This is a genomic window from Micromonospora sp. DT231, from assembly GCF_049847025.1.
GTDB lineage: Bacteria > Actinomycetota > Actinomycetes > Mycobacteriales > Micromonosporaceae > Micromonospora.
Window position 1 is genome coordinate 217,346 of the sequence record NZ_JBNCNO010000001.1, and the last position, 57,671, is coordinate 275,016.

The window sequence follows — 57,671 nt, forward strand, 5'->3', positions numbered from 1 at the left end:
TGCCGCTCCGGTGGAGTCGACGGGTCCACCGGCACGTACGCCGCCCCGGCGAGCCCGACGGCGAGGACGGCCACGATCTGTTCGACCGACTTGTCGATGACCACGGCGACCCGGTCGCCCCGGGTCACACCGGCGTCGACGAGTTGGTGCGCGACGAACGACGCCCGGGTGAGCAACTGTCCGAAGGTCAACCGTCGGCCCGAGGCCACCACGGCCAGCCCGTCCGGATCCGCGGTGGCGTGCTCGACCAGCCGGGTCCACAGCAGCCCGGAGGGCACCGGCGCCTGGGTGGCGTTCACCTCGGCCACCAACTCGGCCAGCCCGGCGGGGGAGACCTCGGCCGAGCCGGTCCAGCCCGCACCGGAGCCCAGGCGGCGCAACACGTCGACGAAGCCGCCGAACATCTGCTCCACCAACCCGTCCGGGAACAGCTCGTCCACGCTGGGCCAACCGACCACGAGACCGGCCTCCACCTCCAGCGCCGCGGCGTCGATCCACACCTGCGGTGTCTGGATCACCTGGTGTTCGAGCTGCCCCAGCCAGTCCACCATCGACGACTCGTTGGCCTCGCTCTCGTTGACCAGGGTGCTGGTGAACACCGTCGGCATCATGGCGGCGTCGGTGCCGCCACGCTGACGGGCCAGCTCGCGGAGGATGTCGACACCGTTGACGTAGCGGTACTCCAGGTCCTCCCAGTTCTGCTCCTGCAACCGGCGGGCCACCCCGAGGATCGAGTCGTCCTCGACCAGGTCGACCGGCAGCAGCGTGAAGGACGCGAACCCGCCGACCAGGTGCTCCGCGTCGGGGTGCACGGGCAGCCGGATGTTCGTGGTCACGTTGAGCGTGAAGCGGCCCGAGCGGGTCCACCCGCCCAACACGCAGGCGTACGCGGCCAGCAGCACCGCCGACGGAGTGACGCCGTGCGCGGCGGCCTCCCGCTTGATGGCGTCCCACTCCGTCGCCGGGATCAGCGCGCTGCGGGGCACGAACTTCGGCTCCCGCACCAGCTCCGGTGAGGTGGCCAGCGGCAGCTCCGGCGGCGAGGGCAGGGTGGCCACCCGCTCCCGCCAGTAGTCCATGGATCGGCGGTAGAGCGAGGTCTCCTTGAGCTTCTCCGCGGCCAGCCGGTAGTCGCGGAACGAGATGCCCAGCTCGGGCAGCTCCTCGGCCGGCCGCTCGTAGTAGGCGCGCCAGTCCGCGAGCAGGATCCGGACGCTGCCCATGTCGGCCATCATCAGCTCGAAGCTGAGGAACAGTCGGGTACGCCCGCCGGGCAGGTGCACCACCCGGATCTCGAACAGCGGCCACGCGTCCTCGGGTCGCATCTCGTGCGACATCGCCTCGCGCATCTCGGCGAGCCGGCCCTCGACCACCTCCGGCGTCTCGTCGCGCAGGTCGACAACGGGGAAGTCGTACCGGGTGACCTCGGGCAGCACCCGCTGGTGACCGTCGCGCGTGAACACGGCCCGCAGCATCGCGTGCCGGGCCAGCACCCGGTTCCACGCCTGGTTGAGCCGCTCGACGTCCAGGTCGTCCCGGTCCACCTCCCAGTACATGTGCGCGCCGACGTTGCCCATGCTGAAGTTGCCCATCCGGCCGATCCACTGGGCCTGCTGGATCTCGCTGAGCCCGAACGGCTCGTGCAGGTGCTCCCAATCCGGCACGGCCACCGGCATCTCGTCGTCGGCCGCCGGCGCCGGCTCGGCGGTGGTCGGCGCGGCCTCGGGCAGCAGCTCCGAAACCACCTCGGCGAGGGCGGCCACCGTGGACGCCTTGACCAGGCGGCGCAGCGGCACCTGCACGCCCAGGTCCTGCTGGATCCGGCTGACCACCTTCGTGGCGAGCAGCGAGTGGCCGCCCAGCTCGATGAAGATGTCGTCGACGCCGATCGGTGCCACGCCGAGCAGGTCCTGCCAGATGAGCGCGATGCGCCGTTCGACGTCGGTCCGTGGCGCCAGGTACACGGTGGTCAGCGCCGGGCGGGTGTCGGCCTCGCCGAAGTCGATGTCGTCCGGCTCCTCGACCACGACGCCCGGTGCGGTGCTGCCGGTGGCGGTGGGCGCCTCCACGAAGTAGCGCCGGCGCTCGAAGGGGTAGGTCGGAAGGGCGACCCGGCGACGCCGGGCACCGTCGTGCACGCCGTCCCAGTCGACCTCCACGCCGCCCAGCCAGAGCCGACCGACAGCCTCCAGGGCCGCCGCCTCGTCGGAGCCGTCGGCGTCCGGCGCGCGCATGGTGGGCACCGCGACCACGCCACGCGCCTCGGGCGCCAACCGGGCGAGAGTGCACAGGGTGGTGCCGGGGCCGACCTCCACCAGGACACCGATGCCCTGCTCGCGCAGGCGGGTCATCCCGTCGGCGAAGCGGACCGGTTCGCGGAGTTGACCGCTCCAGTACTCCGGGCTGACGGCCTCCGTCCCGGTCAGCCAGGTGCCGGTGCGTCCCGAGAGGATCGGCGCGGTGGGCGCCGAGGGCGACGCGGCGGCCACGGCGGCGGCGAACGGGCCGACGACCGTGTCCATCATCCGGGAGTGGAACGCGTGCGAGGTGTGCAGCATCCGGTGCCCGACACCGTCGGCCTCCAGCATCGCCGCGAATGCCTGGACGTCCTCGACGGTGCCCGCGACCACGCAGACCTCGGGCGCGTTGTACGCCGCGATGTCCAGGCCCACCGGCAGCCGTGCCACAAGCGCCTCGGCGGGCAGCGCCACCGACAGCATCGCGCCGGTCGGCTGGGCGCCCATGAGCCGTCCGCGCTCGGCGACCAGCCGGGCCGCCTCCTCCGGCTCGAACACGCCGGCCAGAGCGGCGGCGGTGAACTCGCCGACGCTGTGCCCGATCGTCGCGTCGCGGCGCACCCCCCACGAGGTGAGCAGGCGGGCCATCGCGTACTCGACGGTGAACAGCGCCGGCTGGGCGACCGCCGTGTCCGTCAGTCGGGTCCGGGCGGCCCGGTCGGCCGGGTCCGCGGCCACCAGCAGGTCGCGCAGGTCGACGCCGAGCGTCGACGTCAGCGCCTCGGCGCAGCGGTCCACCTCGGCGCGGAAAACCGGCTCGGTGCGGTACAGCCCGGCGCCCATGCCCGGGTACTGGCTGCCCTGCCCGGGGAAGAGCCACGCCACCTCGGGCTCCTCGGTGGGCGCCCGGCCGGAGAGGGTCCGCGGACCGGTGCCGCTGCCGAGCGCGCCGGCGGCGGTACGGACGTCGTCGACCACGACGGCCCGCCGGTGCGGGAAGTGGGTGCGCCCGGTCTGCAACGTCCAGGCCGCGTCGGCGATGTCGAGCAGTTCCGGCGCGTCGTCGGGCGCGTCGGCGTCGGCGAAGGCGGTGGCCAGCCGGTCGGTCGCCGTGTCCAGCGCGGCGGCGCTGCGTGCGGACACCACGATCAGGTGGCGGTCGCGGCGCGCACCGGACAGCTCGCGGGCCGGCGGCTCCTCCAGGATGGCGTGCACGTTTGTGCCACCGAACCCGAAGGAACTCACGCCGATGCGCCGCGGATCGCCGTTGGCCTTCCACGGCTGGAGCTCCGCGTTGACCCGGAACGGCGTCGCCGCGAAGTCGATCTCCGGGTTGGGCGCGGTGTAGTTGACGTTCGGCACCAGCTCGCCGTGCTTGAGCTGGAGCACCGCCTTGATCAGCGAGGCGATGCCGGCGGCGCTGTCCAGGTGCCCGATGTTGCTCTTCACCGAGCTGACCGCGCAGTAGCCGCGCCGGTCGGTGTGCCGCTGGAAGACCTTCGTCAGCGCGGCGATCTCGATCGGGTCGCCGAGCGCGGTGCCGGTGCCGTGTGCCTCGATCGCCTTGATGCTCTCCGGGTGCACCCCGGCCAGCCCGATCGCGGCCGACACCACCCGCGCCTGACCCTGGATGCTCGGCGCGGTGTAGCCGACCTTGGCGGCGCCGTCGTTGTTCGCCGCGGTGGCCCGGATGACCGCGTCGATCCGGTCGCCGTCGGCGAGCGCGTCGTCGAGGCGGCGCAGCACCACCACGCCGGCGCCGCTGCCGCTCACCGTGCCCCGGGCCTGCGCGTCGAACGGGCGGCAGTGCCCGTCCGGCGAGAGGATCATGCCCTCCTGGTAGAGGTAGCCGCGGGTCTGTGGGAACCGTACGGTCACGCCGCCGGCCAGCGCCAGGTCGCACTCGTCGGCCAGCAGCGCCTGACAGGCCTGGTGCACGGCGAGGAGCGAGGTGGAGCAGGCGCTCTGCACGCAGACCGCCGGGCCGTCCAGGTCGAGCTTGTAGCTCAGCCGGCTGGCCAGGTAGTCCTTGTCGTTGGCCACCAGCAGCTCCAGGCCGTCGGCGGAGGCGTCCAGGCCGCGACCGGGCAGCAGGTGGGCCAGCAGGTACGACGACAGGCTGGCGCCCGCGTACACGCCGATCGAGCCGGGGTACGACGCCGGGGTGTGCCCGGCGTCCTCCAGCGCCTCCCACGCGCACTCCAGGAAGATGCGGTGCTGCGGGTCGAGCAGCGCCGCCTCCCGGGCGCTGTAACCGAAGAACCGGGCGTCGAAGAGTTCGGCGTCCTCCAGGGCGCCCCACGCCTTGACGAAGCGGGGGTCGGCCATCAGTTCCGGGGAGACGCCGGCGGCGAGCAGCTCCTCGTCGGTGAAGTGGCGGATCGACTCGGTCCCGGCGCGCAGGTTGTGCCAGAAGCGGGTGACGTCGGGAGCCCCCGGGAATCGGCCGGCCAGGCCGACCACGGCGATGTCGACGGTGTCGGTGCTCATGCCCTTGTCTCCTCTTCCTGTCCGGACCGGGCGACGCGTCGCCGGGCTCGACGGTTGCGTTGGCCGCGGGCGAAGGCCGCGTCCAGGTCCGCGTCGCGGTCGTCGGTGCCGGTGAGGACCCCCGCCAGGCGCCGCACGCTTGTGTGTTCGAACAGCAACGTGAGCGGGAAGTCGCGCCCGAGGGCGGTCCGCAGCTCACGGTGTAGTCGCAGGATCAGCACGGAATCGAGCCCCAGCTCGAAGAAGTTGGACCGCACGCACACCTGCGGCATGCCCAGGACCTGGCCGAGCTGCGTGGCCACGGTCCGCTCCACCGGGGTACGCGGTGGCGTGTGGTCGGTCGCCACGACCCCGGGTTCGGGCAGGTGGGCACGGTCGACCTTGCCGTTGGGGGTGAGCGGCAGGGTGTCCAGGACGGTGATGGTGCTGGGCAGCATGTACGACGGCAGCAGGCTGCTCGCGTGCTCCCGGACGGCGGCCCCGAGGTCCCCGTCGTGTTCTCCGGGGTGTGGCAGGACGTAGGCGGCCAGGCGGCGGTGGTGCCGATCTCCCGTGGTGGTCGCGATGGCCGTGCGCACCGCCGGGTGGCTGGCGAGGGCGTGTTCGATGTCGCCGAGTTCGATGCGGTAGCCGCCGATTTTGACTTGGTGGTCGTTGCGGCCGGCGAATTCGATGGTGCCGTTGGGGAGGCGGCGGCCGAGGTCGCCGGTGCGGTAGAGGCGTTGGCCGGTGGTGGGGTGGGTGATGAAGGCGGTGTGGGTTTTGTCGGGGTCGTTGTGGTAGCCGTTGGCGAGGCCGGTGCCGCCGATGTGGAGGTCGCCGGTGACCCAGGTGGGGCATTCTTGGTGGCGGTCGTTGAGGACGTGGAAGGTTTGGTTGGTCATGGGTCGGCCGTAGGGGATGGATTCCCAGGTGGGGTCGACGTGGTCGATGTCGTGCAGGATGGACCAGATGGCGGCTTCGGTGGCGCCGCCGAGGCTGGTGACGTGGGCGTTTGGGGCGGTGGTGGTGATGCGGTTGGGGAGGTCGGTGGGGATCCAGTCGCCGGAGAGGAGGACTTGGCGCAGGGTTGGTGTGGTGGTGTTGGTGGCTTCGAGGTGTTCGACGAGCATGGCCATGAGTGCGGGTACGGAGTTCCAGATGGTGATGTGGTGTTCTTGGATGAGGTGGTGCCAGCGGGCGGGGTCGCGGTTGGCGTGGGGTTCGGGCAGGACGAGGGTGGCGCCGGTGGCGAGGGCGCCGAAGATGTCCCAGACGGAGAGGTCGAAGCTGAGGGCGGAGAGGCCGAGGATGGCGTCGGTGGGGGTGAGGTGGTAGCGGGTGTTGATGTCGACGCAGGTGTTGACGGCGGCGCGGTGGCAGATGGCGACGCCTTTGGGTCGGCCGGTGGAGCCGGAGGTGTAGATGATGTAGGCGAGTTCGTCGGGTTGCACCTCGGTGGCGACGGCGGGCGGGTTGTGTGCCACCGCGGCGTCGTCGTCGGCATCGACCACGACCACGGGTAGACCCGAGCCGGCGTCGTCGGTGTCGGCTCCGGCGCGGAGCAGCACCGCCGAGCAGGCCGCGTGCTCGATGACGAACCTCTGACGCTGCGCCGGCACCGACGGGTCCACCGGCACGTACGCGGCGCCCGCCAACCCGACGCCCAGCACCGCGATCACCTGTTCAACCGACTTGTCGATGACCACGGCGACCCGGTCGCCCCGGGTCACGCCGGCGTCGACGAGTTGGTGCGCGACGAACGACGCCCGGGTGAGCAACTGCCCGAAGGTCAACCGTCGGCCCGAGGCCACCACGGCCAGCCCGTCCGGATCGGCGGTGGCGTGCTCGACCAGCCGGGTCCACAGCAGCCCGGAGGGCACCGGCGCCTGGGTGGCGTTCACCTCGGCCACCAACTCGGCCAGCCCCGCCGGCTGCACCTCCGCCGGAGCGGTCCAGCCCGCACCGGAGCCCAGGCGGCGCAACACGTCGACGAAGCCGCCGAACATCTGCTCCACCAACCCGTCCGGGAACAGCTCGTTCACGGCGTCCCAGCTCACCAGGGCCGCGCCGTCCTCCTCCCGGACCTGGTGGTCGATCCAGATCTGCGGAGTCTGCGACACCGAGAAGGCGGTGTCGCCCAGCCACCGGGTGTGGATCTCGCCGTTGTCCCGGCCGCTCGTGAACACGACAGGCACCGGCAGCGCGGCCCCGCGCCGGCGGGCCTGCTCGCGCAGCACCTGGACGCCGCTGAAGTGCCGGTGCTCCAGGTCGCGCCACAGCTGGCGCTGGATCCGGATGGCCAGCTCGGCCAGGCCCGGCCCGCCGCCCAGGTCGATCTCCAGCAGGGTGATCGACGTGAAGTCACCGACCACCGCGTCCACGTCGGGGTGCAGCGGCAGCCGGTTGAACAGGGTCGTGGCCACGCAGAACCGCGAGGTACGGCTCCACCGGCCGAGCGCCGACGCGTACGCGGCGAGCAGCACGGCCGACGGGGTGATGCCGTGCGCCGCGGCGTCCCGCTTGATCCGCGACCAGGTCCCGGCGTCGATCCGGTGCTCGTGGCGGTGGAAACGGGACCGGCGCAGCTCCGCCGCGCTCGGCGCGAGGGGCAGATCGGGTCCGCCGGGGAGGGTGTCCAGTCGGTCCAACCAGTAGGCCCGGGAGCGGGCGTACTCCGGACCGGCCTCCATCGCCCGCGCGGCGAGCAGGTAGTCGCGGAAGGACACCCCGATCTCGGGCAGCGTGGCGCCCGGGTCGAGGTAGAGCCGACGCCACTCGTCGAAGAGCACCTGCACGCTGCGGACGTCGCCCACCAGCAGGTCGAAACCGATGTGCACCCTGGTGTGCCCGAGCGGCAGCCGGCTGATCCGGACGTCCAGCATCGGCCCGGTGTCCAGGGGCAACACCTGGTGCGACATCTCCTCGCGTACCGCGGCGAGGGCCTCGTCGGCCTCGTCCAGCGAGGCGTCGCACAGGTCGATCTCCCGCACCGGCACGGTGCCGGGCGCCGCGAGGATCCGCTGCGTGCCGTCGGAGCCGATGACCGCGCGCAGCATCTCGTGCCGCTCGACGAGCGCGCCCAGGGCCCGTACCAGGCGCGGCACGTCCAGCGACGCGGAGTCCAGCTCGGTGTACCAGTAGGTGGAGACACCGCCGAGGCGCGCGGCGCCGCTGCGGCCCACCAGGTAGGCGTGTTGCAGATCGGTGAGCGGGAACGGTTCGCCCCGGCGGGCCGGGTCGGCGACCAGCGCCGGCAGGGCCGTGGCCTCGGCCGGGTCGTCGGCCCGCGGGGCGGCGAGCCGCGCGGTCACCAGGCGGGCCAACTGGTCCACTGTGGCGTCGGCGAACTCCTCCAACGGCAACCGCACGGCGAGGTCGCGTTCGAGGGCGCTCTGCACCTGAAGTGCCCGCAGCGAGTCCAGGCCCAACAGGGTGAGTGGGATGTCCGGGGTGATGGCGGCGGCGTCGACGCCCGGGGTGGCGGCGAGCCGCCGGCAGATCTCGGCGCAGACCACAGGTTCCCGCATCACCTCGGGCAGTGCGTCGAGCAGGTCCCGCACCTGGGTCGCGCCGGCGGTGCGGCTGCCCGTACCGGCCGCGACCGGCCCGGTGTCGGCCCGGCACGTCCCGTCGTCGGACCCTCCGACCGGCGCGTCCGGGTTGGACCTGTCGTCGGCCGGCGTCGGGAGGGTCGGCGCCGAGGTCGGCTCGTCGGCCACCCACCTGGTGAGTTCGGTCAGGCTGCCCTCGGCGTACCCCTGCTTCGCCGCGTGCCGCTGCACCTTGCCGCTGGAGGTCCGCGGCAGCGTGCCGGCGCGTACCAGCACCACGGCGTGCACGGCCACCTCGAACTCGGCCGTCACCGCCTGCCGGATCGCCGTCACGATGGCGTCCACGTCCGGCTCGGTGGCTTCGCGGCGTACCTCGGCGACGACGAGCAACCGCTCTCCGGCCGGTGTCTCCAGCCCGGCAGCGGCCGCCAGGCCGGAGTGCAGCGCCGGGTGGCTGGTCACCGCGCACCGCTCGACGTCCTGCGGGTAGAGGTTGCGCCCCCGTACGATGATCATGTCCTTGATCCGACCGGTCACGTAGAGCTCGCCGTCGTGGACGAACCCCAGGTCGCCGGTCCGCAGGAACGGCCCCTCGCCGGTGGTGACCCGCGCCTGGAACGTCTCGCGGGTCTGCTCGGGCCGCCGCCAGTAGCCCTGGGCGACGCTCGGCCCACTCACCCAGATCTCGCCGACCTCGCCGGCCGGCAGCAACCGGCGGTCCGGCCCGTCGACCACGACCAACGACTGTGCCGGGTCGATGCCGGGCCCGACACTGACCAGCCGGCGGCGGTCCGTCCCGTCGGCCGCCGGGGTGATCTCCCCGCGCTCCAGCGCGCTGGCGCTCACGTCCAGCTCGGCCGGCGCGGTTCGGGTGATGGTCACGGCGAGCGTCGACTCGGCCAGCCCGTACCCGGAGCGGAACGCCTCGGGGCGGAAGCCGCAGCCGGCGAACGTGGCGGCGAAGCGCCGCAGTGTGTCGACCCGGGTCGGCTCGGCGCCGAGCACCGCGCTCGTCCAGGTCGACAGGTCCAACCCGGCCCGCCGCTGCTCGTCGATCCGGTCGGTACAGAGGTTGTAGGCGAAGTCGGGGGCGTACGACGTGGTCCCGCCGTAGCGGGAGATGGCCTGCAACCACTGGAACGGGTCGAGCGCGAACGTCGCGGGCGCCAGCAGCACCGCCTCGAACCCGCCGTGGATGGGTTGCAGCACGCCGGCGATCAGACCCATGTCGTGGTACGGCGGCAGCCAGCTGACCATCCGGTCACCCGGGTGGTAGCCGACGGCGTCGTGCAGCGTGCTCGCGTTGCGCAGCAGGTTGCCGTGGCTCACCATCACACCGCGCGGGTCGCCGGTGGTGCCGGAGGTGTACTGGAGGAAGGCCAGCGAGTCGCCGTCGATCCGCGGCGGGCGCCAGTCGGCGTCGTCGTCGGCGACGGTGGCGGTGTCCAACCAGTCGAAGCCGACAAGTTCCTCCGCCTGGGCGAAACGGGCGCTGGCGGCGGCGCTGATCCGGTCGGTGGTCAGCGCCAGAGCGGGGGCGGAGTCGCGGACCAGGCCGCGGATGCGTTCCAGTCGGCGGGTGAAGTTGGGCGGGTAGGCCGTCACGGCGACCACCCCGGCGTAGAGACAGCCGAAGAAACAGGCGATGTACTCCAGCGACGGCGGGTGCAGGATCAGCACCCGGTCGCCGGGTGCGGCGTGCTGGCGTACCCGGGCGGCGATGGCCCTGGCGCGCTGGTCCAGGGCCGCGAAGGTCAGACTCTCCCGTTCCCGGCCGTCGCGGTCGAGAAAGAGGTAGGCCCGCCGGTCCGGCTGCTCCCGAGCGCGGATCCGGAGGAGGTCGACGACGGTGTGCGTGGACTCGGAGGCATGCGTGCGCATGAAATCCCACCTTCTGTGCGCTGGCGTTTAGCGACCGGGCTCTGTGGAAATGTTGGTCAGACCGCAACAGCTTTGAAATGCCCGGGCGGGGTGTCATCTCGGCTAGGACCGGGGTAGTCAGGTGGCTACGTCCACCGGCCTGGCACGGCCGTGACCCGCACAGACACCGGCCCGTGGCTGGTGGGAAGCCACGGGCCGGTGAGTCCTGCGCGCTGTCGAATCAGCGGCGGGAGGGGGGAGGGATCAGCGGCGGGAGCGGGAAACCCTCCCGCGCAGCGCGAGGTACGCGAGGGTGTGCGCGAGGATGCCCACCGCCACGATGGCGATGAACCCCTGCAGCAGCGGGGTCGCCGACCACCCCTCGGTGATCAGGGACCGCAGCGCGCCGTAGACGTAGGTCAGCGGGTTGACCCCGGCCACCGCGTCCATCCACCCGGTCATCTCCTCGCGGGGCACGATGGTCGTGGAGAGGAAGACGAACGGGAAGAACAGCAGGAAGGTCTGGGCGGTCACCGTCGGGTTGGCGGTGCGCAGCGCCACCGCGTAGAGGATGCCGACGTACGCCAGGGACCAGGCGAGCGCCACCCCGATGAACGCCAGCATGCCCAACACGCCGGTGGTGAACTCGACGCCGACGATCGCACCCATGATCAGCACCGGCACGGTGAGCGCGGCCACGATGGCGAGATCGGCGACCATCATGCCGAGCAGCAGCGCCAGCCGGTTGACGGGGGAGAGCAGCAGCCGGTCGAAGTAGCCGTTCATGATGTCGGTGACGACCGACGGCGCGCGGGTCACCCCGGTCACCGCGATGACGATCGACACCGGGAGCTGGAAGGCCCGGAACTCGTCGATCCCGGCCTGACCGAAGATGCTCTCCAGCGAGCCGATGAAGATCGCGAAGAAGAACACCGGCACGAAGATCGGCGGAAACAGCGTCTCCGGTTCGCGGCGGGCCTGCCGCAGCGAACGGCCGGCGATGTGGATCACGTCGCGGACGAAGCCGGCGCGCCGGGCGAGGTTCGGCCTGGGCGTGGGCACCTGCGTCCGGGTGGCGGGCAGGGCGTCGGGCATGGTGGTCATCGGGGTGCCCCTCCTGCGGTGGCGAGCTCCGCGTCGGCCTGGTCGCCGGCCAACCGCTGACCGGTGACCGAGAGGAAAACGTCGTCGAGGGTGGGCCGGCGCAGCGTCAGGCTCTGCACCGGCACGCCGGCGTTGGCGAGCGCCACGGCGACCGGCGTGACGGCGGTCGGCCCGTCGCCCACCCGCGCGGTGATCTCGGGGCCGATGACGTCGACGCCCTCGACCTCCGGCAGTGCGCGCAGCGCCGTGGCGGCCGACTCGGCGTCGCCGTCGACCCGGGCCACCACCATGTCGGCGCCGATGCGCCGCTTGAGCGCGTCCGGGGTGTCCTCGGCGACCAGCCGGCCGTCGGAGATGATGCCGACCCGCTCGGCGAGCTCGTCGGCCTCCTCCAGGTACTGGGTGGTGAGGAAGACGGTGGTGCCGCTCTCGGAGTTGAGTCGGCGTACCTCGTCCCAGAGGGCGAACCGGCTGACCGGGTCGAGGCCGGTGGTCGGCTCGTCCAGGAAGAGCACGCTGGGGTTGTGGATCAGGGCCAGCGCGAGGTCGAGGCGACGCCGCATGCCGCCGGAGTACGAGCCGGCCGGGCGCCCGATGGCGTCGCCGAGCTCGATCAGGTCCTGCAACTCGCTGATCCGGCGGTCGATGTCCGAGCTGCGCAGGCCGTACAGCCGGCCCTGCAGCTCCAGGTGCTCGAGGCCGGTCTGCCGGTCGTCGATGGCGGTCGCCTGGAGGGCGGCGCCGATCGACAGGTGCACGCCGACCGGGTCGGTCGCGACGTCGTGCCCGGCCACCGTGGCGGAACCGCCGGACGGGGTGAGTAGCGCGCAGAGCATGCGGACGGTGGTGGACTTACCGGCTCCGTTGGGGCCCAGGAACCCGTAGATCTCACCTGTTGGCACGCACAGGTCGACGCCGTCGACCGCCCAGTGCGCGCCGAATCGCCTGCGCAGGCCTGTCGCGATGATTGCGGGAGCAACTAGTCCTCCACCTGGTGGAGGTGAGACAGCCGTTCTTGGGTCCATACTGGTCTCCTCGGGCCGATATACTCAGGAGTCTCCGAGACAGTGCGTCTGGTGTCAATACATTGTGTCTCGGTAGTGCGCCGAGTCGGGACGGTTTTGGAGGCAGCTGTGGCGGAGGACTGGCGTGACACCATCGAGACTCACAAGGCTCGATACCGCGAACGGATCATCGACGCGGCGATCGAGCTGGTGGCCGAGGAGGGCGTCGCCAAGGCGTCGATGGCCGCGTTGGCCCAGCGGGCCGGGATCGGCCGAGCGACGGTCTACAAGTACTTCCCGGACGTCGAGCACGCGTTGCTCGCCCACGTCGAGCGGGAGGTCGACGACTGCCAAACGGCCCTGCTGGCGGTCCGCGCACGCGAGGAGGACCCGGTCGAGCGCCTGCGTGGCTGCATCGAGGCGCTGCTCGGCTACTTCGCGAGCCAGCGACACCGGTTGAGCTGGGTGACGTTGGAGCAGGCGGATCTCTCGTCGGCGGCGGTCTCCCGCCTCCGTACGTTGATGACCAATCTGCCGCAGGCCTTCGTCGAGACGATCTCGGCCGGCATCGACACCGGCGGCCTGCGCGGCGATCTGCGGCCGGACGTGCACGGGCTGCTCATCTTCAAGATGGTGGTCAGCCTGCACGACTACCTCGTCTCCGGCGCGCTGACCCAGCAGGACGCGGCGCAGACGGTGTGGCAGTTGATCAGCGAGGGCGTGCTTCCCCGGGAGGCCGGCCACCTCACCCCGGTGGCCAGCGCCTCGTCGGTCTGAGCGCGAGCGGGGCCGGCCCCGGGTACTCCGGGCTCCGGCCCCGCCGCTTGCGACGCCTCAGACCTCTTCGAGCAGGCCCTGCTTGATGGCGACCGCGGCGGCGAGGGTGCGGTTGGAGCAGTTCAGCTTGGCCAGGATGTTGGCCACCAGCCGCTTGACGCCGTGTTGCGAGATCAGCATCCGGCGGGCGATCTGCTTGTTGCTCAGGCCCTCGGCGAGCAGGATCAGCGTCTCGCGCTCCCGTGGCGTCAGCTTGGTGCAGTCGGCGCGGACCTGCGGCGCGGTGCCGCGTGCGCGCTCCAGCAGCCGGTTGGCCAGCATCGCCGGCATCGGGATCTCGCCGCTGTCGATCCGGCTCAGCGCCTGTGCCAGCACGTCCTCGGTGACGTCGTCCTGGATCAGGAAGCCGTTGCTCGGAAAGCGGGTGACCGCGTCGAGGCTCTCGCAGCGGCGCCCCAGCAGCAGCAGGATCTTCGCGCCCTGGCTGAACGCCGCGTCGGCGACCCGGTAGGGCCCCGTCGCCGCGAGGTCCTCGCAGGCCAGCACCAGGATGTCGTACGGCCGGCCACACGGTACGTGATCGGGATAGGCGGCGACGAAGGTGTTGACCTCGGTCACCGAGTCGAGTGAGCTGAGCATGTCGCTGAGGCCGCGACGCGCCAACTCGTTGTCGGCGAAGACGAGGACGCTGAATCCGTCTCGGCCTTCTGTGAACGGGTTCCCAAATCGTTCCACGTCGATCAACTCTCCCCCGGTTGGCCCCGTGACAAACGAAGTGTAGAGCCCGTGACAAAGTGTCGCGAGTGCCACGCGAGATCAAGATTGCAGAAACGAGAGTCTATGTCCCCTGATCACAGCATCAGCGCATGTCGGTCGCGGTCGGAGCCAACCGGCCACATTGCTCAACCGAAAGTGGGATGGGCCGAACGGTGATCGACCATTATCGACGGTTTCGTCGCCACTGATCGACGGCCAACACCGCCACCAGCAACGGCACCACGACCCACAACTGCGCCGTCGTGTAGTGCCGGAGTTCGCCCGGAACGTCCACACCCCGGATCTCCGCCTCCAGCGCGCCGGGACGGATCAGCGTGAGCGCGTGCACCGACAGCGGTACGTAGTTGACGGCCAGACCGATCAGCCACCACCCCACCACCGTGCGCAGGCCGCCGCCGGAGGACACCGAGAGGACGCCGAGCGCGCCCGCACCGACGACGCCCAGCAGGAACTCCGCGAGGATGACCCACCGTCGCCACTGGACCCCGGCGGATCCCCACATGTCGATGGCGGCCAGGCGACGCACGTCCAGTCCGAGAACCATGTCCGGCATGCTGTCACGGGCCGGTCCCGGCCCGCCATCACTTCCCGAGGACACGGCGCTGCCTACTCCTGCAGCCGGACGTCCGGAGCGGTCAGGGCCCGGACCAGGCTGCGGGGACGCATGTCGGTCCAGTGCGTCTCGATGTGCCGCAGACACTCCGCCCGACCCGCGGGCCCCAGCGTCACGCTCCACCCGGCCGGCACGTCCGCGAACGCCGGCCACAGCGAATACTGGCCCTCCTCGTTGACCAGGGACAGGAAGGTGCCCTCGTCGTCCTCGAACGGGTTCGTCATCGTCAGCTCCTCACCAGGGGTTCGGCCCGTACGGCGGCGACCCGCCGCTCCGGATGGTCGACAAGCAGTTGCAGGGCCCGCACCATGGCTGCCACCAGCCGCTCCACCTCCGCGCGCGGCAGCAGATCGGGCCGGTGGGTGACCCGGAAGGCGATCCGCTCGTACGGCAGCACGGCCAGCCCGAAGGTGAAGTGCGGGGTGTCGTGGCCGGTGGCGCCGCTCATCCGCAGGCCGCCGTTGGCCTCGGTCAGCGCCTCCATGTCCAGCGGGAAGTTCTCGAAGACGACGGCGCTGTCGAACAGCTCGCCCACCCCGGCGGCGCGCTGGATCTCACCGAGACTGAGGTACTGGAAACCACTCAGGTGGGACTGCTCGTCCTGGACCCGGGCCAGCAGCCCGGCGAGGTCCTCGTCGGCGCGCAGCCGGACCCGGACCGGGAGCGTGTTGATGAACAACCCCACCATCTTCTCCACACCCGGCAGCTCGGGTGGCCGGCCCGCCACGGTCATGCCGAACACCACGTCGTCACGGCCCAGCGCGTCGGCGAGGGTGAGCGCCCAGGCCGTCTGGACGAAGGTGTTGACGGTGAGCCCACCGGCCCGCGCCTGCGCGCGCAGGGCCGTGCTGAGCGGCTCCGACAACTCCGAGATCACGTGCTCCGGAAGCACCGCCTCCTTCTCCGGCGCCGGCTCGGCCAGGATGGTCGGCCCGGGCAGGTCGTCGAGGACGTCCCGCCAGGCGATGCGGGCCGCCGTCCGGTCCTGGCGGGCGATCCAGGCCAGGTAGTCGCGGTACGGGGGCGGCGGCGCCAGCGCCGTCCCGCGTACCTCCGCGTGGTAGAGCGCCAGCAGGTCGGTGATGAGCAGCGGCGTCGACCAGCCGTCCAGGAGGATGTGGTGCGCGCCGATCACCAGGGCGTGCCGCTCGGCGGCCAGCCGGACCAGCAGCAGCCGCACCATCGGCGGCTGCGTGGGCTGGAAGCGGGCCGCCCGGTACGCGTCGACCAGATCCGCCAGCCGGCTCTCCTGCTCCGCCGGGGCGAACTGGCTCAGGTCGATCTCCCGCCACGGCATCCGGGTCGTCTCGCCGATCACCTGCACCGGCACCGGCAGCCCCTCGTGCAGGAACGCGGCACCGAGGTGCGGATGCCGGCGCAGCAACCCGTCGCCGGCCCGGCGCAGCGCCGCCCCGTCCAGCGGGCCGTCCAGGTGCAGGGTGAACTGCACGACGTAGACGCCGCGGGCCTCGTCGGCGGAGACCGCGTGGAAGAGCAGGCCCTCCTGCAACGGCGCGAGCGGCAGCACCTCGCTGGGGCTGGGGACCTCGGCGGTGATCGCGTCCACCTCGTGCTGGGTGAGGCGCAGGAGAGGGAAGTCGCTCGGGGTGCGTCCGCCGACGCTGACCCCGGCCAGCGCCGCCAGGCCGCCCAACGCCTGTCGCCACGCCCGTGCCAGCTCCTCGACCTCGGCCGCGTCGACGACCTGGCTCCCGTACATCAGGCTCGCCGACAGCGACGGACCCTGCGGGCCGTCCACCGACCAGGCGGTGACCTCCAGGACATGGTCGAGCGCGGTACGCGGATCCGCGCCGCCGTCCAACCCGCCCGACTCCGGAGCCGGACGCCAGGCGTCCGATCCGGCGCTCGGGTCGTCGGCGCCGCCGGCGAACCGGCCCAGGTAGTTGAAGCCGACCTCCGGGCGCCCGGCCGCCGCCAGCAGCGGCCGGGTGTGCGGGTTGAGGAAGCGCAGCAGGCCGTATCCGATGCCGTGGTCCGGCATCGACCGCAGCTGCTCCTTGACCCGCTTGAGCGCCGACTCCAGGGCCGGCCCACCGGACACCACCTGCTGCCAGTCGACCGCGCCGGGGTCCAGGCGGACCGGGAACATGCTGGTGAACCAGCCGGCGGTGCGGGTCAGGTCGAGCCCGTCGACGAGCGGTTCGCGGCCGTGCAGCTCGCTGTCGATCACCAGCGCCGAGCCGCCGTCGGCCCGGCCCCGGTCCCGGCGTCGGTGGGCTGTCGCGAGGGCCAGCGCGGTGGCCAGCACCACGTCCGGCGTGCAGTGGAACAGCGCGGGCAGCCGGACCAGCAGCGCGGCGCTCTCCTCCGGTGGCAGCTCGACCGGCACGACGGCGGCGCTCGCGATGACGTCCACCGCCGGGTCGAGCGGCCGGCTGCCCAGCGACGGCTCACGACCGGCCAGCTGGGCCAGCCAGTGGTCCACCTCGTTCTCCCGGTCGGGGCGCTGCGCCTCCTCGGCGAGCAGCCCCGCCCACCGGCGCAGGGACGTGCCGACCGGCGCGAGCGCCGCGCCGGCCGAGGTCCCGTCGCGCACGGCCCGCCAGGCGGCCTCCAGGTCGGCGCCGAGCACCCGCCAGGTGACGCCGTCGACGACGAAGTGGTGGGCGAGCAGGAACAGCCGGCCGGTCCGTTCGCCGCCGGCGTCGGCGTGCACCACCCGGAACATCCGCCCGTTGGCGGGCACCAACGCCCGGCGCGCGTCCTCCCGCGCCGCGTCGAGGAGCGCGTACGCCTCGGTGTCGTCGAGGTCGGCGACCCGGACCTGGTCGACGACGGTGCTGGCGTCCACCGACCCGACCGGCAGGATCTCGCACCCGCCGGCCGCGTCGACCCGCATCCGCAGCGCGTCGTGGTGGTCGAGCAGGGCCTGCACGGCCACCACCAGATCGGCGTGGGCGAGGCCGCCCGGCACGGCCAGGGTGATCGACTGACTGAAGCCCTCCACCGGCCCCGGCCGCTCGTGGCACCACCGCATGATCGGTGTGAGCGGCATCGCGCCGATCGCCTCCTCGCGGGTCTCGACGGCCGGCGCCGTCACCGCCTGGGCGACCGCCGCGATGGCCGCGACCGACTTGTGCGCGAAGACCTGCCGCGGTGTCAGCGCCAGACCCGCCCGGCGGGCCCGGCTGGCCAGCTGCAGCGCGGAGATGCTGTCCCCGCCCAGGTCGAAGAAGCGGTCCTCGACACCCACCTCGTCCAGTCGCAGCACCTCGGTGAAGAGCCTGGCGACGACCCGTTCGGCGTCGGTGCGCGGCGCGCCGCCCCGCCCGCCGACCACCGGCCCCGGCGCGGGCAGCAACGCCCGGTCCAGCTTGCCGTTGGCGGTCAGCGGGAACCGCCGCACCACGACGACGGCCGCCGGCAGCATGTGGTCGGGCAGACGCGTCGCGGCCCACTCGCGGACCGCCACGCCGTCGGCCTCGGCGCCGGTGACGTAGGCGACCAGCCGGCGTACCCCGGGGTGGTCCTCGCGGGCGACGACGACGGCCTCCGCCACCGCCGGATGCTCGCGCAGCGCGGCCTCCACGTCCCCCGGCTCGATCCGGAAACCGCGCACCTTCACCTGGTCGTCGGCGCGGCCCAGGAAGTGCAGCACCCCGTCGGCGTCCCACCGGGCCAGGTCGCCGGTGCGGTAGAGCCGGCCGCCGGGCGGGCCGAACGGGTCGGCCGGGAACCGCGACGCGGTCAACGCCGCGTCGTCGAGGTAACCGTGCGCCAACCCGGCGCCGGCCAGGTACAGCTCGCCCGGCACGTCCGGGCCCACCGGCCGCAGCGCCGGATCCAGGACGTACGCCCGGGTGTTGTCCATCGGCCGGCCGATGGGCAGCGGGCCGTCGACCGGATCACCGGGGCGCACCGGCCAGGTGGTGGCGAACGTGGTGTTCTCGGTCGGGCCGTACCCGTCGACCACGGTGATGCCCGGCACGGCCGCCCGTACCCGGTCCACCGCGTCGGTCGGCACCACCTCGCCGCCGGTCCACACCTCCGCCACCCCGGCCAGCGCCTCCGGCGCCTCCCCGGCGACCAGCCGGAAGAGGCTGGCGGTCAGCCACAGCGCGGTCACCCGGTGCCGGGCGACCAGCTGACCGATGGTCGCCACGTCCAGGTCGCCGGGTGGCGCGACGACCACGGTGCCGCCGCGCAGCAGCGGCACCCACAGCTCGTAGGTGGCGGCGTCGAAGGTCACCGGCGAGTGCAGCAGGACGCGCCGGTGGGCGGCGGCGTCGAAGCGCCGGTCCAGCGCCAGGGCGACGATGGCGCCGCCGGACACCACCACGCCCCGGGGCACGCCCGTGGTGCCGGAGGTGTACATGACGTACGCCGGCCGGCCGGCCGCCGCCGGGACGCGGGGTGTGGTGATGCCGCCCGGTCCGTCGGGACGCAGCCGGGGGCCGGGGAAGTCGGGCAGCGCCGCGTCGTCGGCCGTGACGAGGCAGGTGGGGCGGGCGTCGGCCAGGATGGCCGCCAGTCGCGCGGATGGGTAGTCGACGTCGACAGGCAGGTACGCCGCGCCGGCCCGGAGGGTGGCGAGCAGGCTCACCACGAGCGCGGCTCCCCGAGGCAGGGCGACCGCCACCCGGTCGCCCGCCGCGACGCCCGCCGCGACCAGCGCGGCGGCCAGCCGGTCCGCGCGGGAATCCAGCTCGCGGTAGGTGAGCGTGGTGTCCCCGTCGAGCACCGCGACCGCGTCCGGGCTGGTGGCGGCGACTCCCGCCACCAGCTCGTCCGGCCCGAGCGCGGGCAGCGGCGCCGCCGTGTCGTTCCACCCGGCCAGCGCGTCACCCCCGCTCGGATCGGCCAGCCGGAGCCGGCCGACAGGTGTGTCCACGTCCGACACCAGCGCCTCGAACACGCGGCGCAGCGCGGTCAGCAGGCGTCCGACGCGTTCGTCGTCGACCACGTCCGGGCGGTGGTCCAGCCGGAGCTGGACCCGCCCGCCCCGGGCGTACACCCGCAACGTCACCGGGTAGTGGCTGCCGTCGTGGCTGGCCAGGCCGACCACCCGCAGGTCGCTGCCGTCGGGCTGGAAGCTGCCGGTGTCCATCGGATAGTTCTCGAACGCGAACACGCTGTCGAAGAGGGTGGTGTGCCCGACCGCCCGGTGGATCGCGCGCAGGCCCAGGTGCTGGTGCGGCATGAGGGCCGTCTGCTCGACGCGCAGCCGGGTCACCACCTCGCGCAGCGACGATCCGGCGGCGCAGCGGACCCGTACCGGCACCACGTTCATCGACAGGCCCACCATGGCCTCGATGTCGTCCAGCTCCGGCGGGCGTACCGACACGGTGGCGCCGAACGCCACGTCCGCGCTGCCGGTGGTCGCGGCCAGCGCCAACCCCCAGGCCGCCTGCACGACCATGTTGAGCGTGACCCCGCAGCGACGGGCCGCGTGCGCCAGGCCGTCGGAGAGCGCGTCCGGCAGGTCGACGGCGACCTCACTGGCCGGCACCGGGTCCCGCCCGTCGCTGCCGGGCGCGAGCAGGGTCGGCGTCTCGAACCCGGTGTACGCCGCACGCCAGGCCGTCGCCGCGGCGTCGGTGTCCCGGCTCACCAGCCACGTCACGTACTCCCGGTACGGCGTCAGCGGCGGCAGGTCCCGCGCGGCGTCGCCGCCCGCGTAGAAGCTGAGCAGGTCCCGGATCAGCAGGGGCGTCGACCAGCCGTCGGCGACGATGTGGTGGCAGAGCAGGGAGATCCGGTGCCGCTCCTCGGTGAGCCGGTGCACCGAGATCCGGACCAGTGGTGGCCGGGCCAGGTCGAAGCGCCGGGCACGGTCGGCGGCGAGCAGACGCTGCGACTCGTCCTCCCGGGCGGCCGGATCGAGGCCACGCAGGTCCGTCTCGTCCACCGGTGGGTGGCCGCCCCGCGGGATCACCTGCACCGGCCGGGTCAGCCCGTCGTGCAGGAAACCGGCCCGCAGGTTGGGATGCCGGCGCAGCAGGTCGTCGGCGGCGCGACCGAGCCGGGCCACGGCGAGCGGGCCCTCGACGTCGAGGATCAGCTGCACCGAGTAGACGTCCAGGGCGTTCTCGTCGAACCGGGCGTGGAAGAGCATCCCCTCCTGCAGGGGCGCGACGGGCAGCAGGTCGACCGGGTCCGGCACCGCCGCGACCACCACGTCCAACTCCTCCGGGGTGAGCGGCGCCAGGCTCAGGTCCAGGTCCGGGTGCGTGGTGTCGCCGGAGCCGGGCAGGGCGGTGTGCGCGGCGAGCCCCACCAGCGCCTCCGCCCACCGGTTGGCCAGCTCGGCGATCTCCTCCTCGCCGAACAACTCGCCGGCGAACATCAGCGAGGCGGTGAGCTGGGTGCCGGTCGGGCCCTCCTGCGCGACCATGCCGATCTCCAGCTCGTGCGGCAGCGGCGAGTCCGGGTCGGCCCCGCCGCCCAGACCGTCGAACTCCTTTGCCGCGCCCCACCCGGTGCCGGCGCCCTCACCGCCCACCGCCGCGAACCGGCCGAGGTAGTTGAAGCCGATCTGCGGGCGGCCGGCCTCCGCGAGCACCGTCGACGTGTGCGGGTTGAGGTAGCGCAGCAGACCGAAACCGACGCCCTTGTCCGGCAACGACCGGGTGAGCTGCCGGACGCGACGGATGGCGACGCCCACGGCCGGCCCACCGCAGCGGACCTCGTCCCAGTCCGGGGCGCCCGGGTCGAGGCGTACCGGGTAGATGCTCGTGAACCAGCCCACCGTGCGGGACAGGTCGACGCCGGGCACGACGGGCTCCCGGCCGTGACCCTCGATGTCCAGCAGCACGTCCGAGGCGTCGCCCCGGCCGCGACCCCGCCGCCACGCCGCGACGGCCAGCGCCAGACCGGTCATCAGCACCTCGTCCGGTCCGCAGTGGAACAGCGCCGGCGCCCGGGTGAGCAGCAGCTCGGTCTGTTCCGCGGGCAGCCGCATGGCGAACATCCGGCTGGTCCGGGTCACGTCGCGGGTCGCGACGAGCCGATCGGTGCCGAGCGTGGGGTCCTCGCCCGCGAGCTGGTCGAGCCAGACGTCGACCTCGTCCTCCCGCTCGGGGCGGCGGGCCTCCTCGGTGAGCAACTGCGCCCAGCGCCGGTACGACGTGCCGACCGGCGGCAGGTCCGCCGACGTCCCGGCCCGCGCCGCGCTCCAGGCGGCCACCAGGTCGGGCACCAGCACCCGCCAGGCGACCCCGTCGACGACCAGGTGATGCGCGACCACCAGCAGCCGCCCGGGGTGCCGCGGACCGGCGTCCAGCCACACCAGCCGCAGCATCACTCCGTCGGTGGGAGCGAGTTCCCGGCGGGCCGCCTCGGCCTCGCGCCCCACCGCCTCCGCCAACCCGCGCTCGTCCAGGCCCGCGACGTCCACCCGGCGTACGCAGGACGCGGCGTCGACCGCCCCGCGCGGCCGGACGTCAAGCGTCCAGCGGGCGACCCGGGTGCCGCCGCCCCGGCGGGTCAGGGTCAGCCGCAGCGTGTCGTGGTGGTCCAGCACGGTACGCAGGGCGGACACCAGCCGGTCGTGACCGAGGTCGGCCGGCACCTGGAGCCCGACCGACTGGCTGAACCCGTCGCCGGGACCGCCCCGCTGGCGGAACCACTCCATGATCGGTGTCAGCGGCACCCGTCCCACGCCGTCGTCGGCGACCTCCGCCGGACCGTCGTCGACCCGGCCGCAGATCGCCGCGAGAGCCTCCACGGTGGGGTGCTCGAAGACGTCCTGGGGGGTGAAGGAGAGCCCGGCGCGGCGGGCGCGGCTGACGAGTTGGATGGCGATGATGCTGTCGCCGCCGATGTCGAAGAGGCTGGCCCGGTGGTCGACCGACGGCAGGCCGAGCACGTCGGCGAAGACGCCGGCCAGCACGGTCGCGGCGCTGGCCGTCGGGTTGGCGGCGGCGGCGAAGTCGGGCGCGGGCAGGGCGGCCCGGTCCAGCTTGCCGTTGGGGGTGGTGGGCAGCCGGTCCAGGACGACGACCGCGCTGGGCACCATGTGGTCGGGCATCCGCGCGGCGGCCCACGCCCGTACCGTCGCGCCGTCGACCGACCCGGTGACGTACGCGACGAGCTTGCGATCGCCGGGGCGGTCCTCCCGGGCGACCACGGCGGCGGCGGTCACCGACGGGTGTCCGGTCAGCGTGGCCTCCACGTCGCCGGGCTCGATCCGGAAGCCACGAACCTTCACCTGGTGGTCGGTGCGCCCCAGGTAGTGCAGGACGCCGCCGGAGTCCCAGCGGGCCAGGTCACCGGTGCGGTAGAGCCGGGTGCCGGGCGGGCCGAACGGGTCGGCCGGGAAGCGTTCGGCGGTCAGCGCGGGATTGCCCAGGTAGCCGTCGGCGATCCCGTGACCGGCCAGGTACAGCTCGCCGGCGGTGCCGGGCGGGACCGGCTGCATCGCGCCGTCGAGGACGTACGCGCGGGTGTTGGGCAGGGGCCGCCCGATCGGCGGAGGGCCGTCGACCGGGCCACGGCCGTACCAGGCGGTGGCGTAGACGGTCGCCTCGGTCGGGCCGTAGACGTTGCCGAGGCGGGCGTCCGGGAATCGCTCGCGGACCGCGCGGGCCACCTGCACGGGCAGCGCCTCGCCGGCGAGCAGCAGCGTGTCCGGGGACAGGTCCAGTCCACCGTGCGCGACCAGGTGCCCCAGCACCGACGGCACGGTGCTGACCAGGCTGACCTGCCACCGCGCGGACGGCTCGGCGATCAGGGCCAGCGGATCGGCGACGAGTTCCACGGTGTGCCCGGCCAGCAGCGGCACCACCACCTCGAAGACGGAGACGTCGAAGCTGAGCGAGGTGGACGCGAGCACCCGGCGCAGCGCCCGGTCGCCGATGTCCCTGCGGGCCCAGGCGAGCAGGTTGGCGACCGACCGGTGGGCGACCACCACGCCCTTGGGCCGGCCGGTGGAGCCGGAGGTGTAGATGACGTACGCGGGGTGCGCCGGCAGCAGCGCAACGGGCCGGTCGGCGTCGCCGGGCCGCCGGGCCGGACGCCCGTCCACGTCGGCGCGTACCGCCGGGTCGTCCAACCGGACGGCTCGGTGGTCGGGGTGCCGGGCGGCCAGGTCACCGCTCGTCACCAGCAGCGCCGGCCGGGCGTCGGCGAGCATGCCGGCGACCCGGGCCGCCGGGTACGCCGGGTCGACCGGCAGGTACGCCGCGCCGGTCTTGGTGATCGCGAGCAGCGCGACCACGGTGTCCGCCGTGCGGGGCAGCGCCAGCGCGACGAGGCGGCCCGGCCCCGCGCCCGCGGCGAGCAGGTGGTGCGCCAGCCGGTTGGCCCGCTCGTCCAGATCCCGGTAGGTCAGTCGGGTCGCGCCGGCGACCACGGCGACGGCCTCGGGGTCGCGGTCGGCCGTGGCCTCGAAGAGCCCGGGGATGGTCGCCGGGACGACGGGGGTCGCCGTGTCGTTCCACTCGGCCACGGCGCGGCGGACCGGATCGCCGACCAGGTCGACACCGGCCACCGGCTGTCGGGGGTCGGCGGTCAACGCCCGGCGCAGGCCGGCCAGGTGGGCGGTCAGGTCGGCCGCGTCGAAGTGGGCGGCGTCGCCGTCGAGCAGCAGGCGCAGGCCGTGGTCGACCGGGTCCTCCACGACGCGGACGACAAGTTGCGCCGGTTGCCCGGTGCCGAGGTGCCGCACGGTCGCGGGGACCGGGCCGAAACGGGCCGGCGCCGCCGCGGGGACCGCCTCGATCAGCACGCCGTACGGCCCGACGTCGGTGACCGGTTGCCGAAGGTGGCGGCGGGCCCGGCGGGTCGCGTCGGCCACCCGGCGCACCACGGCGGCCACGGTGTGCTCGGGTCGCACCGGCACCCGCAGCGGCAGCACCCGGGCGAGCGGGCCGGGGTCGCGCAGGTCGCCCCGTTCGGTGCGCCCGGCCACCCGTACTCCGGTCAGCACGTCGGTCCCGGCGCCACGCCGGTGCAGATAACAGGTGACGGTCGCGGCCAGCCAGATGGGCCACGCGACGCCGGCGGCGCGCGACGCGGCGCGTACCGTCGCCGTCTCGCCCGCGTCCAGCGGGGCCTCCGCCGTCACCCGGCCGACGCGACGGTCGTCGAGGGCTGTCGACAGGCTGGCCGGCTGGGGCGCGTCCCGCAGCTCGCCGGCCCAGTGCCGCCGTGCCGCGTCGGCGCCCGGCGACTCCGGGCCCGGTGGGATCGTCGCGCGCAGCGGCTCCCCGGCGGCGCCACCGCCCAGCAGTCCGGAGTAGATCTCGGCGGCCCGGGTGGTGACCAGCTCCACGCCGTGCCGGTCCAGGTGGCGGGCGGGGTAGCGCTGGTACCAGCCGCAGCGGCCCGCGCCCAGGTGCAGCAGCGCCTGAGCGGACCCGCGGTCGGCGCCCCGACCGCCGGTGGCGTCCGTGCCGTTACCGATCCAGCCCTCGGCGGCGCGCTCCGGGTCGGGCTCGTCGCCCAGGTCGACAAGCTCCACGTCTTCGGGCGCGGGTAGCCCGGTGGCGGTCTGCAGTTCGTCCAGCGCGCGGCGAACCGCCGTGCCGAACAGCGCCGGGTCGAGTATGCCGTCCGGTGTGACGAGTGCGGCGACGGCGCCGGTGTGGTCGGCCACGGTCATCTCCCCCTAGAGGACGCGGGTGTGGGCGTAGTGGTGGAAGCCGGGGCCAGCCTTGCGCCCTCCGGTTGCTTCCCGGTCATCCGGTCGCCGCCGGCAGCCATAGATCGAGCACCGCCAGGCCCGGCTCGGCCGCCGCCGCGCGCAGCACGCCGACCAGCTCGTCGGCCAGCGCCGCAGCGGTGTCCGGGTCGAAGAGCGCGGTGCGGTAGGTCAGGCTCGCGGCCACGCCGTCGCCGTCCGGCCGCACGGTCAGCGCCAGGTCGTACGGGTGCTCGACGGCCGAGGCGTCCACCGGCCCGAACCACATGTCGAACAGCGGGTGGCGGCCCGGCAGCGGCGGCAGGTCCAGTGCCCGCGCCAGTGCGTCGACAGGCACGCCGAGGTGTTGGCGCGCCCCGGCGAGCGTGGCGTCGACCCGGGCCAGCAGGTCGCCCCAGGTGGGGTCGTCGGAGAGGTCCACGCGGATCGCGGCGGGCTGCGACCCCTGGCCCCCGTCCAGCGCCGCGCCCACCACCACGTCGTCGGTGCCGGCCCGCGCCGCGACCACGGCGAGGTACGCGCCCAGCAGCGCGGTCACCGGATCGCCCCCGGCGGCCGCCACCACGTCGGCGGGCACGCCGAACCGGTGCACGGCGGTGGCGGCGTCCCCACCGGTCGGGCGGGGGCGGTCGGTCGGCAGCTCCATCACCGGCGCGTGGGCGAGCACCTCCCGCCAGTACGCGACGTCACCGTCGGCGCCCCGGCCGGGCTCCTCGACCTCCGGAGCCGGAGACCCGGGCCGGGCGGCCGCGACGGTGCCGGCCACCTCCCGCAGGGGCCGGTCCGGGTCGGCCGCGAGCGCCCGCAGCAGCGCCACGAACAGCTCGGCCATCCCCACCACCGTGGAGTGCTCGAAGAGTTGGGTGCTGTATTCCAGGATGCCCACCAGGTCCCGCATCTCGGCGTGCTCGCCGAGCACCAGGCTGAGGTCGAACTTGGCGGTGCCGGGCGGCAGCCCGGGGAACGGATCCTCCCGGTCGCCGCCGCCGAGCACGTTGCCCCGCCCGATGTCCCGCGAGACGGTCGGCGGCAGGGTCTGGTGGACGTACATCACGTCGAACAGCGGGCTGCGCGACGGGTCGCGCGGCCCGGCGACCGCCTTGACCACCCGGTCGAAGGGCACCTCCTGGTGCTCCAGACCGGTCAGCACCGTCCCGCGCACCTGGCGGACCAGGTCGCGGAAGGTCGGCTCACCGGACAGGTCGGCGCGCAACGCGATGGTGTTGTTGAAGAAGCCGATCAACTGCCACAGCTCCGGGCGGGTACGCCCGATCGTCGGGGTGCCCACCACCACGTCGTCCTGCCCGCTGTAGTGGCCGAGCAGCACGTACAGACCGGAGAGCACGACGGTGAACAGCGTCGCGGTCTCCGCCCGGCCCAGCTCCCGCAGCGCCTCGGTGACCTGCTCCGGCAGGATGAAGCTGTGGTGGTCGCCCGTGTGGTCGCGGCGGGTCGGCCGGGGATGGTCGGTGGGCAGGTCGAGCACCGGCGGGTCGTGCAGCTTCTGCCGCCAGTAGTTCAGCTCCGCGTCCAGTGCCGGACCGGTCAGCAGCTCGCGCTGCCACCGGGCGTAGTCGCGGAACTGGATGGGCAGCGGTGGCAACTCCTGCCGCTCGCCCCGGGTACGGGCGGCCAGGTGGGCCGCCAGTTCGGCGGAGAGCACGGCCGGGGCCCAGCCGTCGTTCACCGCGTGGTGCATGAGCGTGATGCTCAGGTGGTCGTCGGGGGAGAGCCGGACCAGCACGACGCGGACCAGCGGGTCGTCGGCGATGTCGAAGACGTGCCGCTGCTCGGCGTGCAGGATCTCCCGGGCCGCCGCCTCCGGGTCGGGTGCGTCGGAGACGTCGACAACTGTGAAGAAGTCGCCCAGGGCGGGACGGATCACCAGGCGCGGCCGGCCGTCGTCGGTGACGAAGTTGGAGCGCAGGACCTCGTGGCGCGCCGCGAGATCCTCCCAGGCCAGGCGCAGCGCCTCGGCATCGAGTGGGCCGCGTACCCGGGCCGGCGCCGGCAGGTTGTAGAGCGTGGTGCCCGGGTCCAGTTGGTGGTGGAACCACATCCGCTCCTGGCCGAACGAGACCACGAGGTCGTCGCCGGGCACGATCGGTGGCAGCCCGCGCGTCGTCGACGCGCGCCGGCCCGCCGGCCTGGCCGGGCGGTGCGCCGGGTCGGCGACCGGGGGCGCGGCGGTGGCGTCGGGCTGCGGTACGGCGGCGGACGGGGATGGCTGGGCGGCCGGACCCCGTTGCTGGGCGGCAGGGGCGGAGGGCTCGGCGGCCTCCGGCTTGACGGTCTCGGGCTTGGCGGCCTCGGGCTTGGCGGCCTCGGGCTCGGCGGGGTCGAGCGCCTGCGGATCGGGCGTGACCCGTGCGGGGCCGGCGGGTTCGGGGTCGAACGCGCCGGCGCGTTCGGCGATCAGGCCGGTGAGGTCGTGCACGTATGGGTGGTCGTAGACGTCGATCAGGCCGAGGCCGACGTCGTAGGTCTCGGCGACCCGGTCGATCAGTTGCAGGGCGATCACCGAGTTGCCGCCGAGCGCGAAGTAGTCGGCGTCCGCCGGTACGTCGTCGGCGTGCAGCAGAGCCCGCAGTGTCTCCCGCAGCCACGGTCCGACCGGCGGCCCGACGGGCTCGGCGGTGGTGGCGGGCTCGGCGACAACGGCGACGGCAACGGGCTCGGCGGTCGTTGCCTGCGCGGTGGCGGGTTCGCTGGTGCCTGGTTCGGCGGTGGCGGGCTCAGCGGTCGCCGCCCGCGCGATGGCCGGCTCGGTGGTGGTTGCCCGCGCGATGGCGGGAGTGGCTGCCCGCGCGAGAGCTGGTTCGGCGGTGGTCGCCCGTGCGACGGCCGGCTCGACGGCTGTCGCCGGGGGCGGCGGCGTCTCGGCGTCCGCAGGAACGACCGCCACCTCGGCCGGAGCCGCGGGCGGGCCGAGGCGGATGATCTCGCCCAGTGGCAGCGGCCAGCAGCGTTCCCCGCGCAGCGGGGTGCCGGGCAGGTGGATCCGGCGCGCGGGCGGACCGGCCGGCACCTCGGCCAGGGCGGCCCAGTCGAGGTCGACCCCGGCGGAGTACAGCGCGCCGAGCACGTGCAGCATCCCGTCGGGGCCGGGCGGCACGCGCAGCACGTCGTGCGGTCCGCCGGGCGTCGCCGGGTCGGCGAGCGCGTCGCCGAGTTCGCCTCGCAGGCCCAGCTCGACGACGGCGACCGGGCCGTCGGCGAGCACCGCGGCGACGGCGTGCCGCAGCCGCTCCGGGTCGGCGGCGGGGAACGAGTCGCGGTCGGTCAGCTCGACGGTGTCCTCGGGTGTCAGCTCGTCGCGCAGCCAGCGCACGGCGTAACGGGCCGCGCCGGAGCTGAGCATGCCGTGCACCGGCACTCCGGCGGCCACCAGCCTGCGGTGCGCGTCGAGCTGCCAGGCCACCGTGTCGGCGCGGGGTCCGCGCAGCGGCAGGGACGTCGGCAGCGGGGCAACCGTGGCGTCGGCCGGCACCTCGGCGTCCCCGGAGAGCAGCAGCACCACTCGCGGCGTGCCTCCCGCGTCCGTCGCGCTCCCCGACAGGGCGCCCGCCGGGTCGACGGTCCGGCGCCAGGTCGCCTCGGCGGCCAGGGCGGTCGCGGCCGTGCGGGTGTCGGTGGCCACCACCGCGAGTCGTACCGGGTGGTGGTCGCGGCCCGCGCCAAGCGTGACGGCCACGTCGGCGAGGCGGGCCGTCCCGGGCCGAAGGGCGACCGCGACCCGGGTGCAGGTCTGCAGCAGGTCGTCCGGGGTACGGGCGGAGATCGGCAGGAGGCGCGCCCCGCCGTCGTCGGCGGCGGGTGGCTCGGGCGCCTGCTCGACCACGCAGTGCGCGACGATGCCGCCCAGGCTGAAGGAGCTGATGCCGGCCCGGCGCGGCTGATCACGGCTGCCCGGCCACTGTTCCAGTGCGGTCACCACCCGCACTCCCGCCGCCTCCGGGTCGACGCCGTCGGCGGGGGAGCGGTAGTGCAGCGACGGGTAGCGCTCGCCGTGGCGGACGCTCAGGATCGCCCGCACCAGGCCGGCCACACCGGCCGCGTGGTCGAGGTGACCGATGGCGGTCTTGACCGAACCGATGGGCAGCGCCGTACCGCGCCGGGTGCCGGCCCGGCGACCGGCCAGGCCGAGCCCTTCGATCTCCACGGCGTCGCCGAGCCGGGTGCCGGAGCCGTGCGCCTCCAGGTAGCCGGCCGTGGAGAGGTCCAGACCGGCTGCCCGCCAGGCCCGGCCGATGACGTCGGCGTGGGCGACGGCACTCGGTGTGCTGATCGTGGCGGACCGGTGTCCGTTGTGGCCGATCGCCGTGCCCCTGATGACGGCGTGCACGGGCAGACCCTCGGCCCGTGCCCGGGACAACGTGCTGAGCAGCAGCACCGCACCGCCCTCGCCGGCCGCGGTGCCGTCGGCGTCGGCGTCGAAGGCCCGGCACCGGGCCTGCGGGGAGATGATGGCCTGGAACGCGCCGGTGTCGTCGGCGGGTGGGTGCAGGGAGCGCACCGCGACCCCGCCGGCCAGCGCGAGGTCCGCGTCGCCGGCCCGCAGCTCGCGGCAGGCGTGGTGCACGGCGATGAGCGAGCCGTTGCATCCGGTGTCCACGCCGTAGGTGGGGCCGACCAGGCCGAACAGGTGAGCGACCCGCGACGGCAGCGCGCAGGGCACGGTGCCGAGCATGGCCAGGGTGCCGGTCTCGCCGACGAGCGCGGCGTAGTCGGCGCTCGGTGAGCTGAACACCACGGCCGTCCGGCTGTCCCGCAGGCTCGACGGGGCCAGGCCCGCGTCCTCCACCGCGCCCTGCGTCAGGTGCAGGGCGATGCGGTGCTGCGGGTCCATCAGCTCCGCCTCCCGGCGGGACAGGCCGAAGAAGCGGTGGTCGAAGAGGTCGATGCGGTCCAGGTAGCCCAGCTCCGCGTAGCGGACGTCAGGGTCGACGTTCGTGCTCTCCATCCGCGTCGCGGGCATCGGCCGCACACTGTCCCGGCCGGCGCGCAGGTTGGCGCGGAACGTGTCGAGGTCGTCGGCCTGCGGGAACCGCACGGCGACACCGATGATCGCGATGTCCTCTCCTGGCTGGCCCATCGTTCTCCCTCCCGGGGGTCACACTTCGAAGCTGAGCGCGGCGGCGGGCGGCGGCCCGGTGCGGCCGGCGGCGGGCGTGTCCGCCACTCCGGCGATGACCGCCGCCTGCGCCGCGATCGTCTTGGCGTCGAACAGCTCACCCACCCGGACCGCCCCGGACCACCGGCGGTCCAGGCGCTTGTGCAGGTCGACGACCTTGAGCGAGGTGCCGCCGGCGTCGAAGAAGTTGTCGTCCAGGCCGCAGCCCCGGTGCCCCAGCACCTCGGCCCAGATGTCGGCCACCGCGCGTTGCAGCCCGGTCCAGTCGTGATCAGCGGGCGCGTCCACCGGGTCCTCCTCGCGTGCGGCGCCGAGCCGCGCGAGGGCGTCCCGGTCGAGCTTGCCGTTGACGGTCAGCGGTATCGCGGGCACCGCCACGAACCGCGCCGGCACGGCGGCCGGCGGCAGCGACTCGCGGCACAGCGCCCGGAGCACCACCGGCGACGGGGGCGGGCCGTCGCAGACCAGGTACGCGACGAGCACCGGCTCGGGTACCAGCGGGTCGAGCAACACGGCGGCCTGGCGTACCCCGGGGTGGACACTCACCACCTCCGCCACCTCGGCCGGCTCGACCCGGTGCCCGCGTACCTTGACCTGGTCGTCGGCCCGTCCCCGGAACTCCACGGTGCCGTCGGCGCGGCACGCGGCCAGGTCCCCGGTGCGGTACAGCCGGGCGCCCGGCTCGGCGGCGAACGGGTCGGCGACGAACCGCTCGGCGGTGCGGGCCGGTTGCCCGGCGTAGCCCTGCGCCAGGAACGAGCCGCCGACGTACAGCTCGCCGACACGGCCCGGCGGCTGCTCGCGCAGCGCGGCGTCGAGGACGTGCACGCTCGCCCCGGGCAGCGGTGCGCCGATCGGCACCTCGCCGTGGCGGTGCGTCGGCGCCACCCGCTGGAAGGTGCACGAGACGATGGCCTCGGTCGGCCCGTACTCGTTGGCCAGCTCGGTCTCCGGCAGCAGGTGGCGGTGCCGACGCACCAGGTCGGCGTCGCACCGCTCGCCGCCGACGCTCACGTGCCGCAGCGTGGGCGGCAGCAGCGCGGCGTGGTCGAGGAGCAGCCGATAGTAGGACGGCACGCAGATGAGGTGGGTCGCGGCGTGGGTGGCGGCGAGCGCGGCGACGGCACCGGGGTCGGCCATCCGCTCCTCGTCGGGCAGCACCACCGTGCCGCCTCGGCGCAGCGTCCACAGGGTGGCACCCAGGCTGCCGTCGAACGACAGGCGCAGGGCGGACAGGAACGTCGGTGGCTCGGCGCCGTAGAGCACGCCGCGGCAGCGGATCGAGGCGTCCAGGTTGGCGTGGCCGACGACCACGCCCTTCGGCCGGCCGGTCGAACCGGAGGTGTGGATGACGTACGCGGGCAGGTCCAGTGGCAACATCGTTGGCAGCGGCACCGGTGGCGCGGCCACCAGGTCACGGACGTCGAGGTGGGCCAGCGTGTCCGCGCAGGCCGGGCGGCTGCCGGCGTGCACCAGCACCCGGCAGTCGGTGTCGCGCACCACCGCCGCCAGCCGCCCCGCCGGCTGCCCCGGCTCGACCACCGACCACGCGGCGCCCACCCGTGCGGCGGCCAGCATGGCGACCACCGTGGCCGTCGACTGTTCGAGGTGGACGGCCACCACGGTGCCGGGCAGCACACCGGCGGCGACCAGACGCATCGACAGGTGGTCGACGGCGTCCGCGAGCGCGCCGTAGCTCAGCACCTCGTTTCCCACGACCACCGCCGGCGTCTCCGGGGTCTCGCTCGCGTGGGCGAGGATGTCGACCACCAACGGCGTCATCGGGGCGCGCCCGTGCGGTCGTCGACGCGTACGTGACCGGGGCGGGTCGGGGGCAGCAGGGCCGGGTTGGCGGCGAGCAGCATCCGGTCGGCGTCACGCCGGACGATCTCGAAGCCGCTGAAGCGCAGCGTCACCAGCATGATCCGGTTGACCGGCGTGGGCACCAGCTCGGCGACCGGGCGGCGGCCGGCGGCGACCGCGGTACGCACCAGGTGGTCCAGCAGCACCGCGCCGACGCCACGGGAGACCACCCGGCAGGACATCAGCAGCAGCTCCAGCACCGACTCGGTGTCGGTGAGCCGGGTGACGGCCAGGCCGATCGTGCCGTAGGAGCCGAAGCGGTCGGACAGCTCGGCGACGGTCACCTGGTAGCCGTCGTCACGGCACATGGCTCGCAGCTCGTCCATCCCGTACGTGATGCCGGTGCTGTTGAGCTGGTGGGTGCGGACGGTCAGCTCGTGGGCGCGTGCCAGGTCGTCCTCGGTGGCCTGCCGGACGGTCAGCACCAGGTCGAGGCTCGCCAGGAAGTCGGTGTTCGGCTGGTCCCAGTCCTTCTCGGCGGCGGCGCGACGGTGCTCGGCCTGGTACATCCGCCGGCGCCGCCGCGACTCGTCGGTGACGAACGGCGGCTGGAACTCGACGCGGGCGGGCAACTCGCCGACCTGCGTGGCGTCGTAGCAGCGCACCTGCGGCAGCGCGTGGGCCACCTCGGCCCGCTCCACCGGGTCGTTGTCGACGAAGGCGAGGGTGTCCGAGCCAATGCCGAGGGTCTCGGCGATCCGCCGTACCGCCGTCGACTTGTCGCCCCAGCCGACCTCGACGGCGCAGAACATGTCGGCCAGTCCCACCGCGTCGAGGTGGGCGGCGGCGGTGTCGTGGTGGCCACGGCTGGCCACGGCGTGCAGGATGCCCCGCTCGTCGAGGGCGTGCAGGGTGCCGACCGCCGCCGGGATCGGGGCCGGCTTGTCGCCCTCCAGCACGACGCCGCCCCACAGCGTGTCGTCGAGGTCCCACACCAGGCACTTCACCGTCTGGCTCATCACTTGTCCGTCCCGCGCACCAGCAGGGCACTGCTCCAGGCCGCGACCGGGCTGCTGTTCATCACCAGGACGTGCCCTCCCGGTGCCACGGCGTCGGCGGTGTCGTCCAGGTTGGCGAGCACGTCGATCGGACCGAGGTGCCCGTAGCGGGCCAGGTTTGTCGGGCAGGCGTCGTCGATCGTGACCTCCAGGGCGCTCTGCCAGAACGCGAACGCGCCGCGGGACAGGTTCTGCATGAGTACCGCGTCCAGCCGGTCCGGGGTGAGGCCCCGGGCCGCGAGGACCTCCCGGTTGAGGTCGCGCAGCCGGTTGCGGCTCTCCATCGCCAGCCGGAACGAGTAGGTCAACTCGTCGGAGCAGGTCTCCCGCCAGTCGCTGGCCGGAACGTCCCGGTAGTCGATGTGGAACAGGTCGGCGTAGCTGCCGTCGCTGCGCAGCGCGTGCTCGACCCAGCCCCACCGACCCGTCTCCCGGCCGAGCAGCACGGCCGCGCCGGCGTCACCGAGGACTGTCATCGGAGGCCGGTAGCGCTCCTCGGTGGCGGCGGCGGCGCCCATGGCCACCAACACGTGCCGCCAGGCCGGCCGACCGCGCAGCAGCGCCACGCCCACGTCGATCGCCGCGGACACCGACACGCAGCCCAGGTCGCCGACGCTGAGCGTGGCTGCCCGGGTCGCCCCGATGCGGGCCTGCAACCGGGTCGCCTCGGAGGCCAGCAGGTACTGCGGCGCGCGGCCCTGTACGAGGATCAGCGCGTCCAGGTCGTCGGCCGCCAGGCCGGCCCGGTCCAGCGCCTGGCGGGCCGCGGCGGCGGCCAGGTCCACCTCGGCCCCTGGTCCCGGCCGGCCGTGGTGGTCGCGCAGGCAGCGCACCTCGTCGATGCCGAGGGACAGCACGTGGGCCCGGCGCGCCTCCGGCAGCGCCGCCACCTCCGGTAGCGCGGCCACCGCCACCGCCTCCGGCGGCAGGTGGACGCTCACCGGGCCGAGCCAGACCGGTGCGGTCACGACGGCACCACCACGGGTACCGGCGTGGTCGGCGTCGCCGCGTCGCGGCGCCGGTGGGCGCGGATGGCGTGGTCGGCGAGGTGCAACTCGCTCACCTCGTCGGAGCCCTCGATGATCCGCATGACCGTGGCGTCGCGCAGGAACCGGCCCACCAGGCTGTCCGCGTCGCAGCCGGCCGCGCCGTGCACCTGCACGGCGTCCCGGCTGACCTGGGCGGCGGCGCGGGAGGCGGCGTACTTCGCCAGGACGGTGCCGGCCACGGCGTCCGGGTCACGGGCGGCGCGGAGCCGCGCCGCGTGCCGGCAGAGCTGTTCGGCGGCGGTGACCGCGACGTGTCCCCGGCCGAGCATGGCGCGCACCACCTGGTGGTCGGCGAGGCGTACCTCGCCCTGTGTGCGGTCCACGGCGTGCCCGGTGGCGGCCCGCTGGCAGGCCCGCGCCATCCCGACGCACCCCCACGCCACGGTGTAGCGGCCGTGGTCGAGCGCGGTGCCGGCGACGTGGGACAACCCGAACCCGGCGGGCGCGACGAGGTGCGAGCGGGGGACCCGGACGCCGTCCAGGTCGAGGTGCGCCACCTGGGCCGCCCGCAGGCCGAGCTGACCGCGTACCGGCTCCCGGCGCAGGCCCGGTCGGTCGCCCTCGACCAGCACCGCGGCCGGCGCCCCGCCCAGGCGTCCGATCACGAGCAACAGGTCGGCGGTCGCGCCGAACGTCACCCACTGCTTGCGGCCGGTGACCCGCACCGAGTCGCCGACCGGTTCGATGCTGGTGGCCACGGCGGACAGTTCGGTGCCGGCGCCCTCCTCGGTGGCGGCGAAGCCGGCGACCCGCGCGCCGGTGGCCAGCGCCGGCAACCACCGCTCCCGCTGGTCGGCCGAGCCCCAGCGGGCGAGCGCGGCGGCGACCATGCCCTGCACGGTGAGCAGCGCGCGCAGCGAGGAGCACACCGCACCGATCCGGGCGGTGGCCTCACCCAGCGCCTCCGGCGACGCGCCCGCGCCGCCGTAGCGTCGGGGTAGGTCCCGGGCGAGCAGACCGGCCGCGCCCGCCTCCGCCACGACGGCGGAGGGCAGCGCGCCCGCCCGGTCCCATCCGGCGGCGGCGGAGCGTACCGTGTCGGCGAAGTCGGTGGCCTCGGCCACGACGGTGTCGTCGGTGTCCACGGCGTCCCCGCTCAGCCGCGATTCGCGACGGCACGCTTGCCGCCCACGAAGGCGGTGACCGCGTCGATGGTCCGGAAGTTCGCGAAGTCCAGGTCCTCGGGCTCGACCTCGATGCCGAAGGTGTTCTCCACGAAGGCGATGAGCTGCAGCGCGAACAGGGACGTGACGGTGCCGCGGGCGAAGATGTCCTCGTCCGGCTCCGGGGCGTCGCCGACCACCTCAGCCAGGAACGCCCGAATCGTGGCGGCCACGTCGGTCGGGGGGGCAGCGGTAGCCGGGATGCTGTCGCTCATGCCCAGAAGTATCGACACGGACATTTACCACAGTCCATGGGATACTTCGGCGACTGCGTTCGGTGTAGCCGATTGGGCAGCTACCGCCCGTGATCGCCTGTGTGCACCATGAAGCCATGGGTTACGCGCCGGCCGGGGGTCTCGACGTCTACTACGAGGAGCACGGCGAGGGCGACCCGCTCCTGCTGCTGCACGGCGCGCTCGCCACCATCGAGACGTCGTTCGCCACCCTGCTGCCCGCGCTGGCGAAGAGCCGCCGGGTGCTCGCGGTGGAACAGCAGGGGCACGGCCACACCCGTGCCGCGGACCGCCCGCTGACGCTGGAGTCGATGGCCGACGACACCGCGGCCGTCCTCGACCACCTGGGAACGGGGCCGCTCGACGTAGTCGGCTACGACCTCGGCGCCGGCGTCGCGCTGCACCTCGCGGCGCGGCGGCCCGACCTGGTCCGCAAGCTGGTCTTCGTGGGCCACGCCTTCGACCGCGACGGTTTCCACCCGGGTGTGCTCGACGGCGTCGCCCAACTCACGCCGGCCATGCTGGCGGGGTCACCGTTCGAGCGCGCGTACGCCGCCGTCGCCCCCGACCCGTCGGGGTTCGCGGCGCTTGTCGAGCGCACCACGGCGCTGGAGACCGGCATGACCGACCTGACCACCGACGAGGTCCGCGCCCTGGCCGCGCCCACGCTCGTGGTGATCGGCGACGCCGACCTGGTGACGCCCGAGCACGCGGTACGGATGTTCCGGCTGCGCGGCGGCGGCGTACCCGGTGACCTGGTCGGCCTGCCGCCGTCGCAGCTAGCGGTGCTGCCCGGCACCTCGCACGCCGCGCTGCTGGCGTGCCCCGACCTGCTGCTGGGGCTGGTGCTGCCGTTCCTCCAGGCGCCCTGAGGGTCGGTCAGCCCAGCCCGCCGGCGGCGTGGATGTTCTGCCCGGTCACCCAGCGGGCGTCCGGACCACAGAGGAACGCGACCACGTCGGCCACGTCGGCCGGCTGACCGAGGCGACCCAGCGGGGTGACCCGCGCGGCGATCTCCACGCTCTGCGCGCTGTTCGTCGCGTGCAACAGGTCGGTGTCGGTCGCGCCCGGGGACACGGTGTTGACCGTGATGCCCCGCGCCGCCAGCTCCCGGGAGGCCACCGCGGACAGTTGCTCCACCGCGCCCTTGCTGGCCGCGTACGCGGCGATGCCCGGCCCCGGCATGACCGTGTTGATCGTGGACAGGTTGACGATGCGACCGCCGTCGCGCATGTGCCGGGCGGCGTGCCGCAGCGCCAGGAACACCGCGCGGGCGTTGACCGCCATCAGCCGGTCGTACTCGTCCTCGGACAGGTGGACCAGGGGCGCCGGCGTGTGCCGGGCCGCGGCGTTGTTGACCAGCAGGTCCAAGCCGGCCAGGTGGGTCTGGGCCTGCGCGAGGAGGGTGGTCACACCGTCCGGGTCGGCGAGGTCGGCCTGTACGCCGTGGGCGACGCCGCCAGCGGCCGCGACCGACGTCTCCACCTCGGCGGCGGCCTCGGCGTCGCTGCGCCAACCGAACACGACTGTCGCGCCGTCGCGGGCCAGCCGCTGCACGACCGCGCGCCCGATGCCCCGCGAGCCGCCGGTGACCACGGCTGCCTTGCCCTCCAGAACCCGCGTTTCCTCGGCCATGGACCGACGATAGGGCCGTCGGCGGCCGAGGGGCAGGCCCCCTCTGGCCATGCCTGATCGGTCAGGCCACCGCTCGGGAACGGCGATCGACGAGCGTTACGCCCACATCCTCGCGGACCTCAGCGGCCCGAACCTGCCGGATGCGCAGGCCATCGCCTACGCGAACACCGGCGCGCAGCGCATCATCGACCGGGCCATGACCCTCGAGGCCAGCGACTAAGGCCGTGACCAACAGCGCGCGTCCGCGGCGGACGCCAACGCCGCCGGGGCCAACCCGCCGCCCGAGCGGCCCGACTACCGAGCGGCTCGCAACGCCGCGGCGACCTGGACGAGATCCAGATCGACGGCGACCTGCTCACCGTCCCACGTGCCGCGCTCGCTGATCGCCAGGCCGATGAAGGCCAGCTCAGCGGCATCCTCACGCAGTGCGTAGTCGTCGCGGCTCTCCTCGCCACCATCATGCGGTTCTTCGCGGTTCCAGGCATCGACCGCCAGCTCCGCCAGAGATCGAGGAAGCCGCACGCTGATCCGACCAACCTGACGATCCAGATCAGTACCGATCGCCGCCAGCACGGTCCGGTCCCCCTGATAACGCACGTACTGCTCACGATCGCCCACGAGCCGAGGCTACTGGGCCGTCTCGGGCGGGGGCCGCGAACTCCTGCCCGCGTTTCGCGGGGTCGCCGGATCGGCACCGACCGGGCATGATCCTCTACGCGCCGGACCCGGCGGATCCCTCACCCCGCGCGACGACACATGCGATGCCCAGGTCACCTGGCCCAGCGACGTCTCGGCCGCGCCGCTCAGGAGAACACGTTGCACTGCACGACATGCGGAGCCGAACTCGAACACCCCGGCCAGGGTCACACGTGCCGGTCCTCCACACCTCCGCCGGCGGTCCGGACCGCGGGTTGGAACGTCGCGACCTGGTTCACGGTCGGGTTCGCCATCCTCTTCGTCGTGGCCGCCATCGCTGCGGCCGTCTTCAGCAGCATCGCGAGCGACCGGGCCCGGCCGCTGCCCCCGTCGGATCTCGGGGCGGCGATCGGTTTCGTCCTGGCCAACCTGATCCTGGCCGCCGCCGTCATCGGCCTTGCTGTCAGTGCGTTGATCTGGGGCCGTGGCACCCGCCAGCTCGCCGAGGCGCACGGCTCCTCGGGCCGCTTCTACAGCCGCCACTGGGGCACGCGCGTCTTCCCCGCCTGCGTCGTGGCCAGCGCCGCCATCGCCTGGCTGGCCGCCGATCGGACCGCCCCGGCAGTCCTGTTCGGCCAGGCGGCCCTGCGCACCCTTGGAGCCGCCGCGCTGATCGGGGGCATGTTGCACAGCCGGGCGCGGGTCCTGCGGCTGATCGCCCACGCCAACCGAGTCGGCGTCGGACACTACTCGCCGGTTGCTGGGCAAGACCCGGCGTGGCCGCTGTCGCCCACTCCGACGAGCGAAGACTGGAACGCCGGCCAATGGGACCCCGAGGTGCAGCGCGACATCGAGGCTCGCCGTCGCCGCAACAACACCTGATTCGCTTCCGGGATATGTGAGAACGGTTGTCGGCTGACGGACCGAACTGTCCGACGCCAGCGGACGGGCCCCAACGTCTACAGTGGCCGGAGTTTGCCATGCTCTACTACTTGAGGACGGTGAGTTTTCTCGGGGCGGGGGATCATGAGCGATTTGCGGCACCGGAGGGTTTACACACGTTGGTTCGCCCTGCTTGTCGGGCTGGTCACCGGCGCGGTCGTCGGCTTCGCGGTCTACTGGGGGAGCCAACTGACCGGTGCGGCGCTCTTCATGTTGTGCGGCACCGTGGCGGGTGGGGTGGCCGCTCTGGTGTTCTACGCGTACTCCCGGACGATGTATCTCACCGAGCTGACCGTGTCGATCCCGAACTTCACCGATCTGACCTTCGCGGTTACTCCGTCCAACGAGGGAGTGGCGTGGCGGCTGTTCGTCGAGTCCGTCACTCGCGTCTCCACGCAGCCGCTGACCGAGGGCACCGGCGTTGTCCGTGAGACGCTCAACTCGCTCTACTCCCTGTTCCAGTCGGTGCGCCAGACCCTGGTGGAGGCGGGACCGACGGCCGGCGTCGGCGGCACGCAGACCGTCGAGCACCTGGCCATCGGCATGCTCAACGCCCAGATGCGGCCGTTCCTGGCCAAGTGGCACCCACAGTTGCTGCAGTGGGAGAGGGTGAACCCCGACGTGCCCGAGTCGCAGTGGCCGGGCAACGCGCAGTGCCGCGCCGAGCTGGAGGCCATGCGCCTGGGCCTGCTCGACTACGTGCGGGGCCTCGGGCAGTTGGCCGGGGTGCGCAACATAGACGTGATGCTGGGTCGTTCCGCGGATCAGTGACATCCGGCCGAGCCGGTGTGCGGATTCCGCGCGGGCCCGCCGTTTGCCTTACATATCCGCTGTCGACGATCCGTCAGTCGAGGACGGTGCGCGGCATCCGGATCACCGCATAGCCTGGGCAGCACTCTTGACGTTCTTGCACAGAACCGGCAGGGGGTTGCCATGGTTACGTGGTTCCGGTGCGTGCACGTCCGGGGCGGGGAGCGGGGTCGGTCGTGAGCGCACCCGTCGGATTCGACATCTTCGTCAGCTACGCCACGGCCGACATCACGCTCGTGATGCCCTGGGTCGAGCGGCTGAGGGGTGACGGGTTCTCGGTCTGGTTCGACCAGGACCAGATGCGCGCCGGGCGCAGCATCATGACGCAGTTGAGTATCGGGCTCGACGACTCGGTGCAGACGATTGTCTTTCTCACCGACACCTACCTGCGCCGCGAATACACGCAGTTCGAGATGGTGTCGAGCAGCAACGACGATCCGGCTAGCCTGCGAGGGCGCACCATCCCGATCAAACTCATGCCGCTCACCGTGGAGCTGCCGCGCTTCATCCGCAACGTGACCATCTGCGACTTCACCGATCCGATGACGGTGGACAAGGCGTACGAACAGGTCAAGCGGAGCATCCGGGACGCGCCGCCCCGGCCGCGGCGCCACGTCGACGAGGAGAGCGTCCTGGCGGCGTGCGAGGCGCCGTTCGAGCATCTGTCCGAGCCGGACGTCGCGCTCTTCCTGCTGCTGAAGGCGGCCGGGAATCTGGCCTGGTTCCTCCATCGCCGGGAGATCGGCGAACCCGGGAGCGGCACACCGCTGGAAACCATCTTCCACGAGCTTCTCGTCTCCGGGAAGCTCCCCGCCGAGGTCGCGCAGTCGCTGACCTACATCCGGACGTTCGGCACCATGGTGGTCGGCGAGCAGATCGACCGGGCGACCTTCACCCGGGAATCGATCGATCCCGCCCTGGCGGCGCTCGACGGCCTTGCCGACTGGGCGTTCCCGGACCGCCCGCGCCGGGGCGGCCCGCAGCGGATCCTGGCCGCACTGCCGCGGCTCGGCGACCCCGGCGAGGTACGGCTCCCGGGCACCAGCCTGCTGCTGCGCGAGCCCGAGCTGGCCCGCACGGCGCTGGGCCCGCTCTTCGCCGGGCGGGACACGGCGGTCGGCGAGGAGATCTCGATCGTCCTGGCGGAGATTCCGGCCCAGGGGGAGGTCCGGTTCGCCGAGCTGATCGGCCGGTACGCGAGCGTCGCCGGTTCCGAGGCGATAGTGCCCCGCGACACCGGGACCCTGCGCGTCGGTGACGGCCCGGACTGCGTATATCTGGTGTTCCCGCCGGTCCGCGACATCTCGGCGGCGGAGCTCGCGGCCCGGCACGGAGGGCGGTTGCCGGCCGGCCCGGCGTACGAGATAGGTCTTGGCGTGGCCCGCGTGCTGGCGCGTCTGCACGGAGCGCGACCACCGCTGGCCCACGGCGCCCTATCGCCGTCCGACGTGCTGCTGAGCCGGTACGGCTCGGTGCGGCTGCGCGTCCCGGGCCGGGACCCCGACTCGCCGGAGGCCGACCTGCGGGCGGTGCCGGCGCTGCTGCGCACCCTGCTCGCCGGCGCGCCGGAGGCGGGCGACGAGGCGCTGCCGGCCGGCGCCGCGGAGACGCTGCGACGGCTGGCCGGGTGCCGCAGCGTGGCCAGCCTGCGCGGTCTCCTGGAGGAGGAACACGGCCGGCTGCCAGACGAGCCGGACCTCGGCTCGCTGCTGGGGGAGCTGGCACCGCCGGCCGCACCGGCCGCGTCCGGGCCGGAGCTGATCGAGTCCTATCCGGTGGTTGCCCGGCAGGCCTGGCCGCTCGGCGCCGGGCGGGTGCTGGTCTGGGAGGCCGACACCGAGACGCTCGCCGTCTATCACGGACCCCGGGCGCACTGGCGTGACGACGGCCCGGTCCCCGTGCGGCTCGCGGTCACCGGTCGGGACGCCCAGGTGGCCGTCGGCGGCTGGGACGGGACGGTCCGCTACTTCGCCGGCGGCGAGCTGGTCGCCGCGGCCCGCCTGGACGGCACGGTCGGCGACGTGCGGTTCACGTCCGGTGGTGTGGTGGCCGGTTCCTGGAAGAAGGCGCTCGTGCACCTGAGCGCGGGCGGCCAGCGGCGCGCCCTGCTTGACGTGGCCGCCGGGGTGCACCGGATCGCGGTGGCGGAGCAGAGCGACCGGTTCGCGGTGGCGGACCTCTCCGGGCGACTGGCCATCTACCACGGCGAGACGCGGGTGCGGGACTGGCAGCGATTCGGTTCGATCGCCGACATCGCGTACGCCGGCTCCCGACTGGTGCTGCTCACCGAGGACGGGCTGACCGGGATGGGCGTCGACCACCGGACCGACGCGGTCGAGCCGAAACCGGGCGCCCTGCGGCTGCTGGCGGGCGCCGCCCCCGGGACCTGCCTGCTGCTGGTCGCGGCCGACCCGAACCGGCTCCTGGCGGCGCGGCTCGAAGCCTGGTCGATCGACCAGGGCGACAGGCACATCCTGCACACCACCTTCCCGGCCGGCTACCGGATCGGCTCGGCCTGCGACGTGCCGGGCCGGTACACGGTGGACCTGCCGGATGGCGGCTGCGCCTACTGGCGCGACGGCGCCGAGCGGCAGGTCTGGCCGGACGCGCTCGCCGCCACACTGACCAGGGACGGGCGGCTGCTCGCGGTGTGCCTGCCCGGCCGGGTCGAGCTGTACGCGGAGCACGAATGACGGCCTCCGCCACGCTGCGCGCCGCCCTGGACCGGCTGCGGACGATGGGTGACAGCCCCCGGGTGGTGATCGCGCGGGCCGAGGCCGAGTTCCGGCTCGGGGTGCACCCGGAGACGAACGCCGGCGAGGGGATCGAGCTGCTGCGCTCGGCGGTGCGGCACGACCCGTTCCTGGCCAAGGGATTCCTGCACCTGGGCCTGCGGCTGCACCGGGCCGGGCGCTTTCGTGCCGCGGTGCCCGAATACCTCGCGGCCCTCGAACTGGCCCCGGCCAGCCGCCGCGTCCACCTGCTGCTCGCCGAGGCGCTGCTGGAACTGGGCAAGGCCGAGCAGCAGGCGGGCGACGAGCTGATCGCGGCGCTGGCCGCGCGCGAGCCGGAGCGGCTCAAGGCCGCCGTGGCGGAGATCGGGGGCGTACTCACCGGCGGAGAGCCGGACGCGGAGGCGGAAGCCGCCGGGGAGAACGAGAAGGAGAAGAAAAAGCCCCGCAGACGCGCCAAGCCACCCACCGACCTGACCGGGGTGTGGCAGGTCTGGCTGTTGGCCCAGCTGAGCCGCGCCGCGAAACGGGCCCAGCCGGTCGCGTGTCTGAAGGCCGGGGCCACCCGGATCGGCGTGGACGGCCCGGCCGACGTGGCACTCGGCTGCCTGATGCTGTTGCTCTCCGGCGACCCTCCCGCCGAGGTGCGCAAGGAGATCGCTGCCGCCGGGGTGGACCCCGAGGCGGGGAACGACCCGGCGCTGCGGGCGCTCGCGGCGGCACTGGAACTGGCCGAGGCCGGCGACCCGGTGCTGTTCGTCCGGGGCGCGTCGGAGCACCTGCTCGCCGGGGTGCTGCCGGTCGCGGTGGTGTGCGCGCTGCACTACCAGCGGTTCGGGCCGTCCGCCGCGGTCACGGTGACCGACGCTCTGCGGCTGCTCGACGTCTACCCGTCGGCGGTGCGGGATGACCACTGGTTCCAGGAGCTGCGCATCGCCGTGCTCGACGGGTACGCCACGCGGGCCTGGACCGACGGCGCGCTGGGCCAGGCCAGGCTGCTGTGGCGGGAGACGGTCGGGCTGGACCCGTACCGGGTGCCGGTGGCGGTCAACCTGGCCCTGGTCGCGGCCCGGATGAAGGCCGCCGAGGAGTACGGGCCGGCCTGGGAGCGCCTCTTCGAGCTGACCTATCTGCTCGCCGGCGGGGTGGGCGACGTGCAGCTGCTGCTGGACGAGCGACGTGACCTGCACCTGGCGTTGACCCGGCAGAGCTGGCAGCGCCACTGCGGGTCCGCGCCGCCGAGCGGTACGCCCACCGAGGACGACCTCGACGCGTGGGTGGCGGACGGGGACGCGCTCGCCGTCTGGCTGCGGCACTGGGACAGCTACTACCTCAACGCCCGGCTCTCCTTCCGCTCCCCGGTCCACCTGCTCGGCACGGCGCGCGACGTGGACACCGACGAGCTTGCCGAGGCTCGCGACGCTCTGGTCGCGCTGGCCGACACGGCGGTCGTCGGGCGTGACTGGGCCGGCGGCAAGGCCTTCCGCGAGCTGGTCGCGGGGCTCGCCGAGGACGCGTACGCCCAGTCGGCCGATCCGGTGGACCGGGCGCGGGACCGGTACTACGAGACCGAGAAGCCCCGGGCCGACCGGCTCGCCGAGGAGCTGCTGCAGCGGACCCTGGTGCTGATCTCGCTGCTCCGGGCGCTGGGCCGGGTGCCGGTCGCGGCGGCGCGGGAGGGTCAGGCGGCGGCGGTGATCCGGCACCAGCGCAGCCTTCCGCGGCGGATTCTGCAGTCGATCTTCGTCAACCGGGGCCTGGTGCAGGACGACATCGAGTTGGCCGCGTACGTCGAGCAGCGGGTGCTCGAACTGGCCGGAATCTGGTCCCGCGCCGAGCCGTCCACCGAGGCCGACCGAAACCGGCAGGTCGCCCGCCTCGGGGAGATCGTCGAGGCGCTGCCGGACCGGTTGGCCCTGCGGGCCGCGCACTGCGACGCGCTCCTACAGGCGAAGCGGCCGGGGGAGTGCTACCGCGCCGCGGTGGCGGCGCTGCAACAGCCGTCGACGGACCCGCCCGCCGACGTCGAGCACTACCGGACGGTACTGACCGCGCTGATCGACCGGATCGGGTACGAGGACATCCCGGAAGAGGCGCTGCGCCCCGGCGACATGGCCTCCGCCGAGCTGGCCGTGCAGCGGATCAGCCAGTCGCTGGAACGATATCCGGCCAGCGGAGCGCCGTATGTGTTGCTGGCCTCGCTGCTGCTCCAGATGGGCGGCGAGCAACGGCAGCGCAGGGCGGCGCGGGTGCTCGTCGACGGCATCCTCGGGGCACCGGCCGAGGAGACGCTGCCCCAGATGTGGCGGATGCTCGACGACATTCCGCGGCCGATGGTCACCGGCGTGGCGACGTCCGCCTGCGCCCGGATACGCGGAAAAGTGCTGGACCGGCTGTCGGCCGGGGGCGGGCCCGAGTTGCTGGACGAGGCGACGAGATGTCGCGAACTGGCCCGGCGGTTCGGGCTCGACGGCGAGCTGGCCGCGTTCGACGAACTCCTGGCCCAGCTCGGCCGGCGGCGGGACGGAGGGGAGTGACAGATGTTCATGATCGACCTTGACGGCTCGTCGCCGTACACGCTGCTCGGGGTGGCGCCGACGGCGACCATCGCGGAGATCCGCACGGCCCGCGACGAGCTGATCAACCGACTGCGCACCGAGGCCCGCGGGGAGAGCGACCCGGCCCGCAAGGAGGAGCTGGAGGAGAAGCAGCGTCGCATCAACGCCGCCGCCGACCCCCTGGTCCGGCCGGCCCGTCGGGAGGAGTTCGACCGCGAGCACCCGGAACTGCGCACACTTACCGTCCGCTCGGCGGCCGCGCCGTTCTTCACCGACCCGGCACACCGCACCGACGTGCTCTACCGGGTGCTCTTCGCGCACCTCACCGCCCGGGGGGCGCGGCTGCGCCCGTCGTCCGACCTGTACCGCACCGGCTTCACCACGGACGAGACGCCCAACGACCTGCTCGACGAACTGCTCGACGACCCGACCGCCCAGCGGAGGCCATGATGCGACGACAGAGCCGATCCGTCGAACCGGCACCGGCGACCACGGACCTGACCGAGCGCCTGGACCAGATCCACAGCCTGCTGGAAGAGGTGGCCGAGGACAACACGGCCCTGGTCGCCCGGCTGGACCAGGCCGGTCAGAAGCAGGCCGGCCAGGCCGGGGACGCGCTGCGCGAGATCGCGGCGCTCCGCTCCGACCTGAGCGGGCAGCTGGCGTTCCGCGCGTTGCGCGACCTGGCCACCGAGCTGATCGGGCCGCTCAGCGCGATCGACGCCATGCTGCAGCGGGCCGACTTCTCCGACCCGGTGGCCACCGAGGGGCACGTCCGCAGCCTGTCGCTGACGCTCTCCGGCGTGCTGTCGCGCCTCGGCGCCGAGAGGGTGCCGATCGACGTGGGCGCCGAGCTTTTCGACCCGAGCCGGCACCGCTGCGTCAGCACGGTGAAGCCGGCCGAGTCGTCCTTCCCCGACGCGCCGCCGCGCACCGTCGTCCGCATCGTGCAGGACGGCTACCTGCTGCACGGGCGGCCACTCACCCCGGCGACCGTCGAGATCCAAGCCGGCGACGAATAGGAGAACCATGCCATTCCACAAGGTGATCGGCATCGACCTCGGGACCACCTACTCGGCCGTGTCCATCTGGGACGGCAAGGACGTGCGGATCATCGAGACCGCGTTCGGTCTCAGCACCGTTCCGTCGGTGGTCGGGCTGGACGCCGACCGCGCGGTGATCGTCGGCACGCCGGCCCAGAACAACCTGGTCAGCGATCCCACAAACACGGTCATCGAGGTCAAGCGGGAGATGGGCACGTACGAGGTGGAGCCGGCCAACCCCGGCGACCCCGGCGTGCCCCGGCGGATCAGGTTCCGCGGCCGTGAGTACCTGCCGCAGGAGATCTCCGCCTTCATCCTGATGGAGCTCAAGCGGCAGGCCGAGAACATCGTGGGCGAGCCGATCCACGATGCGGTCATCACCGTGCCGGCGTACTTCAAGGATCCGCAGCGCGGGGCCACCGAGGACGCCGCCCAGATGGCCCGGCTGAACGTCCGCATGCTGCTCAACGAGCCCACCGCCGCGGCCGTCTGCTTCGGCGCCGACAAGATCGACGACGACCAGGCCCACACGTACGCCGTGTACGACCTCGGTGGCGGCACCTTCGACGTCTCCATCGTGCAGGTCAGTCCGGGCAACGTCAGCGTGGTCGGCACCGGCGGTGACGCCCGGCTCGGCGGCGGCGACTTCGACGACCGGATCACCGGGTACGTGCTGCAGCAGATCCAGAAGCAGCACGGCGTCGACCTCACCGGCGACCCGGCGGTCTGGCAGCGGGTCAAGCGGGAAGCCGAGATGCGGAAGCGGGAGCTCTCCGTCGCCAACACGGCCACGCTGAACCTGCCGTTCCTCACCCCGACGCTGAGCGTCAACATCCCGTTGAGCCGGGCCGTCTTCGAGAGCCTGATCAGCGACCTGCTGCAGCGGTCGCTCGAGTGCCTGGACGAGGCGATCGAGTCGGCGCACCAGAGCAACGGGATCGAACGCGACGAGATCGAGCAGGTGTTGCTCGTCGGCGGCTCCACCAAGATCGCCTGTATCCGGAACCTGCTCGCCGACCACCTGGGGCTGGAGCCGAAGGACATCCGCGCGGACATCAAGCCGGACGAGGTGGTGGCGCGGGGCGCCGGGATGGTGGCCCGCGAGTACACGCCGTCCGAGTCGTACGGCGGCGAGGAGATCGCGATCGACCTGAGCGAGGACCGCCCGGCGGCCAGCGAGGGCGCTCTGGTGTTGCAGGACGTCACCAGCCACACGCTCGGCATCCTGGCCAACCGGGCGGACATGGTGCCGATCCTGGAGAAGGACAGCCGGATACCGGGCGAGGTCACCAAGGACAACTTCACGAACGGCGCCGGGGCCAAGGAGATCGACGTCCTGATCTTCCAGGGTGAGCACCCGGTGGCCTTCGAGAACGACCTCATCGGCACGCTGCCGATCGTCCTGCCCGAGGCCAAGGAGCAGGGCTACTACCAGTTCGCCGTGACCTTCTCGCTGGACGTGCACGGGCTGCTCAAGGTCGCGGTGCGGGGCCTGCCGGACAACCAGGTGTGGCAGACCGAGCTGCAGTGCAACGTACGCGCCTCCAGGGAGCAGATCGAGGAGAGCAGCAAGCATCTCTCCGCGGTGATTGCCGGCGCCGCGACCGAGGAGCCGCCGCCCACGACCACCACCCTGCCCAAGCCGCGCACCAACCTGCCCAGGCCGCCGGACAGTGGCCTGCCCAAGCCGCCGGGCAGCCGGCCGCCGGCGAGCGCCGAGCCCCTCCCACCGCCGCCCGCCGAGACTCCGGACGAGTTCAAGTCCACCGCCCGCCGCGTCTACAAGCTCGTCCCGCAGCTCGACCCGCTCGGCCGGGAGCAGCTCACCGAGAAGTACCGCGCCTTCGTCGCCGCCGTGCAGTCCGGCTCGCCCGACGTGGAGGATCTCGGCGACGAGCTCTACGACCTGTACCGGGAGCTGAGGGGGTAACCCAGGTGGAAGCCCCGAACGGTATCCGGCTCGGCGAGCCGCTCGGCGTCACCGACCGCGGGTCGCTGTGGCGCGCGCACCGCGAACCGGAGCAGCCCCGGATCATCCGGTTCGTCGGCCAGCGGTTCAGCGACCGCCAGTTCCGGGACGCGCTTGCCGTGCTGCGGCAGCGCGAGCACCCGCGGATGGCGCCGATCGCGGGGCACGGCTTCTCCGGCTCCCACTACTACGTGGAGTACGAGGCCGGCGCGGAGTGCCGGACGCTGGAGGAGGGCATGTCGGCCGCGCCGCACTGGCGCGACCGGCTGCTCCTGCTGCGCCAGGTCTGCGACGTGCTCCCGCAGTGGCTGGCCGGCCCGGTCCGGCCGCTCGGCCTGAACCTGCGCAACATCGTGCTGCGGCGCACCGCCGGTCGGTGGTATCCGTGGCTGCTGCCTTGCCCTCCGGTCAGCCTCCCCTCACCCCGCGACCTGCTCGGCGTCGACCGGCACGTGTTGGCCGCGATCGCACCGGAGGCCGTCCGTGGCATCCACGCCGATCCGCGGGCCCAGGACTGGTACGCCCTCGGCACCCTGGCCGCGCAGGCCGCCGGCTGTGCTCCGGGCGAGCCGGCCGGCGACGACGCGGTCACCGACCAGGCACGCAACGCGCTGCTGCACCCCGCCGCCGGGACCAGCGAGATCCCCGCCTTCCTGGAAGCGTCCGCCGAGGTGCGCTCGCTCTTCGAGGTGGTCCGGCACTACCGCTTCGCCGACCCGGCCGTACGCCCCGCCGAGGTGAGTGGCCTGCAGGCGGCGATCGACGCGGTCACCGACGTGCTCGCCCTCGCCGAGGCGCGCCGCAGCGCCAACCCCGACCATGCCGTCGAGATGCTCTCCTGGCTACGGCGCGACGAGGGCGGCCGGTACCTGCGGGGCGCGCTGCTCGCCGCCGAGGTCAGCGCCGAGCTGGGCGACGTACGGCGGGTGCGGGACCTGGTCGGCGAGGTCCTCGATGTCCTGCCCGGACACCTGCCCGACGCCCGGCGGGCCCGGCGGCTGCGGGCCGACGCGCTCTGGCAGCTGGCCGAGCAGGCGGATCCGCCACCCGGCCCGGACGACCCGGCGAGTCGGGAACTCCTCGCCGACCTCGACGCGCTCAAGAGCGACCGGGACGCCGGGACCGACCCGTACCTGCGGGCCGCCCGGCTGTACCGGCGATGGCACCAGCCGAGCCGGGCCGCCGACGAGCTGTACGCGGCCGCCGAGGCCGACCCCAGCGATCTGGAGGTGCTCCGGCTCTACCGGGAGTGCTGGCTCGAGCTGGGCGAGCAGGCGAACGCCACCGAGGTGTCGAAGATCGGGCACCACCGCGCCGACCGGATGCGGGCCGTGGGAATGCTGACCGAGACGGAGGCGCAATGGTGGCACGAGGCATTCGACCGGCCGCTGTCCTGATCGCCGCGCTGATCGCCCTGATCGCGATCGGGTCGCCGGCCGCGGCCGAACCCACCCCGGGCGGCCCGGTCACGGTGACCGTTCCGGAGGGGCAGAAACTGGCGCCGGGCGAGTACCCGGCGACCGTGCGCAGCGGCGACAAGGACATCAACGTCACGATCGTCGTGCCACCCGAGGCCGCCGGCCAGACGGAGGGCCAGACCGGCGCCACGACCACCGGGCCGGCCGCCGGCGGCGGCGCGGCCGAGGAGACGGAGAACTCCGGGGGGATCGGGCAAACCCTCCTGCTCGGCGTGGTGCTGCTCCTGGTGGCCGTCGGCGGCGCGATGCTCTACCTGCGGGTGCTGGCCCCGCGCCGGTACCTGCGGCCCTACCTCCAGGCGCTCGCCCAGATCCAGGCCAAACGGTACGACCTGGCCCTGCCCGCGCTGACCCGGCTCGAGGCGACCCTGCCCGAGCAGGCCCGCGCCGAGGCCCGGTTCTTCATCGCCTTCGCCATGTACCGCCTCGACGACCGGCGGGCCGCCGAGCACCGCCTCGCCGAGCTGCACCGGGAGGACCCGGCCAACGTCGAGGCGGCGTACCTTCTCGCCCAGCTGCGGGCCGACCGCCGTGACTTCGACGGGGCCGAGGCCGTGCTCGACCGGCTCGACCCGGCCGTCCGCGAAGCCCCGGGTAACGTGCGCAAGCTCTACGGCGTGGTCACCGCGCAGCGGGCGTTCGCGGCGTTCCGGGACGGCCGCGTCGACGCCGCGGCCGAGCTGTTCGAGAAGGTCGAGCGGCTCGACGACTTCGCCGAACACGTCCCGGTCGACCTGCGCAACCGCAACATACTGGTCGGCACCAAGGCCCTCTTCGAGAAAGATGTGCCGGCCGCGCGCGAGCAGTTCGAGTCGCTGCTGCGGGCCGCCGGCCGGATCGACGGTGCCCAGCGCGGACCGCTGCTGGCCTCGGCCGAGCTGGGCCTGGCGCTCAGCACCTGGCTGGCCGACGGCACACACTCGGCAGCCGAGACCGAGCGACATCTGGTGGCCGCGCTGGCCCTGCTGAATCCGGCCGAGGCGCTGACCGCCACGTGGCCGCCGCAGTCCGCCGACCCGGGCCTGACCGCCCGGATCGAGGAGATGATGATCCGGGCGAACCGGCCGGCCGAGGAGATCGAGGCCGAACGTACCCTGCGCGACATCCACTTCCTGCGCGGGATGGCGGTGCTGCGCGCCTGGGCCGAGGCCGACCCGCGCTACGCCCAGTCCGCCGCCCGCGACTACATCGACCGGGCCCTGCAGCGGTTCGCCCGCGCCCGGGAGCTGGACCCCGAGTTCAGCGACGTCTACGTGGTGGTCGGCCTGCTGCGCTACTACCTGGCCGAGAGCGAGACCGACTCCCGGGCCGCCGTGGCCGTGCTGCGCGAGGCGCAGAAGCTGGGCACCCGCGATCCCGAGGTGCTCCAGATCCTCAACCACGACGAACGGGCCCGCCGGGCCAACCGCGACGCGGCCGAGACGTACCTGCAGATCCTCGACCGGTACGTGCAGGACTCGACGGTTCGCGAGCAGGTACGCGAGGCGCTGCTGGCCCGGATGTCCCGGTACGGCAAGGTGCGCGACTGGGACACCCGGCCCGCGCTGATCGGCAAGCGGGTGTCGACCCCCACCGTGGCCGAGATGCACGCCCGGTCCGAGCTGCTGATGGCCCGGATCAACGACCTCGTGCAGCACCAGGGTGGCACCGCCGACCTCAGCGGCGCTCGGCAACTGACCGTGAGCATCGAGCAGCGCAGCCGGGAGATCGCCGAGTACGCCCGGGCCATCGAGGACCAGGAGGCCGAGCTGCTCGCGCTGCTCGGCGACAAGCTGCTGAGCGAAGTGGAGACGTGACCATGACGGCACTGTGGCGGCGCCGGCAGCGACTGACCCCAGCCGACTGCCTGCGTACCCTGCCTGACCCGACGTTCGACATCGCCGCGCTGACGCCCGGCGACGAGCTGCGCGGCGCGGAGCTGCGCCGGTCCGTGCTCCTGATCGCCCAACTCGACCACGTCAGCGAGACGGCGCAGGTCCGCGGGGTTGTGGTGAATGTCCGCGGCGCGGTTCCGCCGGTGGGGGACTGACATGGGTGGCCTGCACTACGAGCCGAACGGCGACGAGGCCTTCGACCGGCTGCGCCGGCAGGCCGAGAGCCTGAGCCGCGACCTGGGTGTCGACATCGGCCGGACGCGGACGTTCGCCACCGCGTCGCCCGACGACGTGGCGATGACCGGCGGCCTGGTGACCGTGGACGACCCCGCGGTGCTCGCCGAGCAGATGCGCGCGGTGCGGGCCCGCGAGTCGGATCTCAAGGTCCAGCGGCTGCTGGAGCGTGCCGAGCGCGCTGCCGGCCAGGACGACTATGACACCGCCCTGGACCTGGTGGACGAGGCGCTGGAGTTGACCCGCAGCAGCCTTTCGGCCTGGCTGCTGCGAGGCCGCTGCCAGATCGCGCGTGGCGAGTTCGCCGAGGCCGCCAAGACGATCTCGGTGGCCCGGCAGCAGGCCAAGGATCCGCAGGGCATCCGGCTCGCGGCCGCGCTGGCGGCCGAGTGTGACCGGGCCGAACTGAGCGCGTTCGCCGCCGAGCTCAACCACCTCATCGACCAGGGCCTGCTGGACAAGGCGGAACAGCGGATCCGGGACCGGCTGCGTGACCGACCGGACCACCCGACCCTGCGGCAGAACCTGTGCGTGGTCCTCCTGCTCGCGGGCAAGCTCGGCGAGGCCCGGGCGACGGCCGAGGCCGGCCGCTTCGAGAAGCTGTTGCGGGTCATCGCCCAGCGTGAGAGCGAGCCGCAGATCGAGGCCGCGCGCCACGCGCTGCGCCGTGGGAACACCCGTGCGGCCCTGGACCTCCTGGAGACGTGTGCGGGCGCGATCGGTGACAGCGAGCACTTCCTGGCGATCCGTTCGTATGCCCAGGAACGGGCGGCCGCCCGTGGGTTCCGCCTGATCGGGCGCGCACGACGGAGGGCGGACGCGGAGCCGATCGACGACGACACCCTGCAGTGGCTCATCGAGTGGCTGGTCCAGGACGAGTTGACAGTCGGCATGGAAGCCCTGGAGAACGAGGACTACCAGGGCGCACAGCCGTACTTCGAAGCGGCCGAAGCGATCGACGACCGCTGCAACCTGGTCGCCTTCCTGCACGCGGTGGCGCTGTTCCGCAGCCTGTTCGACCAGTTCGAGGGGCAGCGGACGCCGACTCTCGACGAGGCGCACGACGTGCTGGTGGAGGCCGAGCGTCTGGCCGCGCAGGCCACCGGGGACCCCAAGGTGGGCGCGCCCAGCCGCGACCTGGCCGGGACGATCCGGGCCAGCCTGGACACTGTCCGGGAGGTGCAGAAGCAGGTGGCGCGCGCCGAGGCCGTCGCCGCCTGCGTGGCCACGTTCAACTCGCTGGTGCAGCGCTACGAAAGGTCCCCGATCCGAACGATCGAGCAGCTCAACAGCGCCCGATACAGCTTTCGCGCGCTCGCCCGGGACGTGGACCGGCTGAGCCGCGAGGGTTCGTCCGAGGCACGGGAGGTGACCGCCCTGCACGAGCTGACCCAGGCGATTGCCCGGATCCAACAGCAGCTCAACCAGCACTGAGCGCGGCGGTGCCCGTTGGCCCCGCAGGTGAACGCTGCTGGAAAGGCGGCGTGCCATGGCTGGCCGGCGGTGTGAGATCGGTGATGACCCACCGTTCCCAGTCGGCGCGCCAGATGGTCTTGGCCACCAGCAGGGTCTGCTCCATCGCCCTGCGGTATGTCGTGCAGCTGGGCGTTGCCGGTTCTTTCGGGCACGCCAGCTGTGCCAGAAGGACCGGGAGTAGCACGGGTCCGTGCGTGTAGGGCGCGGTGCCGTTGCATCCCAGATAGGCGGCTGGCGCATCGACTCGTCTGCCGACGGCGGCGATGAAGTCTTCTGTGCCGCTTTCACAGCAGTCGAAGACGATCCCTGCTGCCTTGATCGTTGTGCCCTGGGGGTCGGGCAGATGGTCCAGGTACAGCGACTCGTCACCACCGCCCAGGTAGGGGCTTCCCTCCTCCACGCCAGCATGGCCGCCGTACACAAGGAGATCCGACTCGGTCGAGAGGAGATCGCGAAGGTGCTCGGGACCGGTGGCGAGTTCGACGCGCGCCTCGACTCTGCCCGGGTGGTCGTGGCGCATGGTCTCGACCAGCCCGTGCAGGCTGTTCAGGTAGCGGACGGCGGCCCGGTCGGAGGCGTATCCAACGAAGAGATAGGTGTACGGCTTATTCACACCGCTCAGTATGTCCGGCACGGAGGCGGGCTCACCCCTGGTTGGGCCGGGTTGTTGTTCACCCGACCAATCCCCTCGGCCAGGCGTCACCTGTCGAGAGCGCCGGCCAGGCGCCGCGCCTCGGCGACCAGCCGGCTCGACCCGCCGCGCGCGGCGACTTCGGCCAGGCCGGGCACGTCGATCCGGGCACCGGTCGCGCCCGCCGTCTCCGCCGCCAGGCTCAACAGGTCCGGGGTGCCGCGCGGTGCCTTCGGCGAAGCCAGCAGCGGGGGCAGCGCGGCGGCGAGCAGGCGCCAGATGCTGAGCGGTGCACCGGCGGCGGCCGCGTCGCGCAGCGGCTGCACGGCGCGGTTCGGCGTGAGGTCACCGACGGCGGCGAGGGTGCCGAGGTGGGCTCCGACCCGGGGGGCGTCCAGGTCGCCGGCGGCGGCCAGCATCAGCAGGGCGTCCACGGTGGCGACCCGGTCGGACTCGTGTCGGGCGCCCAGGCCGTAGGCGAGGGCGAGATCGACGGCGGGACCGCCGTCGCCGCCGCACTCGGCGAGCAGTGGCAGGATCGCGGCGCCGCCGGACACGTCCTGGTCGGCGCCGCTCGCGATGTCGGGCAGCGCGTACGCCGCGACCAACCCCCGGTAGCCGGGTAGCACGGCCGGCCAGAGCCGGGCGGCGTCGCCGACGTAGCTCTCCACGGATCCGGCCGGCACGGTGAGCAGGCCGAAGGGGTCGTCGACGCCCTCCGGCGGGCTGAGGGCCACGTGGGTCCGCTGTTGAGGCGGTTCGTCGTACCCCCGGTAGTAGCTCTGTCGGCGCTCCTGGCGGGGCAGGATGACCACCTGATGGTCCGGCGTCGGCAGACCGCCGGCCCGCAGCCATCCGGCGAGCCGGTCACCGGCGGGCGTGCCGAGCGCCGCCGCCCTGGCCGCGAGGGGCTCGTCGACTCGCGCGGGCAGCCGCAGCAGGGCCTGCGTCAGGTCCACTTCCCACGCGTCGCGCTGGCCGAGCAGGGCCAGACGGTCGTAGAGCACCTCCGGGTCGATGGCGCCGTTCGCCGTGGTCGGGGCCGCGAGCAGACCGGGGTGCTGGGGCGCGCCGACGCGGTCACCGATCTCGGCCAGCCGGGCGCGTAGCAGCCGATGCGGCGGGGGTACCCGTGGATCGCGGGACGGTCCGCCCGGCGTGCGGCGTCGCAATGCCGCGAGCGTCGCGGCCCACCGTCCCCGCCGTGCGCCCGCCTCGACCGGGTCGGCCGCCGCGTGCAGCACCCCGCCGAGGAGACCGCACAGGCAGCACGGATCCCACGGGTGTTCCTCCGCGCTGGTGCGGTGCCGTCGCAGCACCGGCAGCAGGGCGTCTTTCAGTCGGGCCCGGTCGGCACCGGCGAGGCGGACCACCGCGTCGAGGACCCGTTCCAGACCGGACGCCGTCGTGGGGCCGCTGAGCAGGGAGGCGGCCTCCTCCGCCAGCTCGTCCGGGTCGGTGATGGCCGCGGGCGCGGGCAGCGGTCCGGCCGGTGGCGGCAGGTCGTCACCCACCACGCCGATGACGACCCGTGCGGCGACCACGTGCCCGTGCCGGGCGGCCAGCGTGCCGGCCCGGTCGCGGATGTCCGCCGCCGGATGGTCGACAGCCGTCGCGACGACCTCGGCGATCTCCGCCGCCCGGTCGGGGTGCCGGCGGGCGAGCTGGTCCAGCCAGCCGAGCTGGGCGCGGACCAGCGCCTTGTCGGGCCGGACGAGGACGGCCCGCGACGCGTCGAGCAGCCCCTCGACCTCCACGCCGTCGAGAACCCGCAGCGTCTTCTGCGCCATCGACGCCACGTTGCCGGGGGCGTCGGCGAGCAGACGCAGGTAGTCTCCGCGACGCCTGTCGACCTCGCCGGCGGTGGGCTCCAGCAGGCCGTGCAGGGTGACGAACGCGCGCAATGCGGCCGGTCGGTCGCCGCGCAACAGCCGGCTCACACAGCCGTCGAGCAGCATCGTCCGGTCCAGGCGGCCCTCGCCGGCCAGGCGCGTCAGCGCTCGCGGCAGGGCGTGATCCTCGTCGGTCATGAACTCGTCGAAGGTCATCCGCGTCCCGACGCCGTCCACCTCGAACAGGCGCGGCACCAGGGCGTCGAGGAACACGTCCGCCCGGAGCCGGTCCACGAGCGGGACCGGTCGCTGCGCCTCCGGCGGCCACGCCATCAGGGCGAGCCACCCCTCGACGAACTGGTCACCGGTGGGCGCCGCCGCCTTCTCGGCGGCGACCAGCTCGGCGACGAATGCCCAGCCGTCCATCGGGTCGCCCCGGCGGAGCCGATCCGCCAGCCGGGTTGCCAACTCGGCCAGCCAGGGCACCCCGCGCGCCCGCGCGACCTGGACCACCAGCTCGGCGTCGGCGCCCCGCAGCGACACGTTGCGCCGGCCGAGCAGCTCGGCCGTCGCGGCGGCGGTGGGCAGGCACCCCACCGCGGTCACCGCCAGGGCCGTCGCCGCGGTGTTCCACCACCAGTTGTCGCGCCGCCGGCGCACGTGGGCCACCAACCCGTCGGCGAACGACCGCCGTCCCTGCTCGTCGAGGCCGGTGACCGCGTCGACGGCCGCGCCGACGTCACCCCGGGTCAGGAACTCGTACGGATCGCTCACGCCCCGACCTCCACCGAAGCGCCCACCATCGTCGTGGCGAGCGCGTGTTTGCAGGGCCCGCGCTGGCCGCGGTGTCGCGCCCACCAGGGGCAGGAGCAGGTGTACGAGCCGTCCGGCCGGCGGCGGACCCGGTAGACCTCGTCGCCGTGGCGTACGGTCGCCGCCTCGCCGTCGGGGGTGACCGCGCCCGCCTCGACAAGCGCCCGCGCCCCGACCAGCCGAGGATTGTCCCGCTCGGCACGGCCGGCGTCGTAGGGCAGCACCCGGTGGAAGTAGCCCTCTTCGGCCACGTCGAAGCCGACCCTGCCGGCGGTGCCCAGCTGGGTCAGCGCCGCCCGGACCCGGTCCGCCGAGATCCCCGCCGCGGCGGCCATCGCGTGGACGTCGATCGTCGGCTCCCAGGACAGCAGCGTGGCGACGAGCGCGGCGTCGTCGGCGACGTCGTCCGAGGCGAGCGCGGTCAGCGCGCCGCCCTCGCCGGAGAAGCCCCGGTAGGACTCCGGCGACAGGGTCAGCGACAGCCGCAGCGCGCCCGTGTCGAGCTCCCACACGCTCGGCAGCGGCGGCGACCCGGCCGCCGCCGGTGGCCCGTACACCCGCAGGGTCTTCGCGTACCGGAGCAGCCCCCGCAGCGTGGTGAGCCGTCCGGCGCCGGCCAGGCACACCGCGCCGGGCACCGGGCGCGAGGTCAGCCGCAGCGAACGCCCGGCCGGCACGACCCAGAGCACCGACCGGTCGTTACCCGCCGGCAGTCGGCGCAGGAAGGCGACCGCCTCCGCCGCCGGGACCTCCGCCCGCCGTTGCATGGTCGTGGCGATCAGATGGACCTCGGCGAACCCCCGCAGCCACCGCCCGGGCAGCGGCACCTTCTTCTCCACCACCGCGCCGTCCAGGGTGGACACCGTCAGGTCATCCGGCCCCACCGACAGGTGCAACGGGTCGATGCCACCCACCCGGGCCAGGGCCTCCCGCAGCGGCGCGTTCACGTCGACGTTCGTTGTGCCGTGCTCGACGATGTCGCCGTCGAACCCGGCCGGCACGACGTCCAGCCGCGCGTACACCCCGCAGCAGCCGGAGAACGACTCGAAGCGCATCCGGTCCCGGCTGCCGGTGACCACCGGATCGAGGCTCGCCGGGCTGACCGGCTGGTGGTAACGGGTCCGGGCGACTTCGGCGACCGCCAGCAGCCCGGCCGCTGCCGCCTGCGGAGTTGTCAGGAAACCGGAGAAGAACCGCGGGTTGGTCGCGGGCCCGCCGCTGGTCTGCAACGCCAGGTCACCCCGGTGCAGCGTGGACGGCTGGCGATAGCGGTAGGTCTGAAGGGCGCTCACGGTTGCAGAACCTACGACCGACCCCCGACACCCTGCCGGCCGTACCCATCGGGTGATGCCCTCCGGTGGTCCTCCTCGGACGGCCTCTGGCCTCCCGCGGGCATCGGCCGGGTCGACCGGCGGGGATACTGAGCGGGTGCGCGAAGACGACGTACTGCGGGGCATCGCCGCTCGCGTGGCAGCTCGCGACTACAGCGATGACGTGTCGATCCACCCCGGCCACCTTGACGCGGACGGCACGTGGATTGCGAGTCCCCTGCCCGGGGACACCAGGTGGC

34 protein-coding genes and 2 pseudogenes (2 of these 36 running past the window's edge) are annotated in these 57,671 nt (G+C 73.6%); 15 read left to right on the forward strand and 21 right to left on the reverse strand.

What is annotated here, in order from left to right:
* From ACPXBU_RS01035 to ACPXBU_RS01060, 6 genes and pseudogenes are all read right to left on the reverse strand, one after another.
* Positions 1-1,676, reverse strand: the 5' portion of a protein-coding gene (locus ACPXBU_RS01035) for an amino acid adenylation domain-containing protein (protein WP_425756671.1). Its footprint begins 2,779 nt before the window's first position; the window shows 1,676 of its 4,455 coding nt (coding positions 1-1,676); the start codon lies at positions 1,674-1,676; its stop codon lies beyond the left edge, outside the window.
* A 126-nt stretch (positions 1,677-1,802) separates the two neighbouring features.
* Positions 1,803-1,937, reverse strand: a pseudogene (locus tag ACPXBU_RS01040) (phosphopantetheine-binding protein); the annotation flags it as partial.
* 351 nt (positions 1,938-2,288) lie between these two features.
* A pseudogene (locus ACPXBU_RS01045) lies at positions 2,289-4,727 on the reverse strand (type I polyketide synthase); the annotation flags it as partial.
* The gene (locus ACPXBU_RS01050) at positions 4,724-10,141 is read right to left on the reverse strand and encodes an amino acid adenylation domain-containing protein (RefSeq protein WP_425755676.1); all 5,418 of its coding nucleotides are present in this window, start codon (positions 10,139-10,141) and stop codon (positions 4,724-4,726) included. The pseudogene ACPXBU_RS01045 and the gene ACPXBU_RS01050, both read right to left, overlap by 4 nt.
* A 243-nt stretch (positions 10,142-10,384) precedes the next feature.
* Positions 10,385-11,224, reverse strand: coding sequence for an ABC transporter permease (locus ACPXBU_RS01055; RefSeq protein WP_393368268.1), 840 nt, complete (start codon positions 11,222-11,224; stop codon positions 10,385-10,387).
* Positions 11,221-12,249: an ATP-binding cassette domain-containing protein gene (locus tag ACPXBU_RS01060; RefSeq protein ID WP_393368270.1), complete on the reverse strand. Its 1,029-nt coding sequence runs from the start codon at positions 12,247-12,249 to the stop codon at positions 11,221-11,223. The genes ACPXBU_RS01055 and ACPXBU_RS01060 overlap by 4 nt, the downstream gene beginning before the upstream one ends.
* A gap of 108 nt (positions 12,250-12,357) precedes the next feature.
* On the opposite strand from ACPXBU_RS01060, the gene ACPXBU_RS01065 reads away from it, so the two are divergent.
* On the forward strand, positions 12,358-13,005 hold the full coding sequence (locus ACPXBU_RS01065; protein ID WP_425755680.1) for a TetR/AcrR family transcriptional regulator: 648 nt from the start codon (positions 12,358-12,360) through the stop codon (positions 13,003-13,005).
* A 57-nt stretch (positions 13,006-13,062) separates the two neighbouring features.
* Here ACPXBU_RS01065 and ACPXBU_RS01070 read toward each other — a convergent pair whose 3' ends face one another.
* The 10 genes from ACPXBU_RS01070 to ACPXBU_RS01115 form a co-directional block, all read right to left on the reverse strand.
* Positions 13,063-13,740, reverse strand: coding sequence for a response regulator transcription factor (locus ACPXBU_RS01070; protein WP_425755682.1), 678 nt, complete (start codon positions 13,738-13,740; stop codon positions 13,063-13,065).
* Between the two features lie 205 nt (positions 13,741-13,945).
* The gene (locus ACPXBU_RS01075; protein ID WP_393368274.1) at positions 13,946-14,326 is read right to left on the reverse strand and encodes a hypothetical protein; all 381 of its coding nucleotides are present in this window, start codon (positions 14,324-14,326) and stop codon (positions 13,946-13,948) included.
* Positions 14,327-14,388: 62 nt separating this feature from the next.
* A complete protein-coding gene (locus tag ACPXBU_RS01080) occupies positions 14,389-14,619 on the reverse strand; it encodes an MbtH family protein (RefSeq protein ID WP_393368276.1) in 231 nt (76 codons plus the stop codon).
* A 2-nt stretch (positions 14,620-14,621) separates the two neighbouring features.
* Positions 14,622-24,953, reverse strand: a complete 10,332-nt coding sequence (locus ACPXBU_RS01085) for an amino acid adenylation domain-containing protein (protein ID WP_425755685.1) — start codon at positions 24,951-24,953, stop codon at positions 14,622-14,624.
* A gap of 82 nt (positions 24,954-25,035) precedes the next feature.
* Positions 25,036-30,093, reverse strand: a complete 5,058-nt coding sequence (locus tag ACPXBU_RS01090) for a condensation domain-containing protein (RefSeq protein WP_425755687.1) — start codon at positions 30,091-30,093, stop codon at positions 25,036-25,038.
* Positions 30,094-30,111: 18 nt separating this feature from the next.
* On the reverse strand, positions 30,112-31,914 hold the full coding sequence (locus ACPXBU_RS01095) for a non-ribosomal peptide synthetase (protein ID WP_425755689.1): 1,803 nt from the start codon (positions 31,912-31,914) through the stop codon (positions 30,112-30,114).
* Entirely contained in the window at positions 31,911-32,954 is a 1,044-nt protein-coding gene (locus ACPXBU_RS01100; RefSeq protein WP_425755691.1) for an HAD-IIIC family phosphatase, read from the reverse strand. The genes ACPXBU_RS01095 and ACPXBU_RS01100 overlap by 4 nt, the downstream gene beginning before the upstream one ends.
* The gene (locus tag ACPXBU_RS01105) at positions 32,954-33,961 is read right to left on the reverse strand and encodes a hypothetical protein (RefSeq protein ID WP_425755693.1); all 1,008 of its coding nucleotides are present in this window, start codon (positions 33,959-33,961) and stop codon (positions 32,954-32,956) included. Before ACPXBU_RS01105 ends, ACPXBU_RS01100 begins: the two co-directional genes overlap by 1 nt.
* Positions 33,958-35,127: an acyl-CoA dehydrogenase family protein gene (locus tag ACPXBU_RS01110; RefSeq protein WP_425755695.1), complete on the reverse strand. Its 1,170-nt coding sequence runs from the start codon at positions 35,125-35,127 to the stop codon at positions 33,958-33,960. The genes ACPXBU_RS01105 and ACPXBU_RS01110 overlap by 4 nt, the downstream gene beginning before the upstream one ends.
* A gap of 11 nt (positions 35,128-35,138) precedes the next feature.
* The gene (locus tag ACPXBU_RS01115; RefSeq protein WP_425755697.1) at positions 35,139-35,420 is read right to left on the reverse strand and encodes an acyl carrier protein; all 282 of its coding nucleotides are present in this window, start codon (positions 35,418-35,420) and stop codon (positions 35,139-35,141) included.
* A gap of 116 nt (positions 35,421-35,536) precedes the next feature.
* Between ACPXBU_RS01115 and ACPXBU_RS01120 the strand changes: the two genes are divergently transcribed.
* Positions 35,537-36,310, forward strand: a complete 774-nt coding sequence (locus ACPXBU_RS01120) for an alpha/beta fold hydrolase (RefSeq protein WP_425755699.1) — start codon at positions 35,537-35,539, stop codon at positions 36,308-36,310.
* A 7-nt stretch (positions 36,311-36,317) separates the two neighbouring features.
* Here ACPXBU_RS01120 and ACPXBU_RS01125 read toward each other — a convergent pair whose 3' ends face one another.
* Positions 36,318-37,073: an SDR family oxidoreductase gene (locus ACPXBU_RS01125; RefSeq protein ID WP_425755701.1), complete on the reverse strand. Its 756-nt coding sequence runs from the start codon at positions 37,071-37,073 to the stop codon at positions 36,318-36,320.
* Between the two features lie 49 nt (positions 37,074-37,122).
* Between ACPXBU_RS01125 and ACPXBU_RS01130 the strand changes: the two genes are divergently transcribed.
* Complete coding sequence (locus tag ACPXBU_RS01130) at positions 37,123-37,293, forward strand: hypothetical protein (protein WP_425755703.1); 171 nt, start codon at positions 37,123-37,125, stop codon at positions 37,291-37,293.
* Positions 37,294-37,367: 74 nt separating this feature from the next.
* Here ACPXBU_RS01130 and ACPXBU_RS01135 read toward each other — a convergent pair whose 3' ends face one another.
* On the reverse strand, positions 37,368-37,691 hold the full coding sequence (locus ACPXBU_RS01135; RefSeq protein WP_425755705.1) for a hypothetical protein: 324 nt from the start codon (positions 37,689-37,691) through the stop codon (positions 37,368-37,370).
* 342 nt (positions 37,692-38,033) lie between these two features.
* Between ACPXBU_RS01135 and ACPXBU_RS01140 the strand changes: the two genes are divergently transcribed.
* From ACPXBU_RS01140 to ACPXBU_RS01190, 11 genes are all read left to right on the forward strand, one after another.
* On the forward strand, positions 38,034-38,591 hold the full coding sequence (locus tag ACPXBU_RS01140) for a hypothetical protein (RefSeq protein WP_425755707.1): 558 nt from the start codon (positions 38,034-38,036) through the stop codon (positions 38,589-38,591).
* Positions 38,592-38,735: 144 nt separating this feature from the next.
* Positions 38,736-39,422, forward strand: a complete 687-nt coding sequence (locus tag ACPXBU_RS01145) for a hypothetical protein (protein ID WP_425755709.1) — start codon at positions 38,736-38,738, stop codon at positions 39,420-39,422.
* Between the two features lie 215 nt (positions 39,423-39,637).
* On the forward strand, positions 39,638-42,154 hold the full coding sequence (locus ACPXBU_RS01150) for a TIR domain-containing protein (RefSeq protein WP_425755711.1): 2,517 nt from the start codon (positions 39,638-39,640) through the stop codon (positions 42,152-42,154).
* The gene (locus ACPXBU_RS01155) at positions 42,151-44,730 is read left to right on the forward strand and encodes a hypothetical protein (protein ID WP_425755713.1); all 2,580 of its coding nucleotides are present in this window, start codon (positions 42,151-42,153) and stop codon (positions 44,728-44,730) included. Before ACPXBU_RS01150 ends, ACPXBU_RS01155 begins: the two co-directional genes overlap by 4 nt.
* 3 nt (positions 44,731-44,733) lie before the next feature.
* Complete coding sequence (locus ACPXBU_RS01160) at positions 44,734-45,201, forward strand: hypothetical protein (protein ID WP_425755715.1); 468 nt, start codon at positions 44,734-44,736, stop codon at positions 45,199-45,201.
* Positions 45,201-45,773: a nucleotide exchange factor GrpE gene (grpE, locus tag ACPXBU_RS01165; protein ID WP_425755717.1), complete on the forward strand. Its 573-nt coding sequence runs from the start codon at positions 45,201-45,203 to the stop codon at positions 45,771-45,773. The genes ACPXBU_RS01160 and grpE overlap by 1 nt, the downstream gene beginning before the upstream one ends.
* Before the next feature lie 7 nt (positions 45,774-45,780).
* A complete protein-coding gene (locus ACPXBU_RS01170) occupies positions 45,781-47,724 on the forward strand; it encodes an Hsp70 family protein (protein WP_425755719.1) in 1,944 nt (647 codons plus the stop codon).
* A gap of 5 nt (positions 47,725-47,729) precedes the next feature.
* Positions 47,730-49,160 (forward strand): hypothetical protein, encoded by a 1,431-nt coding sequence (locus ACPXBU_RS01175; protein ID WP_425755721.1) that lies wholly within the window; start codon positions 47,730-47,732, stop codon positions 49,158-49,160.
* Entirely contained in the window at positions 49,124-51,037 is a 1,914-nt protein-coding gene (locus ACPXBU_RS01180) for a tetratricopeptide repeat protein (RefSeq protein WP_425755723.1), read from the forward strand. The genes ACPXBU_RS01175 and ACPXBU_RS01180 overlap by 37 nt, the downstream gene beginning before the upstream one ends.
* Positions 51,034-51,270 carry a hypothetical protein gene (locus tag ACPXBU_RS01185; protein WP_393368309.1) on the forward strand — a complete coding sequence of 79 codons (237 nt, stop codon included), beginning with the start codon at positions 51,034-51,036 and terminating at the stop codon, positions 51,268-51,270. The genes ACPXBU_RS01180 and ACPXBU_RS01185 overlap by 4 nt, the downstream gene beginning before the upstream one ends.
* Position 51,271: 1 nt before the next feature.
* Positions 51,272-52,783 carry a tetratricopeptide repeat protein gene (locus ACPXBU_RS01190; RefSeq protein ID WP_425755725.1) on the forward strand — a complete coding sequence of 504 codons (1,512 nt, stop codon included), beginning with the start codon at positions 51,272-51,274 and terminating at the stop codon, positions 52,781-52,783.
* Here ACPXBU_RS01190 and ACPXBU_RS01195 read toward each other — a convergent pair.
* From ACPXBU_RS01195 to ACPXBU_RS01205, 3 genes are all read right to left on the reverse strand, one after another.
* Positions 52,770-53,438, reverse strand: coding sequence for a hypothetical protein (locus ACPXBU_RS01195; protein WP_425755727.1), 669 nt, complete (start codon positions 53,436-53,438; stop codon positions 52,770-52,772). The two genes, ACPXBU_RS01190 and ACPXBU_RS01195, sit on opposite strands and share 14 nt — an antisense overlap.
* 86 nt (positions 53,439-53,524) lie before the next feature.
* Positions 53,525-56,062: a hypothetical protein gene (locus ACPXBU_RS01200; RefSeq protein WP_425755729.1), complete on the reverse strand. Its 2,538-nt coding sequence runs from the start codon at positions 56,060-56,062 to the stop codon at positions 53,525-53,527.
* Positions 56,059-57,393, reverse strand: a complete 1,335-nt coding sequence (locus tag ACPXBU_RS01205; RefSeq protein WP_425755731.1) for an SWIM zinc finger family protein — start codon at positions 57,391-57,393, stop codon at positions 56,059-56,061. Before ACPXBU_RS01205 ends, ACPXBU_RS01200 begins: the two co-directional genes overlap by 4 nt.
* Positions 57,394-57,529: 136 nt before the next feature.
* Between ACPXBU_RS01205 and ACPXBU_RS01210 the strand changes: the two genes are divergently transcribed.
* Positions 57,530-57,671, forward strand: the 5' end (the start) of a protein-coding gene (locus ACPXBU_RS01210; RefSeq protein WP_425755733.1) for a hypothetical protein. Its footprint extends 503 nt past the window's final position; the window shows 142 of its 645 coding nt (coding positions 1-142); its start codon is at positions 57,530-57,532; the stop codon falls past the right edge of the window.

Bases quoted from the DNA above. Each gene is read 5' to 3' on its own strand.
- ACPXBU_RS01050 (WP_425755676.1), bottom strand. From the start codon at position 10,141: ATGCGCACGCATGCCTCCGAGTCCACGCACACCGTCGTCGACCTCCTC.
- ACPXBU_RS01055 (WP_393368268.1), bottom strand. From the start codon at position 11,224: ATGACCACCATGCCCGACGCCCTGCCCGCCACCCGGACGCAGGTGCCC.
- ACPXBU_RS01060 (WP_393368270.1), bottom strand. From the start codon at position 12,249: ATGGACCCAAGAACGGCTGTCTCACCTCCACCAGGTGGAGGACTAGTT.
- ACPXBU_RS01075 (WP_393368274.1), bottom strand. From the start codon at position 14,326: ATGGTTCTCGGACTGGACGTGCGTCGCCTGGCCGCCATCGACATGTGG.
- ACPXBU_RS01080 (WP_393368276.1), bottom strand. From the start codon at position 14,619: ATGACGAACCCGTTCGAGGACGACGAGGGCACCTTCCTGTCCCTGGTC.
- ACPXBU_RS01090 (WP_425755687.1), bottom strand. From the start codon at position 30,093: ATGGGCCAGCCAGGAGAGGACATCGCGATCATCGGTGTCGCCGTGCGG.
- ACPXBU_RS01095 (WP_425755689.1), bottom strand. From the start codon at position 31,914: ATGACGCCGTTGGTGGTCGACATCCTCGCCCACGCGAGCGAGACCCCG.
- ACPXBU_RS01100 (WP_425755691.1), bottom strand. From the start codon at position 32,954: ATGAGCCAGACGGTGAAGTGCCTGGTGTGGGACCTCGACGACACGCTG.
- ACPXBU_RS01115 (WP_425755697.1), bottom strand. From the start codon at position 35,420: ATGAGCGACAGCATCCCGGCTACCGCTGCCCCCCCGACCGACGTGGCC.
- ACPXBU_RS01120 (WP_425755699.1), top strand. From the start codon at position 35,537: ATGGGTTACGCGCCGGCCGGGGGTCTCGACGTCTACTACGAGGAGCAC.
- ACPXBU_RS01125 (WP_425755701.1), bottom strand. From the start codon at position 37,073: ATGGCCGAGGAAACGCGGGTTCTGGAGGGCAAGGCAGCCGTGGTCACC.
- ACPXBU_RS01130 (WP_425755703.1), top strand. From the start codon at position 37,123: ATGCCTGATCGGTCAGGCCACCGCTCGGGAACGGCGATCGACGAGCGT.
- ACPXBU_RS01145 (WP_425755709.1), top strand. From the start codon at position 38,736: ATGAGCGATTTGCGGCACCGGAGGGTTTACACACGTTGGTTCGCCCTG.
- ACPXBU_RS01155 (WP_425755713.1), top strand. From the start codon at position 42,151: ATGACGGCCTCCGCCACGCTGCGCGCCGCCCTGGACCGGCTGCGGACG.
- ACPXBU_RS01160 (WP_425755715.1), top strand. From the start codon at position 44,734: ATGTTCATGATCGACCTTGACGGCTCGTCGCCGTACACGCTGCTCGGG.
- grpE (WP_425755717.1), top strand. From the start codon at position 45,201: ATGCGACGACAGAGCCGATCCGTCGAACCGGCACCGGCGACCACGGAC.
- ACPXBU_RS01170 (WP_425755719.1), top strand. From the start codon at position 45,781: ATGCCATTCCACAAGGTGATCGGCATCGACCTCGGGACCACCTACTCG.
- ACPXBU_RS01180 (WP_425755723.1), top strand. From the start codon at position 49,124: ATGGTGGCACGAGGCATTCGACCGGCCGCTGTCCTGATCGCCGCGCTG.
- ACPXBU_RS01190 (WP_425755725.1), top strand. From the start codon at position 51,272: ATGGGTGGCCTGCACTACGAGCCGAACGGCGACGAGGCCTTCGACCGG.